Origin of the sequence: Mesorhizobium sp. B2-6-2, assembly GCF_006440615.1 — a bacterium.
Taxonomy (GTDB): Bacteria; Pseudomonadota; Alphaproteobacteria; order Rhizobiales; family Rhizobiaceae; genus Mesorhizobium.
Map to the genome: position 1 here is coordinate 396146 of NZ_VFUG01000003.1, position 54313 is coordinate 450458.

The 54313-nt window shown below is 63.3% G+C and carries 57 protein-coding genes and 2 tRNA genes (2 of these 59 cut by a window edge); 29 read left to right on the forward strand and 30 right to left on the reverse strand.

From position 1 onward, the window contains the following. Positions 1–354, reverse strand: partial view of an ATP-binding protein gene (locus tag FJ419_RS09960; protein ID WP_140690418.1) — the 5' end (the start) only. Its footprint begins 519 nt before the window's first position; the window shows 354 of its 873 coding nt (coding positions 1–354); the start codon lies at positions 352–354; the stop codon falls past the left edge of the window. A 267-nt stretch (positions 355–621) separates the two neighbouring features. On the opposite strand from FJ419_RS09960, the gene yajC reads away from it, so the two are divergent. From yajC to FJ419_RS09990, 6 genes are all read left to right on the forward strand, one after another. After that, positions 622–960 (forward strand): preprotein translocase subunit YajC, encoded by a 339-nt coding sequence (gene yajC, locus FJ419_RS09965; protein ID WP_095765024.1) that lies wholly within the window; start codon positions 622–624, stop codon positions 958–960. A gap of 54 nt (positions 961–1014) precedes the next feature. Further along, complete coding sequence (gene secDF, locus FJ419_RS09970; RefSeq protein ID WP_140690421.1) at positions 1015–3555, forward strand: protein translocase subunit SecDF; 2541 nt, start codon at positions 1015–1017, stop codon at positions 3553–3555. A 28-nt stretch (positions 3556–3583) separates the two neighbouring features. Beyond that, positions 3584–3973 carry an Mth938-like domain-containing protein gene (locus FJ419_RS09975; RefSeq protein ID WP_140690425.1) on the forward strand — a complete coding sequence of 130 codons (390 nt, stop codon included), beginning with the start codon at positions 3584–3586 and terminating at the stop codon, positions 3971–3973. Further along, a complete protein-coding gene (locus FJ419_RS09980; RefSeq protein WP_246679164.1) occupies positions 3974–4840 on the forward strand; it encodes a phytoene/squalene synthase family protein in 867 nt (288 codons plus the stop codon). 81 nt (positions 4841–4921) lie between these two features. After that, complete coding sequence (locus FJ419_RS09985) at positions 4922–5347, forward strand: hypothetical protein (protein WP_140690429.1); 426 nt, start codon at positions 4922–4924, stop codon at positions 5345–5347. Beyond that, positions 5347–6297: a sterol desaturase family protein gene (locus FJ419_RS09990; protein ID WP_181170663.1), complete on the forward strand. Its 951-nt coding sequence runs from the start codon at positions 5347–5349 to the stop codon at positions 6295–6297. The genes FJ419_RS09985 and FJ419_RS09990 overlap by 1 nt, the downstream gene beginning before the upstream one ends. On the opposite strand, the gene FJ419_RS09995 is transcribed toward FJ419_RS09990, so the two are convergent. From FJ419_RS09995 to FJ419_RS10015, 5 genes are all read right to left on the reverse strand, one after another. Then, positions 6225–6677, reverse strand: a complete 453-nt coding sequence (locus FJ419_RS09995; protein ID WP_348642811.1) for a type II toxin-antitoxin system RelE/ParE family toxin — start codon at positions 6675–6677, stop codon at positions 6225–6227. The two genes, FJ419_RS09990 and FJ419_RS09995, sit on opposite strands and share 73 nt — an antisense overlap. Next, a complete protein-coding gene (locus FJ419_RS10000; RefSeq protein WP_140690439.1) occupies positions 6610–6900 on the reverse strand; it encodes a type II toxin-antitoxin system ParD family antitoxin in 291 nt (96 codons plus the stop codon). The genes FJ419_RS09995 and FJ419_RS10000 overlap by 68 nt, the downstream gene beginning before the upstream one ends. Before the next feature lie 73 nt (positions 6901–6973). After that, the gene (gene trmFO, locus FJ419_RS10005; protein ID WP_140690442.1) at positions 6974–8383 is read right to left on the reverse strand and encodes a methylenetetrahydrofolate--tRNA-(uracil(54)-C(5))-methyltransferase (FADH(2)-oxidizing) TrmFO; all 1410 of its coding nucleotides are present in this window, start codon (positions 8381–8383) and stop codon (positions 6974–6976) included. Between the two features lie 431 nt (positions 8384–8814). After that, positions 8815–8955, reverse strand: a complete 141-nt coding sequence (locus FJ419_RS10010; RefSeq protein ID WP_140690446.1) for a DUF1127 domain-containing protein — start codon at positions 8953–8955, stop codon at positions 8815–8817. Positions 8956–9006: 51 nt separating this feature from the next. After that, a complete protein-coding gene (locus FJ419_RS10015; RefSeq protein WP_095765031.1) occupies positions 9007–9147 on the reverse strand; it encodes a DUF1127 domain-containing protein in 141 nt (46 codons plus the stop codon). Between the two features lie 234 nt (positions 9148–9381). On the opposite strand from FJ419_RS10015, the gene FJ419_RS10020 reads away from it, so the two are divergent. Both FJ419_RS10020 and FJ419_RS10025 read left to right on the forward strand, forming a co-directional pair. Then, positions 9382–10500 carry a DUF2157 domain-containing protein gene (locus FJ419_RS10020; protein ID WP_140690450.1) on the forward strand — a complete coding sequence of 373 codons (1119 nt, stop codon included), beginning with the start codon at positions 9382–9384 and terminating at the stop codon, positions 10498–10500. Then, complete coding sequence (locus FJ419_RS10025) at positions 10497–11078, forward strand: GDYXXLXY domain-containing protein (protein WP_140690453.1); 582 nt, start codon at positions 10497–10499, stop codon at positions 11076–11078. Before FJ419_RS10020 ends, FJ419_RS10025 begins: the two co-directional genes overlap by 4 nt. Before the next feature lie 151 nt (positions 11079–11229). Here FJ419_RS10025 and FJ419_RS10030 read toward each other — a convergent pair. Continuing rightward, a tRNA-Leu gene (locus FJ419_RS10030) sits at positions 11230–11314 on the reverse strand. Positions 11315–11762: 448 nt separating this feature from the next. Between FJ419_RS10030 and tig the strand changes: the two genes are divergently transcribed. From tig to FJ419_RS10045, 3 genes are all read left to right on the forward strand, one after another. After that, entirely contained in the window at positions 11763–13277 is a 1515-nt protein-coding gene (gene tig / locus FJ419_RS10035) for a trigger factor (protein ID WP_140690457.1), read from the forward strand. 193 nt (positions 13278–13470) lie between these two features. Next, entirely contained in the window at positions 13471–13983 is a 513-nt protein-coding gene (locus FJ419_RS10040; RefSeq protein WP_140691100.1) for a hypothetical protein, read from the forward strand. 213 nt (positions 13984–14196) lie between these two features. After that, complete coding sequence (locus FJ419_RS10045) at positions 14197–14577, forward strand: cytochrome c family protein (RefSeq protein WP_140690461.1); 381 nt, start codon at positions 14197–14199, stop codon at positions 14575–14577. A gap of 347 nt (positions 14578–14924) precedes the next feature. Here the strand turns inward: FJ419_RS10045 and FJ419_RS10050 are convergent, their stop codons facing one another. The 8 genes from FJ419_RS10050 to map all read right to left on the reverse strand — a co-directional run bounded on the left by FJ419_RS10050 (position 14925) and on the right by map (position 21826). Next, positions 14925–15398, reverse strand: coding sequence for an aminoacyl-tRNA deacylase (locus tag FJ419_RS10050; protein WP_095765573.1), 474 nt, complete (start codon positions 15396–15398; stop codon positions 14925–14927). A 128-nt stretch (positions 15399–15526) separates the two neighbouring features. After that, entirely contained in the window at positions 15527–15919 is a 393-nt protein-coding gene (locus FJ419_RS10055) for a cytochrome C oxidase subunit IV family protein (RefSeq protein ID WP_140690464.1), read from the reverse strand. Between the two features lie 27 nt (positions 15920–15946). Further along, positions 15947–16666: a heme-copper oxidase subunit III family protein gene (locus tag FJ419_RS10060; RefSeq protein ID WP_140690467.1), complete on the reverse strand. Its 720-nt coding sequence runs from the start codon at positions 16664–16666 to the stop codon at positions 15947–15949. A 10-nt stretch (positions 16667–16676) separates the two neighbouring features. Beyond that, positions 16677–17381, reverse strand: coding sequence for a cytochrome c oxidase subunit 3 (locus FJ419_RS10065; RefSeq protein ID WP_140690470.1), 705 nt, complete (start codon positions 17379–17381; stop codon positions 16677–16679). Beyond that, positions 17378–19147, reverse strand: coding sequence for a cytochrome c oxidase subunit I (ctaD, locus tag FJ419_RS10070; protein WP_140690474.1), 1770 nt, complete (start codon positions 19145–19147; stop codon positions 17378–17380). Before ctaD ends, FJ419_RS10065 begins: the two co-directional genes overlap by 4 nt. A gap of 21 nt (positions 19148–19168) precedes the next feature. After that, a complete protein-coding gene (locus FJ419_RS10075) occupies positions 19169–20053 on the reverse strand; it encodes a cytochrome c oxidase subunit II (protein WP_140690477.1) in 885 nt (294 codons plus the stop codon). Positions 20054–20201: 148 nt separating this feature from the next. Next, entirely contained in the window at positions 20202–20963 is a 762-nt protein-coding gene (gene radC / locus FJ419_RS10080) for a DNA repair protein RadC (protein WP_140690480.1), read from the reverse strand. A gap of 35 nt (positions 20964–20998) precedes the next feature. Beyond that, entirely contained in the window at positions 20999–21826 is an 828-nt protein-coding gene (gene map / locus FJ419_RS10085) for a type I methionyl aminopeptidase (RefSeq protein WP_140690483.1), read from the reverse strand. A 151-nt stretch (positions 21827–21977) separates the two neighbouring features. Between map and FJ419_RS31435 the strand changes: the two genes are divergently transcribed. Then, the gene (locus FJ419_RS31435) at positions 21978–22100 is read left to right on the forward strand and encodes a hypothetical protein (RefSeq protein WP_281405821.1); all 123 of its coding nucleotides are present in this window, start codon (positions 21978–21980) and stop codon (positions 22098–22100) included. A 138-nt stretch (positions 22101–22238) separates the two neighbouring features. Further along, on the forward strand, positions 22239–22544 hold the full coding sequence (locus FJ419_RS10090) for a DUF982 domain-containing protein (protein ID WP_140690487.1): 306 nt from the start codon (positions 22239–22241) through the stop codon (positions 22542–22544). Positions 22545–22555: 11 nt separating this feature from the next. Here FJ419_RS10090 and FJ419_RS10095 read toward each other — a convergent pair whose 3' ends face one another. Continuing rightward, complete coding sequence (locus FJ419_RS10095; protein ID WP_140690490.1) at positions 22556–23242, reverse strand: aspartyl/asparaginyl beta-hydroxylase domain-containing protein; 687 nt, start codon at positions 23240–23242, stop codon at positions 22556–22558. Positions 23243–23462: 220 nt separating this feature from the next. Here FJ419_RS10095 and FJ419_RS10100 point away from each other — a divergent pair, with 220 nt between their 5' ends. Next, complete coding sequence (locus tag FJ419_RS10100) at positions 23463–23756, forward strand: hypothetical protein (RefSeq protein ID WP_140690493.1); 294 nt, start codon at positions 23463–23465, stop codon at positions 23754–23756. Positions 23757–24226: 470 nt separating this feature from the next. Here the strand turns inward: FJ419_RS10100 and FJ419_RS10105 are convergent, their stop codons facing one another. Continuing rightward, on the reverse strand, positions 24227–25198 hold the full coding sequence (locus tag FJ419_RS10105; protein ID WP_140690496.1) for a LysR family transcriptional regulator: 972 nt from the start codon (positions 25196–25198) through the stop codon (positions 24227–24229). A gap of 99 nt (positions 25199–25297) precedes the next feature. On the opposite strand from FJ419_RS10105, the gene FJ419_RS10110 reads away from it, so the two are divergent. Next, entirely contained in the window at positions 25298–25744 is a 447-nt protein-coding gene (locus tag FJ419_RS10110; RefSeq protein WP_246679165.1) for a cupin domain-containing protein, read from the forward strand. A gap of 77 nt (positions 25745–25821) precedes the next feature. On the opposite strand, the gene FJ419_RS10115 is transcribed toward FJ419_RS10110, so the two are convergent. The 3 genes from FJ419_RS10115 to phaC all read right to left on the reverse strand — a co-directional run bounded on the left by FJ419_RS10115 (position 25822) and on the right by phaC (position 29667). Further along, positions 25822–25896: transfer RNA gene (locus FJ419_RS10115), tRNA-Glu, on the reverse strand. 445 nt (positions 25897–26341) lie between these two features. After that, entirely contained in the window at positions 26342–27505 is a 1164-nt protein-coding gene (locus FJ419_RS10120; RefSeq protein WP_246679166.1) for a YcbK family protein, read from the reverse strand. A gap of 326 nt (positions 27506–27831) precedes the next feature. Further along, the gene (phaC, locus tag FJ419_RS10125) at positions 27832–29667 is read right to left on the reverse strand and encodes a class I poly(R)-hydroxyalkanoic acid synthase (RefSeq protein WP_140690503.1); all 1836 of its coding nucleotides are present in this window, start codon (positions 29665–29667) and stop codon (positions 27832–27834) included. A gap of 97 nt (positions 29668–29764) precedes the next feature. Between phaC and FJ419_RS10130 the strand changes: the two genes are divergently transcribed. The 5 genes from FJ419_RS10130 (at position 29765) to recJ (ending at position 35850) form a co-directional block, all read left to right on the forward strand. Then, the gene (locus FJ419_RS10130; RefSeq protein ID WP_181170656.1) at positions 29765–30169 is read left to right on the forward strand and encodes a hypothetical protein; all 405 of its coding nucleotides are present in this window, start codon (positions 29765–29767) and stop codon (positions 30167–30169) included. A 41-nt stretch (positions 30170–30210) separates the two neighbouring features. Beyond that, positions 30211–31428 carry an LL-diaminopimelate aminotransferase gene (locus tag FJ419_RS10135; RefSeq protein WP_140690507.1) on the forward strand — a complete coding sequence of 406 codons (1218 nt, stop codon included), beginning with the start codon at positions 30211–30213 and terminating at the stop codon, positions 31426–31428. A gap of 58 nt (positions 31429–31486) precedes the next feature. Next, on the forward strand, positions 31487–32800 hold the full coding sequence (locus FJ419_RS10140; RefSeq protein ID WP_140690510.1) for a homoserine dehydrogenase: 1314 nt from the start codon (positions 31487–31489) through the stop codon (positions 32798–32800). Positions 32801–32942: 142 nt separating this feature from the next. After that, positions 32943–33926, forward strand: coding sequence for a class II fructose-bisphosphatase (gene glpX, locus FJ419_RS10145; protein ID WP_140690513.1), 984 nt, complete (start codon positions 32943–32945; stop codon positions 33924–33926). A gap of 139 nt (positions 33927–34065) precedes the next feature. Beyond that, positions 34066–35850, forward strand: coding sequence for a single-stranded-DNA-specific exonuclease RecJ (gene recJ, locus FJ419_RS10150; protein ID WP_140690517.1), 1785 nt, complete (start codon positions 34066–34068; stop codon positions 35848–35850). Positions 35851–36013: 163 nt separating this feature from the next. Here recJ and FJ419_RS10155 read toward each other — a convergent pair whose 3' ends face one another. The 3 genes from FJ419_RS10155 to folE form a co-directional block, all read right to left on the reverse strand. Next, positions 36014–36979 (reverse strand): patatin family protein, encoded by a 966-nt coding sequence (locus FJ419_RS10155; RefSeq protein ID WP_140690521.1) that lies wholly within the window; start codon positions 36977–36979, stop codon positions 36014–36016. An 84-nt stretch (positions 36980–37063) separates the two neighbouring features. Then, on the reverse strand, positions 37064–37522 hold the full coding sequence (gene hisI, locus FJ419_RS10160) for a phosphoribosyl-AMP cyclohydrolase (protein ID WP_140690524.1): 459 nt from the start codon (positions 37520–37522) through the stop codon (positions 37064–37066). Between the two features lie 43 nt (positions 37523–37565). Continuing rightward, positions 37566–38198: a GTP cyclohydrolase I FolE gene (gene folE / locus FJ419_RS10165; RefSeq protein WP_095765060.1), complete on the reverse strand. Its 633-nt coding sequence runs from the start codon at positions 38196–38198 to the stop codon at positions 37566–37568. A 237-nt stretch (positions 38199–38435) separates the two neighbouring features. Here folE and FJ419_RS10170 point away from each other — a divergent pair, with 237 nt between their 5' ends. Then, positions 38436–38882, forward strand: a complete 447-nt coding sequence (locus FJ419_RS10170; RefSeq protein ID WP_140690527.1) for an iron-sulfur cluster assembly scaffold protein — start codon at positions 38436–38438, stop codon at positions 38880–38882. Positions 38883–38891: 9 nt separating this feature from the next. Here the strand turns inward: FJ419_RS10170 and FJ419_RS10175 are convergent, their stop codons facing one another. Next, positions 38892–39797 carry a LysR substrate-binding domain-containing protein gene (locus FJ419_RS10175; protein WP_140690532.1) on the reverse strand — a complete coding sequence of 302 codons (906 nt, stop codon included), beginning with the start codon at positions 39795–39797 and terminating at the stop codon, positions 38892–38894. A gap of 94 nt (positions 39798–39891) precedes the next feature. On the opposite strand from FJ419_RS10175, the gene FJ419_RS30735 reads away from it, so the two are divergent. The 5 genes from FJ419_RS30735 (at position 39892) to FJ419_RS10195 (ending at position 44615) form a co-directional block, all read left to right on the forward strand. Beyond that, complete coding sequence (locus FJ419_RS30735; protein ID WP_181170657.1) at positions 39892–40047, forward strand: hypothetical protein; 156 nt, start codon at positions 39892–39894, stop codon at positions 40045–40047. A 92-nt stretch (positions 40048–40139) separates the two neighbouring features. Next, on the forward strand, positions 40140–40493 hold the full coding sequence (yidD, locus tag FJ419_RS10180) for a membrane protein insertion efficiency factor YidD (protein ID WP_140691106.1): 354 nt from the start codon (positions 40140–40142) through the stop codon (positions 40491–40493). Positions 40494–40638: 145 nt separating this feature from the next. Beyond that, complete coding sequence (blaOXA, locus tag FJ419_RS10185) at positions 40639–41451, forward strand: class D beta-lactamase (RefSeq protein ID WP_140690536.1); 813 nt, start codon at positions 40639–40641, stop codon at positions 41449–41451. Positions 41452–41616: 165 nt separating this feature from the next. Then, positions 41617–43590, forward strand: coding sequence for a threonine--tRNA ligase (gene thrS / locus FJ419_RS10190; protein ID WP_140690539.1), 1974 nt, complete (start codon positions 41617–41619; stop codon positions 43588–43590). A gap of 83 nt (positions 43591–43673) precedes the next feature. Next, the gene (locus tag FJ419_RS10195; protein WP_140690542.1) at positions 43674–44615 is read left to right on the forward strand and encodes a GNAT family N-acetyltransferase; all 942 of its coding nucleotides are present in this window, start codon (positions 43674–43676) and stop codon (positions 44613–44615) included. Between the two features lie 9 nt (positions 44616–44624). Here the strand turns inward: FJ419_RS10195 and FJ419_RS10200 are convergent, their stop codons facing one another. Further along, entirely contained in the window at positions 44625–45590 is a 966-nt protein-coding gene (locus FJ419_RS10200) for a hypothetical protein (protein ID WP_140690545.1), read from the reverse strand. Positions 45591–45752: 162 nt separating this feature from the next. Here FJ419_RS10200 and FJ419_RS10205 point away from each other — a divergent pair, with 162 nt between their 5' ends. Both FJ419_RS10205 and FJ419_RS10210 read left to right on the forward strand, forming a co-directional pair. After that, positions 45753–46337, forward strand: a complete 585-nt coding sequence (locus tag FJ419_RS10205; protein WP_140690548.1) for a nitroreductase — start codon at positions 45753–45755, stop codon at positions 46335–46337. A gap of 76 nt (positions 46338–46413) precedes the next feature. Then, a complete protein-coding gene (locus FJ419_RS10210) occupies positions 46414–47088 on the forward strand; it encodes an isoprenylcysteine carboxylmethyltransferase family protein (RefSeq protein WP_140690551.1) in 675 nt (224 codons plus the stop codon). 2 nt (positions 47089–47090) lie between these two features. Here FJ419_RS10210 and FJ419_RS10215 read toward each other — a convergent pair whose 3' ends face one another. Both FJ419_RS10215 and FJ419_RS10220 read right to left on the reverse strand, forming a co-directional pair. Further along, the gene (locus tag FJ419_RS10215) at positions 47091–47972 is read right to left on the reverse strand and encodes a CoA ester lyase (protein ID WP_140690554.1); all 882 of its coding nucleotides are present in this window, start codon (positions 47970–47972) and stop codon (positions 47091–47093) included. Then, positions 47972–48424, reverse strand: coding sequence for a MaoC family dehydratase (locus FJ419_RS10220; RefSeq protein WP_041011475.1), 453 nt, complete (start codon positions 48422–48424; stop codon positions 47972–47974). The genes FJ419_RS10215 and FJ419_RS10220 overlap by 1 nt, the downstream gene beginning before the upstream one ends. Before the next feature lie 153 nt (positions 48425–48577). Between FJ419_RS10220 and FJ419_RS10225 the strand changes: the two genes are divergently transcribed. Continuing rightward, positions 48578–49699 carry a DUF2336 domain-containing protein gene (locus FJ419_RS10225; protein WP_140690557.1) on the forward strand — a complete coding sequence of 374 codons (1122 nt, stop codon included), beginning with the start codon at positions 48578–48580 and terminating at the stop codon, positions 49697–49699. An 18-nt stretch (positions 49700–49717) separates the two neighbouring features. On the opposite strand, the gene FJ419_RS10230 is transcribed toward FJ419_RS10225, so the two are convergent. The 3 genes from FJ419_RS10230 to parE form a co-directional block, all read right to left on the reverse strand. Next, positions 49718–50155, reverse strand: coding sequence for a VOC family protein (locus tag FJ419_RS10230; protein ID WP_140690560.1), 438 nt, complete (start codon positions 50153–50155; stop codon positions 49718–49720). A gap of 81 nt (positions 50156–50236) precedes the next feature. After that, positions 50237–52333 carry an FUSC family protein gene (locus FJ419_RS10235; RefSeq protein ID WP_140690563.1) on the reverse strand — a complete coding sequence of 699 codons (2097 nt, stop codon included), beginning with the start codon at positions 52331–52333 and terminating at the stop codon, positions 50237–50239. A gap of 42 nt (positions 52334–52375) precedes the next feature. After that, positions 52376–54313 carry the 3' portion of a DNA topoisomerase IV subunit B gene (gene parE / locus FJ419_RS10240; protein ID WP_140690566.1) on the reverse strand. The gene runs 117 nt beyond the window's last position, so only the last 1938 of its 2055 coding nucleotides appear in the window; the start codon falls outside the window, past its right edge; it ends in the stop codon at positions 52376–52378.

Here is a 54313-nt window from a genome sequence, read left to right on the forward strand (position 1 = left end):
CAGCGGCCGGTCGAGCTTGTCGGAGGCGTTGACGGTGGCATGCACGGCCTTGACAAGGGACGATTTGCCCATGCCGCGCGCGCCCCACAAAAGCACGTTGTTGGCCGCATAGCCGGACGCGAAGCGCTCGGTGTTGTCGAGCAGGATGTCGCGCACGCGGTCGACGCCGCGGATCAGGCCGATGTCGACGCGGTTGACCTTGCGCACCGGATCCAGAAAACCAGGGTCCGCCTGCCATACGAAACAGTCGGCAACGCCGAGGTCGGTCTGCGGCACGGGCGGCGGGGCAAGGCGAGCGACTGCCTCGATCAGGCGGTCGAGTTTCTTGTTCAATGCGTCAATGCTGTCGGTCATCTCAGGTCTTTTTTGTCGAGGTATTTCAGCGTGTGGGAGCGGCTTCCATGACATCGCTGCAAGAACCAGGTCCAAGCTTTTGTTGGAGCATGATCTTTTCGGTGGCCTCGAAGCCGCTTCCGCTGCGACGCTCTAGCACGCCGCGAACGGCTGGAAAAGCAACGGATCGGGCTCGCAGCGCAGTTGCATTGGCAAGTTTACCGACTATATTCCGGCCAAATTTCGCGGGGCCGCCGCAGCGGTATTTCACCATCCAGGAGTTTCTTGATGTTCGTTACACCGGCATACGCCCAGGGCGTCGGCGCCTCGCCAGACATGTTGATCTCGATTTTGCCGTTTGTCCTGATTTTCGTGATCATGTATTTTCTGATCATCCGGCCGCAGCGCGCGCAGTTGAAGAAGCGCCAGGAAATGCTGTCGGCGGTGCGCCGCGGCGATACGGTGGTGACCGGCGGCGGCTTCGTCGGCAAGGTGACCAAGGTGATCGACGACAACGAGCTGGAGATCGACCTTGGCGGCGGAACCAAGGTGACGGCGCTGCGCTCGACGATTTCGGACGTGCGCGTCAAGGGCGAGCCGGTGGCGAACCAGAACGCCAAGAAGTAATCCTAACCTCGATGGCGGAACGCTGCCGCTTGTACGCCTGAACGGATAAAACGAATGCTCTATTTTTCGCGCCTGAAGATGATCCTGATCTGGCTCGCCGTGGCGGTCACAGTGATCCTCGCCGCGCCCAATCTCTTCCCGGCGAGCATGCTGGCGCAATTGCCGAACTGGGTGCCGAAGCGGCAGATGACGCTGGGCCTCGATCTTCAGGGCGGCTCGCACATCCTGCTGCAGATGGATCAGAACGACCTGATCAAGGATCAGCTGCAGACGACGCGCGACGAGATCAGGACGCTGCTGCGCGATGCCAAGATCCAATATACCGGCCTTGGCGGAACAGGCCGAACCGTGCAGGTGCGCATCAATGATGCGAGCCAGATCGAAGCCGCCAAGACAGCGCTGAAGCCGATAACCAACCCGGTCGCAGCCGGTCTGTTTGCCGGCGGTTCCGTGCAGTCGATGGCGCTGGACGATTCCGAGCCTGGGCTGTTGAAGTTCACCGTCACGGATGCGGGCATCAAATATCGCACCTCGACCGCGCTCTCGCAGGCGATCGAGGTGGTCGAGCGACGCGTCAACGCGCTTGGCACGACCGAGCCGATCGTGCAGCGGCAGGGCGACGACCGCATCCTGGTCCAGGTGCCCGGGCTCCAGAACCCGCAAAGACTCAAGGACATCATCGGTCAGACCGCCAAGCTGACGTTCCAGATGGTCGACACGTCGGTGCCGGTCCAGGACGCGATGAAGAATCGCCCGCCGGCTGGCGACTCGGTCCTTTATTCGCAGGACGATCCGCCGGTTTCTTACCTCGTCGAGAACCGCGTTATCGTCTCGGGCGAAGACCTGTCGAATGCGACGCCAACTTATAATTCGCAGACCAATGAGCCGGTGGTTTCGTTCACCTTCAATTCCCGCGGGGCGACCAGGTTCGGCCAGGCGACCCAACAGAATGTCGGCAAGCCGTTCGCCATCGTGCTCGACAACCAGGTGATTTCGGCACCGGTGATCCGCGAGCCGATCCTCGGCGGCAGCGGCCAGATCTCCGGCAATTTCACGACCGAGAGCGCCAACGACCTCGCCGTCTTGCTGCGCGCCGGCGCCCTGCCGGCCAAATTGACCATCATCGAAGAGCGTACGGTCGGCCCGGGCCTTGGTCAGGACTCCATCCACGCCGGCAAGGTGGCTGGCGTGATCGGCTCAATCCTCGTCGTAGCCTTCATGTTCGTCGCCTATGGGTTCCTCGGTTTCCTGGCCAACATCGCTCTGGCTGTGCACGTGGCGATGATCGTCGGCGCGCTGTCGCTGCTCGGCGCCACGCTGACCTTGCCCGGCATCGCCGGTATCGTGCTCACCATCGGCATGGCGGTGGACTCCAACGTCCTGATCTATGAGCGCATCCGCGAAGAGCGACGCAACGGCCGTTCGGTTATCCAGGCGATCGACACCGGCTTCTCGAAGGCGCTGGCGACGATCGTCGATTCCAACGTCACCTCGCTGATCGCCACCGTGGTGCTGTTCTGGCTGGGCACAGGCCCGGTCAAGGGCTTTGCGATCACCTACGCGATCGGCATTTTGACCACGGTCTTCACAGCCTTCACCTTCACCCGCATGCTCGTGTCGATCTGGCTGCGCCGCGCCCGGCCGAAGGAACTGCCGCGCGCGCCGGTCACCTTCATTCCGCCGGGCACGAAGGTCCCATTCATGGGCATCCGCCGCTGGACATTTGCTCTCTCCAGCACGTTGTCGATCCTGTCGGTCGTCGGGTTCCTGACCCTTGGCATCAACTACGGCATCGATTTCAAGGGCGGCTCGCTGATCGAGGTGCAGTCCAAGCAGGGCGATGCCAATCTCGGCGACATCCGCAGCAGGCTCTCCGAGCTCAACATCGGCGAAATCCAGGTGCAACAGTTCGGTGCGCCGAACGACGTGCTGATCCGTGTCGGCACGCAGGACGCCGGCGAGAATGCAGAGCAGACCGTGATCGACAAGGTGCGGGGCGAACTGCAGGACCAGTATGACTTCCGCCGGGTCGAGGTGGTCGGGCCGACGGTCTCAGGCGAGTTGGCCAAGCAGGGCACGATCGCCATGCTGATCGCGCTGGCGGGCATTCTGCTCTATGTCTGGTTCCGCTTCGAATGGCAGTTCGCCGTCGGCGCCATCGTGGCCACGGTGCACGATGTGGTGATGACGATCGGCTTCTTCGTCTTGACAGGGCTGGAGTTCAACCAGTCATCGTTGGCGGCCATCCTGACTATCATCGGCTATTCGCTGAACGACACCATCGTGGTCTATGACCGCGTTCGCGAGGATCTGCGAAAATACAAGAAGATGCCGCTGCCGCAGCTCTTGAACAACGCCATCAACGAGACGCTGTCCAGAACCACGCTGACCTCCGTCACCACGTCACTGGCGCTGTTGGCACTGGTGCTGTTCGGCGGCGAGGTGATCCGTTCCTTCACGCTGGCGATGCTGTTCGGCGTGGTGTTCGGCACCTATTCGTCGATCTTCATCGCCGCGCCGCTGCTGATCCTCTTCAAGCTGAGGCCGCAGGCCTCGGCTGAGGAGCCGGTGAACGGCAAGGCGGTGGCGACCTGACGCCGTTTCGGCATCATGTTCTAGAGCCATGGCCAAAGGCATCATCATCCGCGAGGCGCATTTCCCTGGCAAAGCGCCGATCGAGGCCTATGGCAATGGCGGCTTTCGCTTTGCCGACATGTCGCATCGCGGATCGCTGCTCGTCCTGCCGTCGGGCATCCACGGCTGGGAGCCGGCCGATCCGCTAGCGCTGAAGGCCGCGGATTTCGACAAGCTGTTCGCCGAAGCCGGCAAGGTCGAGATCCTGCTGGTCGGCATGGGCAAGGAACTGCGGCCACTGCCGGCGGCGCTGCGAGCCGCGCTAAAGGACGCCGGGATCTCGGCGGACCCGATGTCGACGGGAGCGGCGGTGCGGACCTACAATGTGCTGCTCGCCGAAGACCGCGCCGTGGCCGCGGCGCTGATCGCCGTCGATTGAATGGCCGGCACGTCCAACATCGTCAAGAATGGCGACATCGTCATGGATGCGGTGCGCGCCGGCGACCATGACCGGTACCTATCGGCGCTTTACGCGCCGGTCGACAAGCGCGACGCGCTGCTCGCGCTCTACGCCTTCAATGCAGAGATTGCCGGCGTGCGCGATCGCATCCATGAGCCGCTGCCGGGCGAGGTCAGGCTGCAATGGTGGCGAGACGTCATTTCGGCCGAAGGGGATGCCGAGACAGGCCACCCGACCGCCGACGCCCTGCGCGCAACGATCGCCGCCTGCCGGTTGCCGAAGGCTGCTTTCGAGAACATGCTCGAGGCGCGCATCTTCGATCTCTATGACGACCCGATGCCGTCGCGCACCGATCTCGAGGGCTATTGCGGCGAGACGGCGGCGGCGCTGATCCAACTTGCGGCGATGGTGGTCGATCCGGCCGCCGCGCCTGGCTTTGCCGAACTGGCGGGCAGGGCCGGCTGCGCGCAGGCGATCACCGGCCTGCTGTTGCTTCTGCCGCTCCATCGTCGGCGCGGACAGTGTTTTGTGCCCGCCGACATCCTTTCGGCGGCCGGCACGGCGCCGGAAGAGTTCGTCAAAGGCGAGGGCGGGGCTGCCGCGGAGCGCGCGGTGACTGCGATGATCGCATTGGCGCGCGAGCATCTCAACGCCTTCGAGACAGGTGCGCCGGCGCTTCCCGTTTCGTTGCGCCCGGCCTTCCTGCCACTGGCGCTGACTCGCATCTATCTCGACAAGATGGAGAAGACGGGCAGGTCGCCGCTCAATGGGACAGCGACGCTCTCCACCTTGCGCCGGCACTGGCTGCTCTTGCGTCATGCGATGCGGGGCTGGACGCCCCTTTGACGTAAACGTCAACCGTGCTAGGGATTCCGTTGCGTGGACTCGCGTCGAAGAAATGCGGGCCGCCGGAGGAGCCGTCTTTCCATGAGCCTGTCAGTCCTGGTCGTTCTTGTCGTGTTCGGCATCGCGTTGTCGGTCGCGGCCGTGCATTTCACCGGCGGTACGACGACCGCGACGCTTGCCGGCGCCGATCATGCGCTCGCACGCTTTGCCGAGGATTTTCCCGACGAAAGACCGCGTACCGTGCGGCTGACAGCCGACAACCATGCCGCGTTTCTCGATCTCGCTCCGCAGCGCTGCGGCATCGTCCGGAGCATAGGCGATTGTTTTCTGACGCGCATCGTCACGCCGCGCGATATTCTGGCGCTGACCAGGGAAGGCAATGTGGCCTCGCTGCGGCTCAATGATTTCACCTGGAAAGGCGGCAATTTCGTCTTTGCCGATGAAGCCGACGCGCTGGCCGTGGCGGCGGCATTGCAAGGCGATGAGCGGATCCGAAAGGCGGCATGATGGACGAGTATAATTTCCCGCAGGTCACCCAGCTTGCGATCCCGTTCTTCGTCGCGGCGATCCTGATCGAGCTTTGGCTGGTGCGCACCGGCCGCGCCAAGGGATCGTTCGAAACGCGCGATACGCTGACCAGCCTGATGATGGGGACCGGCAATGTCGTCGCAGGCTTGCTGCTCGGCGTCGTGTCCTATTGGGCGCTGCTGTGGCTGTGGCAGTTCCGCTTCTTCAATCTCGGCCTGTCGATCTGGGTGTTCGTCGCCGCCTTCCTGCTCGACGACCTGCGCTACTATGTCTACCACCGCATCGCGCACCGGGTGCGCTGGGTATGGGCCGAGCACGTCAACCATCATTCCAGCCAGCACTACAATCTTTCAACGGCGCTGAGACAAAGCTGGACTGGCCTGTTCACCTTCACCTTCATCCTGCAGGCGCCGCTGGTGTTGCTCGGCTTCCATCCTGCGGTGATCGCCTTCGTCTTCGGCTTCAACCTGGTCTGGCAGTTCTGGATCCACACCGAGACGATCGGCAAGATGTGGGGCTGGTTCGAATTCATCTTCAACACGCCCTCCCACCACCGTGTCCACCACGCCACCAATCCGCGCTATCTCGACGCCAACTATGCAGGCACGCTGATCATCTGGGATCGCATGTTCGGCACCTTCGTCGAGGAGCTGGAGGAGGACCGGCCGCGCTATGGTATCGTCAAGAACATCGGCACCTTCAATCCGCTGAAGGTGGCCTTCCACGAATGGATAGGCATGTTCAAGGATGCGCTGGCGCCGGGTCTGACGCCTGGTCAGCGTGTCAACTATCTCATCCAGCCGCCGGGCTGGAGCCATGACGGCTCGCGCGATACGTCGCAGACGCTGAAGGCGGCTTATGTGCGGAGGAATCCGGGAGAGGCGGGCAAGCCGGGGTTGCCGAGGGCAGGCGCGGAGCCGGCGGAGTAATCACTCTTCAGGATGGGCCGCCTGACCCACCGTCGCGCATCAACGCCTCGTAGTCTCGACCGCCGTAGAAGACGTTGATGATGCGAACGACATCGCTTTCGACAACATAGCTGATGTTCGAAGGGGACGGTTCGCAGTCCCGGCACGATGTCATCGCGCGAGCGGCCGCCGCGAGGTGCATTGCCGATGCTTTGGCAACGATCTTCCATGCGCAGAACGAACTTCAGGGCGACTTGAGGATTTCCGCTCGCCTCCGCTATGTGTCTGAAGATGTTAGCAAGATCATCTCTCGCGCTTTGACGATATTGGACTTCAAGCCGCTGAATCATCGTCGGGGCTCGAATACTCGGCAAAAAGCCCATGAAGATGGGCGCGAACATCTTCTCTTGAAACGTTAGGCCTCTTGTCCTCAAGCGAAGCCTTCACACGTGCGCGGATCGATGCCATGCGCCCGGCATGCTCCTCCTCCTCGCGCTGGAAGGCTCGAAGAGCGGCGCGGATAACTTCGCTTGCCGAGCCGTAGGAGCCGTCCTCGACCTTTTCGCGGATCAGGCGCGCCATGGCTGGCGTGACGGTGACGGACAGTTTCTCGGCGGATTCCATGGCTCATCTCACATAGGATTGCGAGTAGGATGATATCCTACTTTATATGGGCCTCCAACAGAAACCGAAAAGCCTACTCCGCCGCTTGCGCCCGCGCCGGCAGCCCCAGCCATACCCTGCAATCGGCCAAAGCGCGCGAGGTGATGGCGTGGCGCTTGGCGACGGTCTTGTCCTTGCCGCGCAGGCGCTTGCCTTCGGTCTTCGGCGCTTCCACCGGCGGGAACAGGCCGAAATTGACGTTCATCGGCTGGAAGGAGCGCTTGCCGGGCTCGTCGTCGGAGACGATGTGGCCGCCGGTAATATGGCTGAGCAGCGCGCCGAAGGCGGTGGTTGGCGGCGGCGGCGAGGGCGTCTGGCCGAGGTGCTCGGCGGCGGCGAAGCGGCCGGCGAGCAGGCCGATGGCGGCGCTTTCGACATAGCCTTCGCAACCGGTGATCTGGCCGGCAAAGCGCAGGCCGGGGCGCGATTTCAGCTGCAGCGAAGGATCAAGCAGCGTCGGCGAGTTAATGTAGGTGTTGCGGTGCAGGCCGCCCAGACGCGCAAAGTCGGCGTTTTCAAGCCCCGGAATGGTGCGGAAGATGCGCACCTGCTCGGCATGCTTCAGCTTGGTCTGGAAGCCGACCATGTTGTAGAGCGTGCCCAGCGCATTGTCTTGCCGGAGCTGCACCACCGCATAGGCCTTGACCGTCGGATTGTGGACGTTGGTCAGCCCCATCGGCTTCATCGGCCCGTAGCGCAGGGTCTCGACACCGCGCTCGGCCATCACCTCGATCGGCAGGCAGCCGTCGAAATAGGGCGTGCCTTCCCATTCCTTGAACTCGGTCTTTTGGCCGTCGAGCAGCGCCTGGACGAAGGCGAAATATTGCTCCTTGTCCATCGGGCAGTTGATGTAGTCCTTGCCGGTGCCGCCGGGACCGACCTTGTCGTAGCGCGACTGGAACCAGGCCGTGTTCATGTCGATCGTGTCGAAATGCACGATTGGCGCGATCGCGTCGAAGAAGGCGAGCGCATCGGCGCCGGTAGCTTCCGCAATCGACTGCGCCAGCGCGGGCGCCGTCAGCGGGCCGGTGGCGATGATCGCCTGGTCCCAATCCGTGGGCGGCAGCCCGGGCACTTCCTCACGCTGGATGGTGATCAGCGGATGCGCCTCGATTTTCGCGGTGACCGCGTCGGAAAAGCCGTCGCGGTCGACGGCGAGCGCGCCGCCGGCCGGCACCTGGTTGGCGTCGCCCGCGCTCATGATCAACGAGCCGGCAAGCCGCAATTCGGCGTGCAGCAGCCCGACGGCGTTGTTCTCGGCGTCGTCGGAGCGGAAGGAATTGGAGCAGACCAGCTCGGCCAGACCGTCGGTCTTGTGCGCGTCGGTGCCGCGCACCGGGCGCATCTCATGCAGCACGACCGGAACGCCGGCTTGCGCAATTTGCCATGCGGCTTCGGAGCCGGCGAGGCCGCCGCCGATGACGTGTACGGGATTTTTGCTCATCAGCGCCGGAATAATCGCTTGGGGACGCGATTGCAATTGCCAGCTGAGAACGCACGAGGCCGGTGCCTGTGCCAGAAACAACAACACCCGCCGGGGGAGGAGGTCCGGCGGGTGTCGTTTTGGGGGTCGATCCTCGGGAGGAGGTGAAGATCGACCTTATTCGTCATCGCCGGGGAGGAGGTCGGCTTTGACGAAATTCCTTATCGCCCCTGAGGACGAAAATTCTTTTCGCCTTTGAGGACGAAATTCCTTTCGCCTTTGAGAAGGGGCGAAGCCTTCGAAGACGAACTGCGTTCGCTTCTGGAAAACAACGCCCGCCGGGGGAGGAGGTCCGGCGGGCGCCGTTTTGGTGGTCAACCCTCGGGAGGAGGTGAGGGTTGGCCGTATCCGTCAGGGTCGGGGAGGAGGTCGACCCTGGCGAAATGCCTTGCTTAGATCACCTTGCGGGCGACCATCTTGATCTCGTCGCGAACGATGCCGAGATCATGGAGCTGGCGGTTTGAAAGCCGACCCAGCTCAGCAACAGTGTCGCGATAGACGCGCCAGTTACGATAGCTGCGGATCAGGTTCATTGTCTTAACTCTCTTCAAAACTGGTTCGGACCATTTGCGGTCCGAAGCGGATTAGACCGCCTTGCGAGCGACGTAGTGGATGTCGCTGCGGCTGATGCCGAGGTCGGTCAGTTCACGGTTCGACAGGCGGTTCAGCTCGGAGACGGTGTCCCGGTAGCGGCGCCAGTTGCGGTAGTTGCGGATCAGGTTCATGGTAGTTCTCGTTTCGTCTTTGGTTCGGATCATTCCGTTTGTGTACGAACAGAAAATAGGTGGGATCATATCGGTTTAAAAGTGCCGTTGGCGCATGGCAGCAATGCAAATTGTGCAATGCAACATTAACGGCCGTTCACGCCTGCGTCGCAAAGAAGGCCGAATCGGAAAGTGCCGCCGCGTCAACGGTTTGGCTGCCCCGGCTGAGGAAATGACCAGGCTTCGGGGGAAAGCATGGCGAGCTATACGACACGGCTAAGGGCGGATATCGCCCGCTGGCGGGAGAGAGGGTTGATCGATCCCGCCACGGCGGAGGCATTGACGCGCGACGCCGCTGCCAACGAGCGCGCGTCGCTGAGTTTCGGCTCAATCCTGGCGATGATGGCGGCGCTTTTGTTCGGCGCGGCGATCCTGATCTTCGTCACCGCCAACTGGGAGGCCATCCCGCGTGTCGTTCGCGTGGCGGCGCTTTTCGCCGTTATCCTGGCCGGCTATGTCGGCGGCGCGGTGCTGAAGACGCGCGACCATGCCGCGATCGGCGAGGCGCTGTGGATCGTTGCCACCGCCGCCTTCGGCGGATCGATCGCGCTGATCGGCCAGATGTATCATCTTTCGGGCGACGAGGCCTCGGCGCTGGTGATGTGGTGCGCCGGCACGGCGTTGGCGGCAGTAGCGCTGCGTTCGAACCCGCTGACGGTGGTTGCAGTCGGCATTGCCGATGCCTGGCTGGTCCTCGAGGGGTTCGGCTTCTACTGGCGCGCGGAAATTCCGCATCTCTTCATCGTCATGGCGATCGTCCTGTTCGCCATTTCGTTCTGGACGCGCAGCCGGGCAGCGCGCCACCTCATCATTTTGTCTGTCATTCTGTATCTAGTCTTGCTGGCGACGGATCACGACACGCTGCCGGTGGCGATGTCGCTGGTCATTGTATCGACGCTGCTCTTTGCCGCCTCGGTTTTTGCCGGCGATCCGATCGACAGGATCCTGCAGCTCGGCGGCCGGCTGTCCTTGCATGCCTTGCTCGGCTTCCTCACCGGCGTGGCGATGATCCAGTTCGAGCTGGCGGATGAAAGCACCTACAACAGCGGTTTCGCCCTCGCCTCGGTCGTAGCGCTTGCCGGCATCGTGGCGGCGGTCATGTTGGCCGGCCGCGAGAGCAGGGGCCTGCGCTGGCTGGCCTATGCCGGCTTCGCCTTCGAACTTGCCATCATCTATAGCGTTACCTTGCGGTCGATGCTGGATACGGCCGGCTTCTTCCTGGCGGCTGCCGTGCTGCTCGGCATACTGGCGCTGGTCATTATCCGCGTTGAGAAACGCATGAGGACGCCCGCCGAGATAGGAGCAGCGGCATGACCGGCAAGAAACTCATCATCTCGGCGCTGGTGCTGGCGCTTGTCCAGATCGGCTTTCTCAGCTGGATCATCGCTGGCCGCGCCGCGATTCTGCGCAACGGCAAGGAAGTGCTGCTGAAGGTCCAACCGGTCGATCCGCGCGATCTCCTGCGCGGCGACTATATCTCGCTCAACAACAACATTTCTCGCATCCCGGTGAAGCTGATCGCCAACCTTCCGCAAGGCAAGTTCTCCAGCGACGACACAGCGGTCGTGGTCCGATTGAAGAAGGGCTCCGACGGCTATTGGCAGCCGACCGCGGCGTGGTTCGGCAAAGCGCCGGCCCCAGCAGGCGTGGACGAAGCAGACATTGCCGGCCATGTCGGGGAAGGCTGGGGCCTCAGCGATCCGGAAGCGACAATCGCACCCGACTACGGGATCGACCGCTTCTATCTGCCGGAAGGCGAAGGAATGGCGATCCAGGACGACATGCGCGTGCGGCCGTTCGGCATCAAGCTCGCGCTCGCGTCCGACGGCACCGCGCAGATCAAGGCGCTGATGGACGGCGACAAGACGCTGTTCGAGGAGCCGCTTTATTAAGGCCGCTTTGGCCAGCGCATCGGAGGGTCTATCGAGCAGGGCGGCGCCCGAGCCAGCATGGCGCCGGTCCTCTTTCGCCAAGGCTTCGGAGGATACCTTCGGCTCTTCGAGCCTCAGGTGTTGGCCCGTCCGAAGCTCAAAGAGCGAAGGATGGTGCGGATGAAGGGACTCGAACCCCCACGCCTTTCGGCACTGGAACCTAAATCCAGGGCGTCTACCAATTCCGCCACATCCGCTTTCCCCGGCAATCCCATGTAGCCATCATTCTGTCAATGTCGACGCCCAAGTCATGATCATCCGGTTAAAGCGCGTCGCGTGGAACTGGATTCAGGCGACCCGCTTTATGTCCATGTCTTTTGATGCATGCCGTTCTCCCAAAACCGCTGCGCACTTTTGGGCGACATGCATTGGAGCGAAGATAGTTGAAAATTAGCCTAGCCTGTGACAAAAGGCGTGTCGAATGTGACGGAAAGTGAGTTTCCGCTTCTGCAAGATGTGAAAAGTTATAGGAAAAACAAAGACTTATTCGCATCCGGCAAGGCGCAGTTCAGGAGAATTTGAACCGCATTTGCGGTCAAATCGCCAGGTTCCGTCCCAAAAGCCATTTCCGGCAAGATCATACCGGCAGGCTGTAAACGGCTAAGACCGTTTGGCAGTCTCATTGTTGAAAACAAAGGTTCTAGAATGCAGGTCACCGAAACGCTCAACTCCGGTCTCAAGCGCGAGATCAAGATCACCGTGCCGGCCGGTGACATGGAAGCCAAGCTGATGGCGCGGCTGACCGACGCCCGCGGTAAGGTGCGCATCAACGGCTTCCGGCCGGGCAAAGTGCCGGTGCAGCACCTGCGCAAGGTATATGGCAAGTCGTTCATGGCCGAGGTCGTCAACGAGATCCTCAACGACTCGACTCGTTCGATCATCTCGGGACGCGGCGAAAAAGCCGCCATGCAGCCCGAAGTGATCATGACCGAGGACGAGAAGGAGGCCGAGAAGATCCTGGCCGGCGGTGCCGATTTCGAATTCAGCCTCAACTACGAAGTCATCCCGCCGATCGAGATCAAGGATTTCTCCGACATCAAGGTGACGCGTCAGGTCTATGACGTGCCGGATGCGGAAGTCGAGGACCAGGTCAAGCGCGTCGCCGAATCGGCGCGCAGCTACGAGCCGAAGACCGGCGAGGCCGCCGAGGGCGACCGCGTGAGCATCGACTATGTCGGCAAGATCGGCGGCGAGGCCTTCGCCGGCGGCGCCGGCACTGACCAGCCGCTGGTGCTCGGCTCCAAAGAGTTCATCCCGGGCTTCGAGGAGCAGCTGATCGGAACGAAGGCCGGCGACGAGAAGCAGGTCACCGTCACTTTCCCCGAAAACTACCAGGCGGCGCACCTGGCCGGCAAGGAAGCCACCTTCGACGTCACCGTCAAGGAAGTGTCGGCGCCCGGCGCACTCGAAATCAATGACGAGACGGCCAAGAATCTCGGCCTGGAATCGCTCGAGCGCCTGCGCGAGATCGTGCGCGGCCAGATCGAGAACCAGTTCGGCTCGATGACCCGCCAGAAGGTGAAGCGCCAGCTGCTCGACCAGCTCGACGCATCTTACTCATTCGAGGCGCCGTCGAAGCTCGTCGAGGCCGAGTTCAACAACATCTGGGCTCAGGTCAACCGCGACCTGGAAGCCGCCGGCCGTACTTTCGCCGACGAAGAGACGACGGAAGAAGAAGCGCGCGCCGAATATATGCGCCTTGCCGAACGCCGCGTGCGCCTCGGCCTGGTCCTGGCCGAGATCGGCGAGAAGGCCGGCGTCACCGTGTCGGACGAGGAACTGCAGCGCGGCCTGTTCGAGCAGGTGCGCCGCTTCCCAGCCAACCAGCAGCAGGAAGCCTTCGAGTATTATCGCAGCAACCCGGAAGCCATCAACGCGCTGCGCGCGCCGATGTTCGAGGAGAAGGTGGTCGACTATCTGCTCGGCCAGATCTCGGTCAACGACGTCAAGGTCGGCAAGGACGAGCTGATGGCCGACGACGAGGAGGCCGAAACCGCGACCAAGGCGAAGCCGGCCAAGAAGGCTTCCTCGAAGAAGACCGAAGCCAAGGCAAGCGAAGCAAAGACTGGCGAAGCAAAGGCTGGCGAAGCCACCGACGAAGCGGAAGAGCCGAAGAAGAAGGCCGCGCCGAAGAAGAAAGCCGCCAAGGAAGCCGAGTAACAGGTTTCAATGCCGAGACTTCGAAAGGCCGCCTCCGGGGCGGCCTTTTTCATGGTGATGTGTTCCATTGTGGCGGCGCGGCAACACAGACAACTTGTCTTGAAGGCCTGCCGCTGGCGATACCAACCGTTGAACATTATCTGCGCTTCATCGCATTCGCGGGTGTTTGGAGGCATTGGTGAGGCTGGGATTGATGATGAGAGACGTGGTCGTCGCCGCGGCGCTCTTGTTTGCCGCAGCCGCCGGTGTCGCCCGGGCCGAGCCGGCTCTCGGCAACTGGAGCGTTGGCGCCGGCAATGACGGTCAGATCACAGCGTCGCTCCACGCCAGCAACAAGCTGATCACCGGCGGCGGGGCGCTGGGCTACAGCCCGGTGCTGACATTGGCTTGCCGGCCCGATGGCGAACCACGCTGGAGCGAGTGGCTCCAGCTCAACGATGCCGTCTCCGCCAGCCGCAAGATCACCATTTCCGTCGCGGTCGACGACAGCGGCAAAACCGACGAAAGCTGGTCGGTCGGCCCGCGCGGCAGAACGCTGGTCAGGGATGGAGACGACGGCATCAAGCGTCTGGCTTCGGCGAACCGGCTGACGCTGTCGTGGCGGTTCGGCCTGTTGTCGGGACGCGGCGAGGCCGATTTCGAGCTTGCGGGTCTTTCGGACGCGATCGGGCAGATCGCGGCAAGCTGCAAGACCGACCCGCCCTGATCTTCGCCGTTCAGAAGCTTGGACCGTTTTTTGGGCAGCTAGTCCTCGGCGCATGACCTAAGCCTTCGCAGGCCGGCAATTTTTGCCCATTGGTTCGATTCTGTGGTATGTAGGTGCCGCAATTCCACTGAAGAGACGCGGCCGCCCGCCATGCAGGATACGCCAGCGTGGCGCGGGCCGTCCGACGTAAATGACGATCAGGGAGGAAGTGCCATGCGCGCAACCGCGCTTTTCATGGTCTTGTCAGCTACGACCTTCTTTGCAAGTCCGTCGCAGGCGCAAGACGCCGCCGCAGGCGAGAAGGTGTTCACCAAGTGCAAGGTCTGCCACATTGCCGACCAGGACCAGAATAAGGTCGGCCCGTCTCTGCACGGCGTCATCGGGCGCACCGCGGGCACGCATCCCGGTTTCACCTATTCCACGGCCATGATCGAGGCCGGAAAATCCGGCATCAAATGGGACGAGCCTACGCTGACAAAATATCTTCACGACCCCAAGGCGATGGTCAAAGGAACGAAGATGGCGTTTCCCGGCCTCAAGAACGATCAGGACATAGCCAACGTCATCGCCTACCTGAAGCAGTTTTCCAAATAAACACCGCCGTCCAGACTCTTTTGATGGTCGCCTGCTTATCCGGAAGGAAGACGCCGGCAGTTGCGCAGATGAATATCGCCCCCAGCACCGTCACGCCGGGAGCGCAAAAAAACCCAATAGCAGCAGAATGACTATGCCAACGCCGAGTATAAGAAGCGTCCGCGTGTCCATGACGTTCACCTTCGCATCTTGAGAATACCGAAAAAGCAACCCTGGACGACTGGCGGTCGTGCTGCCGATCCTCGGCCTTGGCATGTTTTTACCGCAAGGTCGTAGAGCCGCCGGCTGCCCCAGACCGTCGAAGCAATCAGGCCCTGCCATGACGCAGCGGCGGGAGCCTCGGTGCGTCAGAAGGCCGGATAGCTGAACCGCGCCTGGCGCGCGTCCGTCGTCAGGTTGCGGAAATCCTTGCCGCTGACATGCACAAGCGTCTTGTGGTCGCCGCCCTCGAAATAGATATCGGCGGCATCACGCAGGCTTTCGTCCAGAATGACCGGCACATCATAAGCCGCACCGATCGGCGGTATGGCGCCGACGTCGCAATCGTCAAAGAGCGATACCACTTCGTCTTCGGAAGCGAGGCCGAGGCGTTTGTCCATGACGTCCTGCAGCTTGCCGAGTTCGATTCTGTGGGTGCTTGGCACCACGGCCAGCGCATAACCGAGTTCGTGGTGAACGACCACGGACTTCGCCATGATGCTGCCGGGCACGTGCGCGGCAATGGCGGCCTGCCTGCTGGTGGCAGTTCGATGATGCCCCACGGTATCGTAGGAGATGCCCTTGCGGTCGATAAAGTTTCTCAGTCTGTTCGCTATCGTCATTGTCCGCGTCCTTTGCTTGAGTTCACGGCGCATACGCCAAACCAAAATGGGCCGGCGGCCTGTTGTTTCAAGCCATCGGAACCGGCTGTCCCCGGCCCGTCATGCTGCGGCTGGACCCGTATCGGGTGTCAGGGGCCAGGCCCGAAAAACGCGATACGAGTCAGCAGCGTATAGTCGGCCTCGAAGACCATCATCGCCACGAAAACCAGCACCAGTATCGGCGGCATGATGATTGCATACATCATCGCCAGCCGCTCCCAGGCCATGTGCATGAAGACGGCGACGATCAGTCCTGCCTTGAGCATCATGAAGATCAGGATCAGCGACCACCTGAGATAGCCGTGAAGGCCGAAATAGTCGACCAAATAGGAGCAGGTGCTGAGAATGAACAGCCACGCCCAGACCACCAGATAGAGCTTGATCGGGTGCTCCTGATGCGTCTCCGCCTTGGCAACGATCGCCGCATCATGGGCGGGATGCAGTGCGTGTTGTCCGAGACCGTTTGCGGTTGCTTCAGCCATGTCTGCCTCTCAACAAAGCCTGCCTTCTCACCAAAGATAAAAGAAGGCGAAGATGAACACCCAGACCAGGTCGACGAAGTGCCAGTAGAGCCCCATGATCTCGACGTTCTCGTAGCGGCCCCTGCGGCTGGTGAAAAAGCCGGGCCGGCCGGTGTCGAAGTCACCACGCCAGACTTTTCTCGCCACGATGATCAGGAAGATCACCCCGATGGTGACGTGAGTGCCGTGGAAGCCGGTGATCATGAAAAAGCACGAGCCGAATTGTGCGGCTCCCCAGGGATTGCCCCACGGCCGGACCCCTTCGGTGATCAGCTTGGTCCATTCGAAGGCCTGCATGCCGACGAAGGTCGCGCCGAGCGCGGCGGTCAAAAGCATCAGGATCGCGGTTTTGCGACGATCGCGGCGATACCCGAAATTGACCGCCATGGCCATGGTTCCGCTGCTCGAGATGAGAACGAATGTCATGATGGCGATCAGGATCAGCGGGATATCCGAGCCGCCGATGCGCAAGGCGAAGACCTCGCTTGGATTCGGCCACGGCACGCGCGTGGAGATCCGCGCCGTCATATAGGAAAGCAGGAAGCAACCGAAAATGAAGGTGTCGCTGAGCAGGAAGATCCACATCATGGCCTTGCCCCAGGACACGTTCTTGAACGCGCGCTGATCCGAGGCCCAGTCGGCGGCGATCCCGCGCAAGCCTTGGGGGCGATCCATCCGGCTGGTATGCGTTAGTGTGGTCTCGGCCATCGCCAGTCTCCTAGGTCAGCAGCCGTTGGCAAATGCTCACAAACGTCGCCGCCCAACCGGCCAGGACGGCGAAGATGCATAGCCAGACGAAAAGCAGGAAATGCCAATACATGGCGCAGAGCTCGACGCTGAGGCGCAGCCGCTCCCGCCGCATTCCGTTCCAGGCGCCGGCGCTCGTCCTGCCAAGGCCGATCAGCCCGCCCAGTATGTGCAGGCCGTGCATCGCCGTGATCAGATAAAAGAAGCTGTTGGCCGGGTTGGAGGCCAACAGGTAGCCGTCCTCGGTCAGCTGCCGCCATGCAATCAACTGGCCGGCGAGGAAGGCGAGGGCGGTCAATCCCGCCGTTGCAAGACCAAGCCTTACCATGTCCACCTGGCCTCTGCGCGCGGCGACCACCGCACATTGCAGCGCGACGCTGCTCAGCGCCAGCACGCCGGTGTTGAGCCAAAGCAGGCGCGGCAGCGGCAGCGGCCGCCAGTCCGACAGGCCCATGCGCATGAAATACGCGCTGGTGAACAGCGAGAACAGGCAGCCGACGACAGCGAGGAAGACGCCGAGGCCGATCTTGGCGGTGGGCAGGGACGACCGGTCGAAGCCGACGACGTCCCCGGCCACGCCTTGCTCCAGCCAGGGCTTCGCCGTCAACCGCTGGTGCGAAAGCCACCAACCGGCAAAGCCGGCGATCACCAACAGGAAGACCAGGATGACGCTCATGCCGGCTCCCTGGAGGGGCCGAAGGAGCCCGGCACGTTCTGCGGGATGAAGTCCTCCTTGGCACCCGGCACGCTGTAATCGTAGGCCCAACGATAGACGATCGGCAGTTCCTTGCCGAAATTGCCGTGCGCCGGCGGCGTCTCAGGCGTTTGCCATTCGAGCGTCGTTGCCCGCCAGGGGTTGCCGCCAGCCTCACGACCATGGCGGATGCTCCAGATCAGGTTGAGCAGGAACACCATCTGGGCGAAGCCGACGATGAAGGCCATGATGCTGATGAACGAGTTCAGATGGTGGGCCGATTCCGTCATGATATTCATGTCGGTCAGTTCGGCGTAACGCCGCGGAACGCCCATCAGACCAAGATAGTGCATGGGGAAGAAGATCAGGTAGGCGCCGAGGAAGGTGATCCAGAAATGGAAGCGGCCGAGTGTCTCGTCCAGCATCCGTCCGGTGACCTTTGGATACCAGTGATAGATCGCGCCGAAGATCACCAGGATCGGCGCGACACCCATGACCATGTGGAAATGTGCGACGACGAACATCGTATCCGACAGCGGCACGTCGACGACGACGTTGCCGAGGAACAAGCCCGTCAGGCCGCCATTGACGAAGGTGACGATGAAGGCGAGAGCGAACAGCATCGGTATGGTGAGGTGGATATCGCCGCGCCACAACGTCAGCACCCAGTTATAGACCTTGATCGCGGTCGGCACCGCAATGATCAACGTCGTGGTGGCAAAGAAGAAGCCGAAATAAGGATTCATGCCGCTGACATACATGTGGTGCGCCCAGACCACGAAGCTCAGCGCGCCGATGGCGATGATGGCCCAGACCATCATGCGATAGCCGAAGATGTTCTTGCGCGCATGTGTGCTGATCAGGTCGGACACGATGCCGAAGGCCGGCAGCGCCACGATGTAGACTTCCGGATGGCCGAAGAACCAGAACAGATGCTGGAACAGGATCGGGCTGCCGCCATTGTGTTGAAGTTGCTCGCCCATCTCGACGATTGCCGGCATGAAGAAGGAAGTGCCGAGCAGACGGTCGAGCAGCATCATCACACAAGCAACGAACAGTGCCGGGAAGGCCAGAAGCGCCATGACCGTGGCGGTGAAGATGCCCCAGACGGTGAGCGGCAGGCGCATCAAGGTCATGCCGCGGGTGCGGCCTTGCAGCACCGTCACCACGTAGTTCAGGCCACCCATGGTAAAGCCGATGATGAACAGGATGAGCGAAGAAAGCATCAGGATGATGCCCCAGTCCTGGCCGCCCGGCGTGCCGGTCATGATTGCCTGCGGAGGGTAAAGCGTCCAGCCGGCGCCTGTCGGCCCGCCCGGCGCGAAGAAGCTCGACACCAGGACCAGCACGGCGAGCAGATAGACCCAATAGCTTAGCATGTTGACATAGGGAAAGACCATGTCGCGGGCGCCAACCATCAGCGGAATGAGGTAATTGCCGAAGCCGCCAAGGAAGAGCGCGGTGAGCAAATAGATCACCATGATCATGCCGTGCATGGTGATGAACTGATAGTAGGCCTCCGGAGTGATGAAATCGAACGTGCCGGGGAAGCCGAGCTGCAGGCGCATCAGCCAGGACAGCATCAGCGCGACGAGGCCAATAGCCGTGGCCGTCGCCGAATACTGGACTGCTATGACCTTGGCGTCCTGTGAAAAGACGTATTTCGTCCACCAGCTGTGCGGATGGTAGAGCTCCATCTCCGCAACTTCGGCGGGTGGAACGGCATCTGCGGGCGTGACGTCGACCATGGGAGCACCTCCGCGCCCTGCTCAGCGGGCCTCGAGCGTTTCGAGTTTTGCCGCGACGTCCAAACTGGACGCCATCGTCTTTTCCGACGGTTGGTTCGCCGAGCCCGTTTGCTTGGGCGCGGACAATTGCGCAAAGGTCTGCTGCTGGCCGAGCCAGGCCAGATAGTCCTGCTCGGTATCGACCATGACCACGCCATGCATCAGCGGATGTCCCTGGCCGCACAGCTCGGCGCACAAGACCTGAAAGGTTCCGGTCCGCGTTGGCGTGAACCAGAAATACGTGACCGATCCCGGGATCATATCCATCTTGGCGCGGAATTCCGGGATGTAGAAATCGTGCAGCACGTCGATCGAGCGCAACAGCACCTTGACCGGCTTGCCGACCGGCAGGTGCAGGTCCGCCGCCTCGACCACGACGTCGTCCTGGCCGTTCGGGTCGCCGGTTACGATGCCGAGCGGGTTTTCAGCCGAGACGATGCGGGTGTCGGAGGTGCCGAGCTTGCCGTCCTTGCCGGGCAGGCGGTAGCTCCATTGCCATTGCTGGGCGACAACCTCGATATTGGCGGCCTCGCTGGGAACGTTGACGAAGCGGCTCCAGACGAAGAGGCCGGGAACCAGCAAGGCGGTGACACCGGCCGCCGTTGCTATCATCAGCCACGATTCGAGCCGCCTGTTCTCCGGTTGATATGCCGCGCGATTGCCTTCCCGATGCCGGAAGCGGAAGACGCAATAAGCCATAAAGAGCACGACAGCGGCAAAGACGATGCCGGTGATCCAAAAGCTGATGATGATGGTGTTGTCGATGTAGTCCCAGTTCGAGGCGATCGGCGTCCACCACCATGGGCTCAGGAGGTGGAACAGCACCGAGCCCACAACGATCAAAACGAGTACAAGCACAATGGCCATGTCCCGTCCTCCCGGTATTTCACGGGAGCGCTAAGCATCCCGGGCAAATACCAGGTCCCATCATGCTTGATTTCCTGCTGAAATTCCAGAGCCGACTATCTGATGACGAGACGATGTCCCGGCAATCTCGAAATGCCGGGCAAACGCCTCAGATCAGCAGCAGGCCTTTCATCGAGGCGTTGCCCTTGCGGCCGATGATGATGTGGTCGTGCACGGCGATGCCGAGCGGCTTGGCCGTATCGATAATCTGCTTGGTCATCTCGATGTCCGCGCGGGAAGGTGTGGGATCTCCCGAAGGATGGTTGTGCACCAGGATGACGGCGCTGGCTGAGAGCTCGAGCGCGCGCTTGACCACCTCGCGCGGATAGACCGGCGTGTGGTCGACGGTGCCGGTCTGCTGCACCTCGTCGGCGATCAGCCCGTTCTTCTTGTCGAGGAACAGGACGCGGAACTGTTCGCGAGCCTCGAAGGCCATGGCGGAGCGGCAATAGTCGAGCAGTTGCGTCCAGTTGGACAGGATTTCGCGGCCGCGCACCTCGCCGCGCGCCATGCGTTGGGCCGTCGCGGCGATGACCTTGAGATCGGTCGCGACGGTCGGTCCGATGCCTTTGACTTCTCCAAGCAGGGATGCCGGCGCGCCGAGCACTTCGGCCAGCGAGCCGAAGCGGGCGATGAGCGCCTTGGCGATGGGCTTGGTGTCGACGCGCGGGATCAGCCGGAAGAGCAGCAGCTCGAGCAGTTCATAGTCGGGCAAGGCGTCCGGTCCGCCGGCGGCAAAGCGTTCGCGCAGACGGTCGCGATGGCCATGATAGTGCGGTTTCTCGGTAGGTGCCGCCTTCTTTTGCACCGCCTCAGGCGGTTCGATCCAGCCTTCGGAAAAGAATGCCCGCTCGTCCTCGACTTTGCCCATGGTCCGCCCGCTCCCCTCAGGCTTAGGTCGAAGTGCTACGCCGGCAGGCCGGGGCGGTCGAGCTTTTTCGGCGACAGCGTGAAGATCTCGCAGCCGCTGTCGGTAACCCCGATCGTGTGCTCGTACTGCGCCGACAGCGAGCGGTCGCGCGTGACCGCCGTCCAGCCGTCCGACAGCACCTTCACATGCGGCCGGCCGAGATTGATCATCGGCTCGACGGTAAAGATCATGCCCGGCCGCATCTCGACGCCTTCATTGACGGTGCCGTAATGCAGGATGTTCGGCGCGTCGTGGAAAAGCTGGCCGACGCCGTGGCCGCAGAAGTCGCGGACCACCGAGCAGCGCTCGGCCTCGGCATAGGTCTGGATCGCGGCGCCGATGGCGCCGGTGCGGGCGCCGGGCTTGATCGCAGCTATGCCGCGCATCAGGCACTCGTAGGTCACTTCGAGCAGGCGCTCGGCGGCGCGCTTGATCGTGCCCACCGGATACATGCGCGAGGAATCGCCGTGCCAGCCGTCGAGGATATAGGTGACGTCGATGTTGACGATGTCGCCTTCCTTCAGCGGTTTGTTGTCGGGAATGCCGTGGCAGACGACATGGTTGATCGAGGTGCAGGATGATTTGGTGTAGCCGCGATAATTGAGTGTTGCCGGCAGCGCACCATGGTCCATGCCGAATTCGAAGACGAAGCGGTCGATCGTTTCCGTGGTCACGCCGGGCTTCACGATCGGCACAAGCTCGTCGAGGCAGCGCGCGGTGAGGTCGCAGGCCTTGCGCATGCCGGCGAAGCCTTCCTCGCCATAGAGGCGGATCTGGCCGGTATTTCGAAGGGGCGCGGTGGAGGCGTCGAGATAAGTAACCATTTTGTCCGTTTGCCGGCGTGGGCTTCAAAGGAGCCGAATGCGAAAATCTGCTCCAGATTTGGCACCGCAAGCCGCAAGGTTCAAGGACGAAGTGCGGTTGCCGCGTCCATTGCGGCTTTCCCTGGCCATTTCCATGGTTAGGTCGGTCCTGATGTTCGGAGGAAGGAACGCGGCGATCGTGCTCGGCGCCATCCTCGCGCTGCCGTCCCCCTATCTGCTGACGGTGGTTACCCGCATGGCCTATGACGCGAAGGAGGATCCAGCCAACCAGTAGCGGCAAGGGCCTGATCCAGGCACCCGCGAACCGGTTCTTCACCGCACTGAGGTCACATTTGCGAGTCAGAAGGCCGCAAAAGCAACTTTTCACATCGAACGGCGTTGCTCTCGGCTGCGCCAGTTCGGGAGACAGGGAATGGACAGACTGCAATTCGAAGTGCCGGTGCGCATCACGCCCGCGCCCGGCCTGCCGGTCGAAGAAATCTACAGCGTCGAGCAGGCGCTCGATTTCCTGCAGGATTGGCCGAAGCGCCGGCAAGGCAAGGTCTACGAAGCCGCGTTCAATGCCTGCTTCGGGGCGACGGTAGACGTGGCCAGCGCCGAGGAAGCCTGCCGCGCGTTCGCAGCCTTCTGCCGCGTCAGCGGATTGCTGGCGAGAGACGCGATGTTTCCCGGCAAGCGTGGCAGCGGGGCAGGGACGTATCGCGAGGCGCGAGCGTAGATTCGATCGGTTCAGCCGCCGAACGACACGCCCCGATAGCGCATTCCCACCTGCACGCCGCGCACGATCACGCGCGAAAGGATTTCCATATCCAGCGGCATTTGCGGACGCCACACGTCGAGCAGGAGAGCGACGCGCGGCTGATCCGAGTTGTTCATGACCTCGTGCTCGAACGTGTCGTCCCACAGCAAGCATTCGCCGTCGGCGATGCGTCTCTCCTCGCGATTGATCATCATGATCGTTGCCGGACGGCCGTCCGGCTGCTTTGGGATGATCAGGCCGAGATGGAACCGCATGATGCCGCGAAAGGGTCCGCGATGCGGCGGGATGTGCTTGCGCGGGGCGAGGAACGAGACGGCGGCCGATTTGACCTCGGGGCACTCGGTGAGCAGTCGGTTGAGCACCGGCATCCTTGCGAGGTTCGCCGGGATCGTCATGTCATAGGCCTTGAGCACGAACATGCGCCAATCGAGACCGTCATTGGCCGAGATATTGGCCTGTTCCGGCATGATGTCGTGGAAGCGCGGCGCCTTGTTCAGCTTCGCCGCCAGCGCCTCATCGCGGATATCGCGCCAGGCGGCGGTGAACTTCGCGGCATTGGGAAAATGCGTGCCGGCATCAAGAATGGCCGGTGCATCTATGCGTTTTTCATAGATACGGCGGACCAGATTGGTTCCGAGATCGTAGGCGCCTGACATCTCATTACCTCAACGACGCTGTTATATAGTGGGATATTGCTTGCGGCCACCGCTCACGGAGATTTGCTCCGGCCGTCAACACGGAGATGGACATCGCAGGCCGCCATGCCAAAACCGAAGCGATGTCGGCCTCGCTCGCTGCATCGTGACAGCGCGACCGTTGCGGAACTGCGTCACAACACGCGGATTTGGCGACACGATGTTTTGCCAGGACGCCACCATGCCGGGACGCAAGATTTTGCTTTGCGCGGCAGCCATGCTCGTTGCTGCTTCAAATTTCGCCGACGCTCGGCCCGACACGCTCAAGATGACGTGTGAACAGACGCAGGCACTGATCCAGAGCCAGCACGCCGCGGTGTTGGGCACGGGGCCGAATGCCTATGACCGCTATGTTCGCCAATTCGGCAATGAGTGCGATGCGCCTTACCTGCCGATGGTCGACTATGTTCCGACCGGCGACGGCCGGTGCATGGTTTACCGGTGCGAAGAACCGGCTCCAATGGTTCTGGATTGACCGGAGGCCTGTGACGCTCTCCCGGCTTTTCACGGGAGCCTCAGACACTGGCCTATGCGGCCTTACTTGACCTTTTGAATCTCCGGTTGAATCTCCGGGCTCGGCGTCTGATCAGTTGCCGGGGCCGGCGTGCAATCCGGGCCCTTGCAGTCCAGCACGGGATCGTCGGCCGGAGGAAGACAATTTTGCCCCTGGCAATGGACTGCTGGCGGCTGCGGCGTTGCTTGGCTATTCGGCTGGGCAGGCTTATCGTCTGCGTGAACGGGCGGCACGCCTGCCAGGCCGGTCATTGCCGCGCATAGGAGCGCTGTCCGAAGCATCTTCATTCCAGCCTCCACGGCTGAGAGCGGAGGGAATTTTACACTTTCGGGTCGAAGACGGCATCCTGTCGTCCGCGAACGGCGTTAACAGCGCGTTTCCGGTCGCGTCCTGCCTTGTTACCGACAAGGCACACGACACTGGCCCGCCATTCAGGCCGGGCGTGGTTCATGGACGCTGCTGCCGGCTTCGCCGGCGCTCAGTTGCGAGAGCAGCTCCAGAACCATTTCCCGCAGCCAGCGGTGTGTGGGATCGGTTGTGTTGCGTTTGTGCCAGACGATGCAGATGAGGGCAGGATCGATCGGAATGGGCGGACTGTAGATCGCCAGCCCCAAGCGAGATGCTACCTTGCGCGCGAGCTGTTCCGGAACGAGCGCGACCAGGTCGCTTCCCGCCACTGCGTTACAGACGCCGCCGAACACCGGCATCGTCATGGCCACCCGCCGTTCGCGCCCCATCCGGGCCAGCGCCGCGTCGCCCATGGCCTTGAGCTTGCCCTCGGGCGAGAAGACGACGTGGCCGAGGTCGCAGAAAAGGTCGATCGGAATGACGTCTCCGGAGCTCACCTTCGCCCGCTCGAGCCTTGGGTGCCCGGCGCGGGCGATCGTCACGAATGTCGACCGGAAGGCAGGAAGATGGTCGATCCAGCTGGGGAAATCGACCCTGGGAACGAGGGCAAGGTCGATGCCGTGCTTTTCGAGCGTGCCGACATAGTCGTCGGGCACAAGATCCACCAGTTGGACCAATATCTTGGGAGCGTGGCGTGAGATTGCATTGGCCAGGGCAGGCATCAGCATCTCGGCAAAGAAATCCGAACCTGCGATCTTGAAGCTTTGCTCGGCTTCGGCCGGATTGAAGCTGCCAGGCCCGCCAAGCAGCGCCGACAATTCGTCGAGCATGCGGCGAAGCGGAAGCTCGAGGTTGCGGGCGTATTGTGTCGGCACGATGTGCTGTCCCTGGCGCACGAACAGCGGATCGCCGAGAAAATTCCGAAGTCGTCCCAGGCTGGCCGATATCGCCGGTTGCGACAGGCCGATGCGTTCTCCGGCCTTTACGGTCGATTGCTCGCGCAGCAGCGCGTCGAGCACCCGCAGGAGATTGAGGTCGAAGCTCGATAAATTCATTCCCCGAATATATTTTATAATAGCTATCGATTTCAATTATGAGATCGGTTCTGGCAACTTCCCTACGTCGAAAATGGTGTCGGATCACGGGAGGTTTCGGTGGCCGTTGCGTCAGTACCCTACAGCATCCAGTGGCTTGGCACGTCCTACCGGATTTGCCTCACGGCGGAGCAAACGGCCTCGCGGCTCGGAATGTTCGAAAGCCTCGATCAGCCCGGTTATGGTCCTCCGCGCCACATCCACAATAACGAGGACGAGACCTTCCAGATTCAGTCCGGCGAAGTAGAGTTCTGGATGCACGGTCAAACGCGCATAGCCGGCCCGGGCGGTGTCGTGCACGTTGCGCGCGGAATCGAGCATGCATTCCGGGTGATTGGCGATCGACCCGCCAGAATGCTCACCGTCATGACGCCCGGCGGCTTCGAAGGCTTCTTCGCGGAGATGGCGAAACACAGGTGCCGAATTCCCGACGACATGGATCAGATCGCGGCCATTGGGGCGCGTTTCGGTCTGACCTTCACAGGCCCGCCCCTGGGCGCAGCCTGAAACGGCAAGAGGACGGACCGCCTTCGGGTCCTTCATCGAGACCGAAGCGTCGACCGGAAACAACTGACTGAAGAAACTGGTACGCCCAAGGGGAATCGAACCCCTGTTACCGCCGTGAAAGGGCGGTGTCCTAACCGCTAGACGATGGGCGCGCTCAGACGAAGCGGCTTATAATTGCGTTGTTGCCAACCGGCAACCCATCCGCTGCCACATGCGACAACTTTTTTCAAAAGCGGCGAAAGGCGCGTTGCAGCGAGGCAGGACGTGGTTTCGACCGGCACATGATCGTGCACCTCGGAGATTGGCTGGAAGGCCTCTCGCGGTCGTCATTCTATGGCGGAGCAAGGAGCGCAGCGACGCGCGCAGACCATGGAATCCATTCCGTGAGGCTGACGTGCCGCAACGGTGCAGAACCTGCGAGGCTGCACTCCGCGAGCAAGGTCACGGAATGGATCCTCGGGTCTGCGCGTCCGCTTCGCTCCCGCTCCGCCCGTGGATGACGAAGCGACGGATGCCTCGGCCAATCGCCATGGCATTGGCAGCGATCGGCTCGCAACCTGTCAAACCTGCTATGCCCACGAAACCAAGCCGAACGTGTCAGCCGTCCTCGCCGCCGCCGCCGCTGCGCCTGCGGCAGCGCCAGTTCCAGTCGCGCTCGGGGCCGACGTCGATATGGACGGATTCGGTGTGGCAGTAGGTGCCGACGCCGCCGCGGCCGGGCATCGAGCGGACGTAGCTCGCCAGTTCCCATTTCGACACGCCGGGCAACTGGATGTCGGCGGCGGCGCAATACATGTGCAGCGAGTTCTTGGCGCCGTTGGCGCGGCGGTTGCGCGAGGGATCGCGATAGCCGGAGGTGACGATCATCTTGCGGCCGAAATGGCCCTCGATCGTCTTCAGCACCCGTACCAGCGACGGCTTGAGGCAGGCGACGTCGACGCTTTCGTTCTGCTTCAAAAGACCATTGGGCGCGAGCCTGGCTAAACCGGCGGCCGACGCCACCTGGTAGGAACCGCCGCCGCCCTCGTCCTCGTTGAGGTCGACGTCGCTCTCGTCGTCGATACCGGATTTGCGCTTGATCTCGAACAGCGCCGTCTGGCGCACGCCGGGAAGAGCGTCGGCGCCCGTGATGTGATTGCTCGGGTTCTCGAGCGAGGCCAGCTGCACCGGCTTCTCGGCCGGGGTCGCCGAGGCCAGCGTCACGATCGGCTTGGCCGGCGGCGGCGTGGTCTTGGCCTGCGCGGCGGGCTGGTCGCCGGAGCGCGCATTGTTGATCAGGGGGGCGGGCGCGGCCGAAGCCGGCGTGGTGCTGAACAGCGACGCGAACAGGCTCTTCTTCGGCGCGGCGATCTGCGGCTGCGCCGGCTCGGCCGCGGTCACATAGACACCGTTGCTCATGGCCTGCGTGGTCGCCTGCGCCTTCGACGCGACGGTGGCGGCATCGCCGGCGGCGACCTGCTTGGCGACGGCTAGCGTCTGTTCCGCCGTTTGCGCCTGCTGAACCAGCGGTTGCGGCGTGCTCCCGGCAATGGCCTGGGCGCCGGCAGGGATGGCGATGGGGAAGGTGCCGTCCGGCCGCGTCTCCGGCACGTAGGCGACCTTCTCAGGCAAAGGCGCATCGCCCTCGCTCATCACGGTCGACGTCGCTTCGGCCGGCGCCGATGCCTGCAAGGACGAATCGGCCGAAGTCGCGGTCTTGGCGCTGGATGTCGCGCTCATTTCGCCGGCGGTTGAATTGTAGGCGGGGGAAACGACCGACATCGTCGGGTCGCCGGTCGATGTGCAGGAGGCCAGAAGCACGGAGAAAAGCGCTGCCGCAATGCTGCAGCTTCCCCTTCGTGCAAGACGCCAACCTGCTGATTTCAAAACAAATTCCCCCTCGATATCCGGTCGGTTCGTCATCGCCGCGCCACTCCAGTACCGCGCCGCGATAACCCTCCTGTTCCCAACCGGAAACGGGACGTGTGTCGAATCTGCAAGCCTCGGAATTATTCTGCGTCGGAAGGTGATTTGAGGCCGCCGAACGATTGACGCCACCATTTCGCCCTGTTTTGGCGGCCCGTCAACTCACCACACATTACAGCCCGTTACACACGCACCTTGACATAGGTGCCCGGCGCATCTCCCAAGGTTTTCATACGCTTGCCGGGTTTACGGGCGGGTACACGGATGTCGTCCTGGGCCTCGATCCAGTGTTGCCAGTGCGTCCACCATGAACCAGGATGCTCGTCCGCCGCGGCAAGCCACGCGTTGAAATCGCCCACCGGCTTGCCGCCGGTCCAGTACTGATATTTCCTGGCGGCAGGCGGGTTGACGACGCCGGCGATGTGACCGGATCCCGCCATGACATACTCGACGTCGCCGCCGAAAAACTGCGAACCGAGGAACACCGAAAGCGCCGGCGCGATGTGGTCTTCCTTCGTGGCCAGGTTGTAGACGGGGATGGTGATGTCGGCCAGAGAGACCGTGCGCCCGGCAAGCTCCATTGTGCCGCGCGAGAGATTGTTCTCGAGATAGCAATTGCGCAGGTAGAACGAGTGGTTGGCAGCAGCCATGCGCGTGGAATCGGAATTCCAGTAGAGCAGGTCGAAGGGCAGGGGTTCCTTGCCGCGCATGTAGTTGTTGACGACATAGGGCCAAATCAGGTCGCCCGAGCGCAGCATGTTGAAGGCGGTGGCCATCTTGGTGCCGTCGAGATAACCCTTCTCGCCCATCGAGCGCTCAACGGCGGCGACCTGGTCCTCGTCGACGAACACCTTGAGGTCGCCGGCATAGGTGAAGTCGACCTGGGTCGTGAAGAAGGTGGCCGATCTGATGCGGTGGTCGCCTTCCTGCGCCAACAGCGCCAGCGCGGCAGCCAGGAGCGTGCCGCCGACGCAGTAACCGATGGCGTTGACCTCCTTTTCGCCGGAGGCCTTCTCCACCATGTCGAGGCCGAATTGCAGGCCTTCGCGGATATAGGCCTCCCAGCCCTTGGCGCCGTGGCGCTCGTCCGGATTGATCCAGGAGATGACAAAGACGGTGTGGCCCTGCTCGATCGCCCAGCGGATGAAGGACTTTTGCGGGTTGAGGTCGAGGATATAGAATTTGTTGATCCATGGCGGGCAGATCAGCAGCGGCCGTTTCAGCACCGTCTCCGTCACCGGATCGTACTGGATGATCTCGGCGACATCGCTGCGGCCAATGACCTTGCCGGGCGTGGTGGCGATGTTCTTGCCGATCTCGAAGGGCGTATAGTCGGCCTGGCGCAGCTTCAGGTCGCCGCGGCCGGCGGCGATGTCCTCGGCCAGCATCTTCATGCCGCGCACCAGGTTCTCGCCGTTCGAGGCCATGGTCTCGCGGAACAGCTCGGGATTGGTCAGGATGAAGTTCGACGGCGCGATCGCGTTCGACACCTGCTTGACGTAGAAGCCCGCCTTGTGGCGGGTGTGCTCGTCCAAGCCCTCGGCATGCTCGACAAGCTCGTTCGCCCAGCGCGAGGTGACGAGATAGGCCTGCTTGAGGAAGTCGAAGAAGGCATTGCGGCCCCATTCGGGGTCCTGGAAGCGCTTGTCGCCGCGCTCGGGCTGGACCGCGTCCTGCGGCGCTTCGGCGTTCGGATTGACCTTCTGGATGGCGTTCGCCCAGACGGTCATATAGCCGGCAAACAGCCGCGTCTGCGCTTCGAGCGCGCGTTGCGGGTCGCCCAGCCAGTATTCCGAAAGCTTTGAGAAGGTCTTGACCATGTCGACGACGGGTTCGGCGACATGGTCGCGCACTTCGCCTTTCTCGCGCGGTTCGGCCCAGGCGGAAGCCGCCTTGCCGGCCTGCTCGACCATGCGCGCCATGTTCAGGGCGAAGCGCTCGGGATCCTTCACCAGATATTGCTCGATGGCCGAAGGTCCGCCATTTTCCGCTTTGTCCGAATCGTCAGGTTTGGACATGGTTCGCGGGGTTCCTCCCGGAGCGTTTTCTTGACATATTACCATGGGACATCTGACCGGGTCCAATTCGCTCTAACCCGGCTGCCAGGAAAACAATATGACGATTAATGTCGGCGGGACTTTTTTTCTCAAGCCGGGTTCGATTTGCCGCATGGCGCTGATGGCGGGGCTGGTCGGCATGCTGCTGCCCGCTGCCGGCTGCACCAGCACCAGCACGAACAATGCGCCGACGGCGTTGACCGAAGGTCCGAGGGACACCGGTTCCTATCCGAACCTCAACATCCCGCCGCAGGTGGCCGCCAAGCAGCTCACCAAGGAGGAGACCGCGGCGAACCTCGCTCAGCTCAAGGCCGAGGAACAGACGCAGATTGCCAAGGGCAGCGGCGTCAAAGCGCCGGCGAATTCGGCCGCGCTCAATACTTTGGCCAAGACGCATGGCGCCGACACACTGAAGCAGATCGAGGGCAAATGCGACCCCGCCCTCGACCCTAGCTGCAATTAGGTCTATATCGCGCGCCGAAACTCTGATGGTCTGGAACTGAAATGGAAGAATTTCACAAGGTCCGCCGGCTTCCGCCTTACGTGTTCGAGCAGGTCAACCGGCTGAAGGCCAGCGCCCGTTCGCGCGGCGCCGACATCATCGACCTTGGCATGGGCAATCCGGACCTGCCGACGCCGAAGGCCATCGTCGACAAATTGTGCGAAGTGGTGCGCGATCCGCGCACGCATCGCTACTCCGCCTCGCGCGGCATTCCGGGCCTGCGCCGCGCCCAGGCGAATTATTATCTGCGCCGCTTCGGCGTGAAGCTCAATCCCGACACGCAGGTGGTGGCGACGCTGGGCTCGAAGGAGGGCTTCGCCAACATGGCGCAGGCGATCACCGCGCCCGGCGACGTTATCCTGTGCCCCAACCCGACCTATCCGATCCACGCCTTCGGCTTCATCATGTCGGGCGGGGTGATCCGTTCGCTGCAGGTCGAGCCCGATGACGGTTTCATCCCTGCGGTCGAGCGCGGCATCCGCCATTCGATCCCGAAGCCGCTGGCGCTGATCCTCAATTATCCGTCGAACCCGACGGCGCTGGTCGCCTCGCTCGATTTCTACAAGGACGTGGTGGCCTTCGCGAAGAAGAACGACATCATCATCCTGTCGGATCTTGCCTATTCGGAAATCTATTTCGACGGCAATCCGCCGCCGTCGGTGCTGCAGGTGCCGGGCGCGATGGATGTCTGCGTCGAGTTCACCTCGATGTCGAAGACCTTTTCCATGCCCGGGTGGCGCATGGGCTTCGCGGTCGGCAACGAGCGGCTGATTTCGGCGCTGACGCGGGTTAAATCCTACCTCGACTATGGCGCGTTCACACCGATCCAGGTTGCGGCGGCGCATGCGCTGAACGGCGACGGCGCCGACATCGAGGAGGTGCGCGAGGTCTACCATAAGCGGCGCGACGTGATGGTCGATTCTTTCGGCCGCGCCGGCTGGACCATTCCCGCGCCGGCGGCCTCGATGTTCGCCTGGGCGCCGATTCCGGAACCGTTCCGCCATCTCGGCTCACTCGAATTCTCCAAGCTGCTCATCGAGCATGCGGATGTCGCGGTGGCGCCGGGCGTCGGCTTCGGCGAGCATGGCGACGATTATGTGCGCCTGGCGCTGGTCGAGAACGAGCACCGGATCCGCCAGGCCGCGCGCAACATCAAGAAGTTCCTCGCGACCGCCGCCAAGCAGCCCAACAATGTGGTGCCTTTAGCCGCTCATCGTTGAGTTGCCTGACATTTTTTTGCACCTGACATTTTTTGCAAGTTGAGGGGCCTCTCCGGACATGGCTGAAGCATTGCGTGTTGGAATTGCCGGCCTTGGTACGGTGGGCGCCTCGGTGGCGCGCGTGCTGCGCGACAAGGCGGCCGAGCTTACCCGGCAGTGCGGTCGCGACATCGTTGTGACCGCCGTTTCGGCTCGCGATCCGAAACGCGACCGCGGTATCGATCTCAGCGTCGCGAAATGGTTCGACGATCCTGTCAAGCTGGCCGAGAAGGCCGATATCGACGTCTTCGTCGAGCTGATCGGCGGCGACGAGGGGCCGTCGCGGCTGTCGGTGAAGGCGGCGCTCGAGGCGGGAAGGCATGTCGTAACCGCCAACAAGGCGCTGCTTGCCAAGCATGGCGTGGCGCTTGCCGAGATCGCCGAGAAGAAGGGCGTGCTGCTCAACTACGAGGCGGCAGTGGCCGGCGGCATCCCGGTCATCAAGACGATGCGAGAGGCGATGGCGGGCAATGCGGTGACGCGTGTCTTCGGCATCCTCAACGGCACCTGCAACTACATCCTGACGCGCATGGAAGCCGAAGGCATCTCCTTCGACGCCTGCCTGAAGGATGCGCAGCGGCTGGGCTATGCCGAAGCCGATCCGACCTTCGACATCGAAGGCCATGACACGGCGCACAAATTGTCGATCCTGACCAGCCTTGCCTTCGGCACCAGGATCGCCGCCGGCGACATCTATATGGAAGGCATCTCCAACATCACCCAGGCCGACATCCGCGCGGCGGGCGATCTCGGCTACCGCATCAAGCTGCTCGGCGTCGCGCAGCGCACCGACAGCGGCATAGAGCAGCGTGTCCATCCGACCATGGTGCCGACGGCGTCGGTCATCGCGCAGGTGCATGGCGTCACCAACGCGGTGGCGATCGAGACCGATATCCTTGGCGAGCTCTTGCTTTCCGGTCCGGGCGCCGGCGGCAATGCGACCGCTTCGGCGGTCGTCGGCGACATCGCCGACATTGCCAAGAGCCGGCCGGGCTTCCAGCATGGCCCGGTCTTCGGCTGGCCGGCGAAGGAACTGAAGCCTTACAAGAAAGCGCAGATGCGCAGCCATGCCGGCGGCTATTTCATCCGGCTGACCGTGCATGACCGCACGGGCGTGTTTGCAGCCATTGCCAAGCGCATGGCAGACAACGACATCTCGCTGGAATCGATCGTTCAACAGGCGGCCGGCGCGGAAACGCAGGCGCAGAAGACGGTCATCCTCGTAACGCACGAGACGACGGAAGCGGCGGTGCGCAAGGCCGTCGAAGGCATCACCAAGGACGGCCATCTGACCGACAAGCCGCAAGTGATCCGCATCGAGCGGGCGGAATAAGCCACGTCCGGTTCCGCCTTCAATCGATTGATTTTGCTGTCATTTCAAAAATTGACGGGGCAAGTCTTGCCGTTGTCATGGAGCTTTGCCAGAAGAAGCGCACCTCTGGCGGGAGGTTGAGTTTCACGAGGAATTTCTGTCTATGAACATAGCCCAGGACATCACCGCCGGTCTCGACCGGATCCTTACGATGGAAGTCGTGCGTGTGACCGAGCGGGCCGCCGTCGCGGCGGCAAGGCTGCGCGGGCGCGGCGATGAGAAGGCTGCCGATCAGGTGGCGGTCGACGCCATGCGCCAGGAGCTCAACCGGCTGGCCATCCAAGGCACGGTGGTGATCGGCGAAGGCGAGCGCGACGAGGCGCCGATGCTCTATATCGGCGAGGAGGTCGGCACCGGCAAAGGCCCGGGCGTCGACATCGCGCTCGATCCGCTCGAGGGCACGACGATCTGCGCCAAGAACCTGCCCAACGCACTTGCCGTCATCGCGATTGCGGAAAAGGGCAGCCTGCTGTTCGCGCCCGACGTCTACATGGACAAGATCGCCATCGGCCCCGGCTATCCCGAAGGTCTGATCGACATCGACGCCTCGCCGGCCGAAAACCTCGCCAATCTGGCCAAAGCCAAGGGCGTGGCCGTCTCCGACATCACCGCCTGCATCCTCGACCGGCCGCGTCACGCCAAGCTGATCGACGCCGTGCGTGCCACGGGTGCCGCGATCCGGCTGATCGGCGACGGCGATGTCGCGGGCGTCATCCACACCACCGATCCGGACGAGACCGGCATCGACATCTATCTCGGCACAGGCGGCGCGCCGGAGGGCGTGCTGGCGGCGGCCGCGCTTCGCTGCACCGGCGGACAGATGCAGGGCCGGCTGATCCTCGACACGCCGGAGAAGGTGGCGCGCGCGCACAAGATGGGCATTTCCGATCCGAAGCGGATCTATCGCGCCCACGACATGGCGCGCGGCGACGTGCTGTTCGCGGCGACCGGCGTCACCGACGGCAATTTGCTCGACGGCGTGAAGTTCGGCCGCACCTTCATCACCACGCACACCATCGTGCTGCGGTCGTCCTCGCGCACGGTGCGCGAGATCAAGGCGCGTCACCAGGATCTGGACAAGTTCTGATTTCGCTTCGTCCGGGCGCTTTGCCGCAATTCGAGGAAAAACGTTCCACACCTTTCCCCGCATTGCACGCTTCCCCGCAATTGCTCCGGCCGTCGCATATTGATATCTGCGCAATGATGATGTGCAGACGGCGCGTCGCATGACGGGCGAGAAACGGTTCTTCCTCGATGTCAGGCAGTCGGCGACCGGTGTTTCGTGGGAACACCGGCTGACCGAGCGCCAGGACATGGCCGCCTTGGCCATGGCGCAGGGCCACGGCGTGCCCGACATCGTGGCGCGGGTGCTTGCCGGCCGCGGCGTCAGCGTGGAGCAGACCGAGCGCTTCCTTGATCCAACCATTCGCGAGCTTCTGCCGAACCCAGCGTCGCTGACCGATATGGAAAAGGCGGCGGCAAGGCTGGCCGATGCGGTCGTCGCTCACGAAAAAGTGGCGATCTTCGGCGATTACGACGTCGACGGAGCAGCCTCGTCGGCGCTGTTAAAACGCTTTCTCACGCATTTTTCGGTGCCGTCGGAAATCTACATCCCGGACCGTATCTTCGAAGGCTACGGACCCAATCCGGAAGCGATGCGGGACTTGATCTCGCGCGGCGCGAAGCTGATCGTCACCGTCGACTGCGGCACCAACAGCGCGACCTCGATCGACGCGGCCAGGCAAGCCGGCGCCGATGTCGTGGTGCTCGATCATCACCAGGTCGGCGGTCCGTTGCCGGCGGCGGACGCTGTGGTCAATCCCAATCGCGAGGACGACCTGTCGGGGCAGGGACATCTGTGCGCCGCCGGCGTCGTCTTCCTGTGCCTGGTGCAGACGGCCAAAGTGCTGCGCGCGAGGCTGCCGGACGCCGCGCCGGTCGACCTGCTTTCAATGCTCGATCTGGTGGCGCTGGCGACGGTCTGCGACGTGGTCCCGCTCACCGGCGTCAACCGCGCCTTCGTGGTCAAGGGGCTGCAGGTGTTGCGCCAGCAGAAGAATGAGGGGCTGGCGGCGCTGGCGCGGGTCTCACGCATCGGCGAGCCGATCAACACTTTCCATCTGGCCTTCCTGATCGGCCCGCGTATCAATGCCGGCGGCCGCATCGGCGATGCCGCGCTCGGCAGCCGGCTTCTGGCCACCGACGATCCCGTCGAAGCGGCAGGCATTGCCGAGACGCTGGACCGGCTGAACCAGGAACGCCAGCAGATGGAGCAGAAGATGCTGGTGCAGGCGCGGGCTGAGGCCGATGCCGAGCTTGCCGGCGGCAACGGCCCGGCAGTCATCGTCACCGCCAGCAACAGCTGGCATCCCGGCATCGTCGGACTGATCGCCTCGCGGCTCAAGGATCATGCGCACCGGCCGGCTTTTGCCGTCGCCTTCAACTCGACCGGCATCGGCACGGGCTCCGGCCGTTCGGTGACCGGCTTCGACCTCGGCCGGCTGGTGCGCGAGGCGGCCGAGGCCAGGCTGATCGTCAAGGGCGGCGGCCACGCGATGGCCGCCGGCATCACCGTCGAGCGCGCCAAGCTTGGCGAACTGCGCGCCTTTTTCGAGGAACGCGCCGCGGCCGACGTGTTTCGCCTGCAGAACGAGGAAAGCCTGGCGATCGACGGCGCCTTGGCCGCCGAGGGCGCCACGATCGCGCTGCTCGACGCGCTGGAGAAAGCCGGGCCGTTCGGGGCCGGGCACATCGCGCCGGTGTTCGTGCTGCCGCGCCATCGGCTGGCCGACGCGCGCGCGATCGGCACCAACCACATCCGCGTGGACCTCCAGTCGCAAAGCGGCGGCAATATTCAGGCCATTGCATTTCGCGCCGTCGACACAGCGCTCGGCGAATTCCTGTTTAAGAACAGGGGCAGGACCGTGCATATCGCCGGTTCGTTATCGGGCAATTACTGGAACGGCAACCGCATGGTGCAGTTTCGCATCAGTGATGCGGCCCTGGCTTAAGGTATGTTGATATTCAGGTGAGGCCGGTCTGCAAATGGCGGCTTCCTGCGCTTCCGGTGCTCACGTACGAAAAGTACGCTCCGCTCCGGTTCTCAGAACCCGCCATTTTCGACTCGGCCTGACCTGAATCTCAACACACCTTGGGGCGGTGCCGTACCGGAGTTCAGACCAGGACGGACTGCAGCCGGGTCAGTTCGTTGATCTGGGACTTCGTCGCCTGATAGCCGAGGCTGATCGCCTCGTCGGCGCGATGGAATTCCGTCAGGCCGATATGGCTGAGTTTGGGCTGCAGCGACATATCCGGCGGATCGCCAGCGAGCCTGGCCCGCGAAATCCGGTCCTGAATGATGTTGAAAGCCTCGACCATGACGCCGGTGATGCCAAGGCGCGTCTGGTGTGACTGAGGATTGACCTGGCCGGGACGCGGCGCGTCGTTCTCGACAAGCAGCTCGCCGGCGCTGTGCTTGATGACGGCGGCGCGGCCGAACAGGTCGTAATGCAGATTGACCGCAACGACGAGCGGCTGCTCATAGGCGCGGCAGACCGAGACTGGCACCGGGTTGACCAGCGCGCCGTCGACCAGCATGCGGCCGTTGCAGGCCACCGGCTCGAAGACGCCCGGCAGCGCATAGGAGGCGCGCATGGCGGTGACAAGCGAGCCGCTCGACAGCCAGATTTCATGGCCTGTGCGGATTTCGGACGCGACGGCGACGAAGGGTTTCGCCAGGTCTTCGAAGCGAGCGCCGTCGAGATGCTCGCGCAGGCGCTGATCGAGCCTCATGCCGCCGAACAGGCCGCTGCCGCGAAGATTGAGATCGAGAAGGCCAAAAATGCGCCGCTTGGTCAGGCTTCTGGCGAATTCTTCCAGTTCGTCGAGCTTGCCGGCAAGGTAGCAGCCGCCGACCAGCGCACCGATCGAGGTGCCGGCGATCATCGATACTTCGATGCCGGCCTCGTCAAGCGCGCGCAGCACGCCGATATGGGCCCAGCCCCTGGCGCAGCCGCCGCCAAGCGCCAGCGAGATACCGGCTTTGCTTTCTGGCTTCGGGTCGGACGCGCCGCCTGACGATGCGGGGCCGTTGGCCTCCCGAACGTCAGGTCTGCTGCGCAATGACGCCCATTCGAGCATCATGATCTCCCTTGTCCCGTATCCCTTCTATCGCAAGGATATTTGAGAATAGTGAATCTGAGTGGTTTGTGAATATTGAATGGTTCACACCGACTTCCGATACGTTTGGTCCGTATCGAACAGCGGCCTGCTGCCGTCGCCGGCAAGCGTCGCCTTGCCGTCATTCAGCCCCACCGTCCGATAAAAGCAGGAACGCCGTCCGGTGTGACAAGTTGCGTCGTGGCCCAACACTTTGACGCGCAACCATATCGCGTCTTGGTCACAATCCGTGCGCATCTCGACAACCTGCTGGAAATTGCCCGAGGTTTCGCCCTTCTTCCACAGCGCGTTGCGCGAGCGCGACCAGTAATGGGCAATGCCGGTCTCCAGCGTCAGCGCCAGCGCCTCGGCGTTCATATGCGCGACCATCAACAGCATGCCGTCGTCGGCATCGGTGACGACGGCGGTGACGAGGCCGGCCGCATCGAAGCGCGGAGAAAGGACGGAGCCTTCCTCCAGCGATTTCTTATCGGATGGGGCTTTGGGGAACTGCAGTGCCGACATCGCCGGTCGATCTTTCTTTCCAGTGGCCGGCGGTGGCCGGCGATCAGCCGCCGGCGCGCACCATGGTGACGAAGCGGACCTGCTCCTCCGGCGTGTCCTTGAAGACGCCGGTGAAGGTGGAGGTCAGCGTGGTCGAATCCTGCTTGCGGATGCCGCGCATGGCCATGCACATATGCTCGGCCTCGAGCATGACGGCGACGCCGCGCGGGTTGAGCACGTCCTGGATGACGCCTGCGATCTGCGCGGTCATCGCTTCCTGCGTCTGCAGCCGGTGCGCGAAGATGTCGACGACGCGCGCGATCTTCGACAGACCGACCACCTTGCCGTCCGGCAGATAGCCGACATGCGCCTTGCCGATGATCGGCACCATGTGATGTTCGCAATGCGAATGGAATTTTATGTTCCTGACGATGACGAGATCGTCATAGCCGGCGACTTCCTCGAAGGTGCGGCCGAGCTCGTCGGCCGGGCACATGTCATAGCCGTTGAACATTTCGCGGAAGGCTTTGGTGACGCGCTTGGGCGTGTCGATCAGGCCTTCGCGGTCCGGATTGTCGCCGGTCCAGCGCAAAAGCGTGCGCACGGCGGCTTCGACCTCGGCTTCGCTCGGCCGGTCAGTGACGGGCTTTTCCAAATATTCGGACGGGGGCATGATTTTCTTGATGACGGCATCCATAAAGGCGTCTCCCGTAGTCCCACTCAAAGGTGGAACGAGTTGAACGGACCACGACCTTTTGGGTGAAAATCGCCCATTTCCATCCCGCAAGCGGCGTGAACAGATGAGCAGCGACAACGGCTTTTTCGTCGCCTTGTCGATGCCCGACTGCGACCATTATATATGTTTCGAGCGGCGCGAAAGGAAGACGCGAGAGCGGCAAAGCCTGTTCGCTTGGCGGCGACGGATTGGAAAAATATGATAGACGACGTCTACAATGCGAAAATTCTCGGTTTCGCCGGGAATATAGGGCGGATCGGCCGGCTCGACGATGCCGACGCGACGGCCAGGGCGCATTCCAAATTGTGCGGCTCGACCGTCATCGTCGACCTCAAGATGGACGGTGACGTGGTGACCGATTTCGCCCATGACGTGAAGGCCTGCGCGCTTGGCCAGGCCTCGTCCTCGATCATGGCCCAGCATGTGGTCGGCGCCAGCGCCGACGAATTGCGCGCCGTGCGCGAAACCATGCTGAAGATGCTGAAGGAGAACGGCGCGCCGCCGGAAGGCCGTTTCGCCGACCTCAAATATCTGGAACCGGTGCGCGACTACAAGGCACGCCATGCCTCGACCATGCTGACCTTCGACGCCGTGGTCGACGCGATCGGCCAGATCGAGAAGAAGCGCGCCGAACAGGCGGCTTGAGCGCAGCGGTCAGGCCGCTCCCCTGGTCACGGCGAACTCGCTTCGGATCCAGTCGGCGAACGCTCTGGCAGGTTCCGGCAGATTCCGCAGGCTCCTGGCCACCAGCCAGTAGGCGCCGGAAGCCACATCGATATCGAATGGCTTGATCAAAGTGCCTGACGCAAGGTCCTCGCCGATCTGCAAAAGATCGCCGAGCGCCACGCCATGGCCAAGCAGGGCAGCCTGTTTCGAAAGCGAAACATCGGCCAGCATCGGGCCACGCGCGGGCACTGCGTCGGCGGGCACGCCGGCGGCCTGGAACCAGCGCGCCCAACCTTGGCGGTTTTCCTCATGCAGCAGTGTGTAATGGCGAAGGTCGATCGGCTTTTCCAGCGGAGGGCCGGAGGCGAGCAGCGCCGGCGACAGGACCGGTGAATCGACAGTCGAGGCCAGGCGCTCGGCCTCGCTACGCGGCCATGACGTGGCGTGAGCGCTAAAACGCAAGGCGAGCTCGGGCTGGTCGCTGCGGAACTCGATCGGCCGTGGATCGACTTCGAGCGACACGTCGATATCAGGCCGCAACTGGCGAAAGCGATTGAGCCGCGGCAGCAGCCATATGGCGGCAAGGGACGGTTCGACGCTGACGCGGACAATCGTCTGCGCCGGCGAGGCCGTGAGCTCCGAAAGCACGCGGTCGATGTCGTCGAAGCTTCTGACCAATTGGTCGAGCAGCCTTTGCCCCGCATCCGTCAGCTCGACGCGGCGATGGAGGCGCAGAAATAGCGGTCTGCCCAAAAAGCTCTCGAGCTCGCGGATCTGGCGGCTGATCGCGGCCTGCGAGACATGAAGCTCGTCGGCCGCCAGGCTGAAACTAAGGTGCCGGCCGGCAGATTCGAAACTCCTGAGCGCCGTCAGCGGCAGCCGGCCACGCTTCATGTCGCATAACCTCAGGTTATCCGACGCGGAAATTATACTCGTTTGAGGCGGAAGGCCAGCGGCAGTCTAATCGGTGCTCAAAAGGAGCACTGCCATGAACCAGTTCCTGGCCATTTTCAGCGACGTCATGCTGATCGCGACGTTTCAGTGGCGCGACAAGAGCCGGCACCCCGGCTGGTGCGAGGAAAGGCCCGGCAGTTCCACGCGCCATGCGCCAGTGGCCGACCGGCATCCCGTCCGTCGCGCATGAGGGGAAAGGGCGTTGCGTTCGAGATCGGAAGGACACATCTATCGCGTAGCAAAACAACCGCGGAGACGTGGGTGGGCGACCATCCCGGACATATGCATGGCGGCCGGCCAATCCAGCGCGGGCGCAATTGGCCGGGGCCTTGGCGCAAGACGCCCGGGCGCATCCTGGGCACCTCGCTCGTGCGCCTCTATCAACTGACGCTCTCAGGTTTCGTCGGCAACAGCTGCCGGCACCTGCCGACCTGTTCCGAATATACGCATGAGGCGATTGCCCGCCACGGCCTGTGGGCGGGCGGCTGGATGGGACTGTTCCGGGTGCTGCGATGCGGGCCGTTTGGTACGCATGGTATCGACCGCGTGCCGGAGGTGCTTTCCCCGCGCTATGTCTGGTTCATGCCCTGGCGCTACTGGCGGATCGGCAAAAGGCGCAGCGAGCCCGAAATCTGATTGCTTCGCCGTCCCGCGCGACGCGGATTTTAACGGTTCGGTAGGGTTAACGCGAAGCTGCACGAACACTGCGAGTTTGAGACAAAATCGAGACAAGCCGCCTCGCTAAGCCGCTCCCGCAATCTCATTCCGGAGTGACTTCGCCATGCGCCAGATGGACCGCTATCCTTTCATTTTCGCCATCGTCCTTTTCCTTTTGGCCTGGATGCTGGGCTTGCCGGTGCGGGCGCAATCGGCGCCGCTCGGCGACGTCCACTGCACGCTGATCCAGGACCAGCAAAGCGGCGCAACACTTTACCAGGACGGCGTCTGCGACCAGCGCGTCAGTCCGGCTTCTACCTTCAAGGTGCCCCTGGCGCTGATCGGCTACGATGCCGGCATCCTGAGCGACCAGCACACGCCGAGCTGGGACTACAAGCCCGAGTTCAAGGCGGCGAAGCGCGACCAGAAGACCGTCGATCCGACGATCTGGGAGCGCGATTCGATCGTCTGGTACTCGCGCGAGATCACGCGGCGTCTCGGTGCCGAGAAGTTCGCCGGCTACGTGTCGAAATTCGGCTACGGCAACAAGGACGTCTCGGGCGATGCCGGCAAGGACAACGGGCTGACGCAATCCTGGATCAATTCCTCGCTCGAGATATCGCCGTCCGAGCAGACGGCGTTCCTGCGCCAGCTGCTCGCCGGCAAGATGCCGGTGTCGGCGAAGGCGCATGAGATGACCAGGGCGATCCTGCCGACCTTCGCGGCAGGGGACTGGACGGTGCAAGGCAAGACCGGCAGCACCAGGCTCGGCCAGGACGGCAAGCGCTCGCTCGGCTGGTTCGTCGGCTGGGCCGAGAAGGACGGCAGTCGCATCGTCTTTGCAAGGCTGGTCGTCGATGCCAAGCGTACCGGAGAGCCGAAGGGTCTCGCGACGCGGGCGGCGTTCCTGAAGGATTTGCCCGACCTCATCAAATAGAACGGCCCATCAAATAGATGGCTGGCGGCTTTACGGCGGCGGAAACTCCTCATAAAAGACTGCCGCGCCGGACGCTTCCGGCTAACCCCCTGCAAGCCGCAACGCATCCTGCGACATGCATTTCACCACCCGCGCTCGTTTGCGGGACTGGATAGGAGAATCCTGATGCCGAATTCCGTTTCCCTGACATTTCCCGATGGTTCGGTCCGCGACTACGACGCGGCGCTGACCGGCGCCGGCTTTGCCGAATCGATCTCCAAGTCGCTGGCCAAGAAGGCTGTCGCCTATAGCCTCGACGGCACCGTCCGCGATCTTTCGGATCCGCTCGGCACGTCCGGCAAGGTCGAGATCATCACCCGCGAGGATCCGCGCGCGCTGGAGCTCATCCGCCATGATGCCGCGCATGTGCTGGCAGAGGCCGTGCAGGAGCTGTGGCCGGGAACGCAGGTGACGATCGGGCCGGTCATCGAGAACGGGTTCTATTACGACTTTGCCAGGAACGAGCCGTTCACGCCGGACGATTTTCCGGTGATCGAAAGGAAGATGCGCGAGATCATCGCGCGCAACAAGCCGTTCACCAAGGAAGTGTGGTCGCGCGAGAAGGCGAAGAAGGTCTTCGCCGAGAAGGGCGAGCGCTACAAGCTTGAACTGATCGACGCGATTCCGGAGGACCAGGACCTCAAAATCTACGCACAGGGCGAATGGTTCGACCTGTGCCGCGGTCCGCACATGGCCTCGACCGGGCAAATCGGCAATGCCTTCAAGCTCATGAAAGTGGCCGGCGCCTACTGGCGCGGTGACTCGAACAATCCGATGCTGACGCGCATCTACGGCACAGCCTTTGCCGACCAGGCGCAACTCGATGCCTACCAGACCCTGCTGGAAGAGGCCGAGAAGCGCGACCACCGCAAGCTCGGCCGCGAGATGGACCTGTTCCATTTCCAGGAAGAGGGACCGGGCGTGGTCTTCTGGCATGCCAAGGGCTGGAAGATGGTGCAGAACCTGATCAACTACATGCGCCGCCGCCTCGACGAGCACGGCTATCAGGAAGTCAACGCGCCGCAGGTGCTGGACAAGAGCCTGTGGGAGACGTCGGGACACTGGGGCTGGTATCGCGATGCGATGTTCAAGGTCACGGTCGCCGGCGACGACACCGACGACGACCGCGTCTTCGCGCTGAAGCCGATGAACTGTCCGGGCCATGTGCAGATCTTCAAGCATGGGTTGAAGTCATACCGCGAACTGCCCGTAAAGCTTGCGGAGTTCGGCAATGTGCATCGCTACGAGCCGTCGGGCGCGCTGCACGGGCTGATGCGCGTGCGCGGCTTCACGCAGGACGATGCGCATATCTTCTGCACCGAGGAGCAACTGGCGGCCGAATGCCTGCGCATCAACGACCTGATCCTGTCGACCTATGCCGATTTCGGCTTCGACGAGGTCAGCGTCAAGCTGTCGACGCGGCCGGACAAGCGCGTCGGCACCGACGAGGCCTGGGACCATGCCGAGGCGATCATGAGCAATGTGCTGGAGACGATCCGCACGCGCTCCGGCAACCGCATCAAGACCTCGATCAATCCGGGCGAGGGCGCGTTCTACGGGCCGAAGTTCGAATATGTGCTGAAGGACGCCATCGGCCGCGAATGGCAATGCGGCACCACGCAGGTCGACTTCAACCTGCCGGAGCGCTTCGGCGCCTTCTATATCGGCTCGGATTCGGAGAAGAAGCAGCCGGTGATGGTGCATCGCGCCGTCTGCGGCTCGATGGAGCGCTTCCTCGGCATCCTGATCGAGAACTATTCCGGCCATTTCCCGCTGTGGTTCGCGCCGCTGCAGGTGGTGGTGGCGACGATCACCTCGGATGCGGACGAGTACGCCTTGAATGTGGTCGAGCGGCTGAAGGCCGCGGGGCTGCTCGCCGAAGCCGACCTGCGCAACGAGAAGATCAACTACAAGGTGCGCGAGCATTCGCTCGCCAAGGTGCCGGTCATCCTTGTCTGCGGCAGGCGCGAGGCGGAAGAGGAAACCGTCAATGTCCGCCGGCTTGGCTCTCGCGACCAGGAATCGCTGAAGCTCGACGATGCGGTGAAGCAGCTTTCCGACGAGGCGGTCTCGCCCGACCGCAAGCGTCGCGCAGCCTGACTTACCAGCACTTCCTTGAACGGCGGTGGCGTGTCCACCGCCATTTTCATATGCCTGTCACGCCAGCCTTGTAACGAGCCGCCATGCTCAAGTTGAAACTGCGGGAAAGACGGTTTCCCGAGCTTTCCTACGCCAACCCGCATCAACCGGTGCTGACGCGCTGGTTCATCCATTCGGTCGAGGGCCTCTCGGGCCGCGACCGCTTCGCCGTGCTCTACGATTTCTGGCGCCGCCAGGTTGTGCCGACAGGCGACCGCGTATTCAGCCGCATGCTGGAATTGATCGACGTCGAGGTCCGCAACGCCGTGCAATGGCCGCCGCCAGCGCTGCCGGACACGCCGCTGGTCATTGTCGCAAACCATCCCTTCGGTATCGGCGACGGCATTGCGGTGCTGTCGCTGGTCGAGCAGCTCGGCCGCCCGTTCCGGGTCATGATCCACAAGGATCTGCTCAGGATCCGCGAGATGGAGCCCTATTCGCTGCCGATCGATTTTTCCGAGACCAAGGAAGCGTTGAAGAACAACATGGCGGTGCGCCATGAAGCGGTGCGGCTGTTGAAGGAAGGCGTCACCATCGTCGTGTTCCCGGCCGGCGGCGTCGCCACGGCGCCCAAAGGTTTCGGCAGCGCCATCGACCTGCCGTGGAAGATGTTCCCGGCCAAGCTCGTCCAGGACGCCAAGGCCTCGGTCATTCCGATGCATTTCTCCGGCCAGAATGGCCGCCTGTTCCATCTCGTCAGCGGCCCGATGAACATGGCCGAGCGCGACAATCGCGTGGCGAAGTTCATCGGCAAGGCGTCGCTGACGCTGCGCACCTCCTTGCTTATCCGCGAATTCGCCCGATTGTCGGGCAAGGCGATCGAGGTGCGCATCGGCGACGTGCTGAGATGGAGCGACCTCGAGCCGCTGCGCGACCGCAAGGTGCTGCTCGATCGCCTCTATCGCGCGGTCTTCGACCTGGCCACGCCTTCCGCGCAGCGCGGGCGCGTGCCGTTCCTGCCGAAGCGGATGCGCAAGGCGGCCTGATCAGGCCGATCAGTCCGCGCCTTCCTCGGGGTCGATGGCTGAGGATTCGTTGGCCACGACCTCGATTTCCTGGTTCTGGCCGGCAACGACCGTGAAATCCTTCTGGTAGATACGGTCGCGGTTCTTGGCGATGATGGTGTACTGGCCTTCGGCCAGCACCATCGAGGCGAAGGCGCCGACCGCTTCCTTGATCGGATCGCCGCTCTCGTTGAGCAGCGACCAGGAGGTATCGGCGATGGCCTCGCCGCCGGGCTCGCGCACCAGCTTCATCGTCATTTCGGCGGCGCGGTGCTCGACGGTTGCCTCCGTCAGCTTGCCGGCCTCGACGCGGATGTCGGAGCGGATCACGGCGTTGACCGCGCCATAGGTGGAGACGACATGGTAGGTGCCGGCGTTCAGCCGCACCACGGTGTTCGGCGCGACGTCGGGAGCGATCAGCGCCCGGTCGCCATTGGCCGCGGCCTGGCCTTCATAGATCGAGAAGCGCAATTTCTTCGGGGGGATGGGCGCGCCGCCCGATGTCACCGCGTCAAGCTTCAGGCCGCCGGCATCGAGCACAAGGCTTTCGCGCCTTGCCTCCTTGCCGACCGTGATGCGCTTGGTGGCGCCGGCGCGTCCGTAGGAGGCGTGCACCAGATAGCTGCCGGGGTCGAGCTGGAACACGGCTGTGCCGCCATGCGCGGACGCCACCATCGGCAGCTTGCCGTCACTGGCGGGCTGCGGCCTGAAGACCCGCCAGACGATGCCGCGAGTGATGTCGGCGCCCTTGTCAGTCAACTGCGCCGACAGCGTGACGGCGCCGCCGTTGCCGAGCGCCAGCGGCGTCCCGGCCTTCGGCGTTGCGTAGCTCGAAATGCCTGGAAGCTTGATGTCGCCGACATCGTTGGCGTTCTGGGCCAGCGCGAAGGAAATCGGCACCGCGAACAACGCAGCGACGAGTGCGATCACGAAAACGCGCAGGGTCCCCTCAAACATGCTTGCGTTGAAGCCCAAGGCGGTGGCAATTTCAAGGCCTAGAGGCACGCTGCCTTGCGCGGCGGCTTCTTATCCGGCGCAAAAACGCCACCGCCCGAGCCGCCCGACCTCCCGATGGCGTGCTTCAGCCCAAAATAGAATGTCTTCAGGAGACCTGCGCCCATGGCGTCGCCGATCATCGACTACCTGCTCACCCGCAATTCCGCGCCGATCCCCGACCTCAAGGAACCGGCGCCGAGCGACGCCGAGATCGCGACGATGATCGCAGCCGCCTCGCGCGTTCCCGACCACGGCCGGCTCGAGCCATGGCGGTTCATCCTTTATCGCGGCGAGGCGCGCATCGAGATCGGCAAGAAGCTGGCGGCGCTTGCCGAACAGCGCGAGGGACCGCTGCCGGAAGGCCGGCGCAACCAGGAACTGGCGCGCTTCTCGCGCGCGCCGCTGGTGATCGGCGTCGTGTCGGTGCCGAAGGAGAACCCGAAGATCCCGCAATGGGAGATGTTCCTGTCGGGCGGCATGGCGGCGATGAACCTAATGATCGCGGCGAACGCGCTGGGCTATGGCACCAACATGATCAGCAACTGGTATTCCGACGTTCCGGAGGGCAGGGCGATCCTCGGGCTGTCGCCGCAGGAGCGTGTCATCGGCTTCGTCCATATCGGCTCCTATCGGGGGCCGGCGCCGGAGCGGCCGCGGCCCGATCCGGCAAAGCTCTATGGCGATTACGCCGGTCCCTGGGCTGGTTAGGACCTTTTGCGGGTTTTCGGAGGAACGGCGGCAGCGGGCGGCCAATAGTGGTGGGGGACGTCACGGAAGGTTGGTCATGATCTCGAGATTGGTTTTCCAGACATTCGTATGGTTCGGCATCATGGGCGTGCTGCTGTTTCTGTCGGCCGGCACGCTGCACTGGACCGGAGCTTGGGTGTATGTGATCGTCATGGTTGGGCTGAGCCTTACCATGGGCGTCGCGCTCGCCCGGCGCGATCCAGGCCTGATGAATGAGCGCCTCCGTCCTCCGATCCAGAAGACGCAGACCGCGGCCGACAAGATATTGCTGAGCATATTGCTGCTCGGCATCTTCGCCTGGCTGGCTCTGATGGGGGTCGATATCCGTTTCGGCTGGTCTGCAGCTCCCGTGTGGGTGCAGGTGGTCGGCGTGCTGGTCCTGCTCGTCGGTATCTGGGTCTGCTATCTCACGATGCTGGAAAACAGCTTCGCGGCGCCTGTCGTAAAGATCCAGGACGAGCGTGGACAGAAGGTGATCACGACAGGCCCCTACAGTTATGTCCGCCATCCGATGTATGCCGGCGCCATACTTTATTTCGCCGGCACGGCGCTGCTGCTTGGTTCCTGGTGGGGACTGGCGTCGGTGCTTGTCTTCATCGTCCTGCTCGGCATCCGCACCTTCATCGAGGAAAAGACGTTGCGAACCGGCCTGCAGGGCTATGACGATTATGCCGCACGCGTGCGCTACAAGCTGATCCCGATGGTCTGGTAACCTCAGGCAAGGCTGCCCGCCGCTCGGGCGCGAGCCAGTAAACGTTCGGCCAGCCGCAGATGCGGCCGGTCGTACATCTTGCCGTCGATGCCGACGACGCCCGGATTTCCCGCGGCAGCGAAAGCGTCGACGATCGCCTGCGATCGCCCGACCGCTTCGGCGGACGGCGTGAAGGCGGCGTTGATGACCGGCACTTGCGCCGGGTGGATTGCCATCTTGCCGGTGAAGCCGTCCCGCTCGGCCTCGCGGCATTCCTTCCCAAGGGCGGCCATATCGCGGAAATCGGGAAAGACGGTGTCGATGGCGGCGACTTCGGCCGCGCCGGCCGCCAGAATGGTCATGGTGCGCGCCAGGCGAAACACGTCGGTATAGCGGCCGCTCTCGTCGCGGGTCGCGCGCGCGCCGATCGCCGCGGACAAGTCCTCCGCGCCCCAGGTCAGGCCGGCAAGCCGTGCGCTTGCGCCGGCATAGCTCGCCGCCGCCAGCACGCCCGCCGCGGTCTCGGTGATGATCGGCAGGATTCTTACGGCGCCGTCCGGCAGCCCGTTCTCGGCCTCGTGCACTCGCAGCTTTGCCGCCAGTTGCTGGACGTCCTGCCCGCTGTTCGACTTCGGCAGCATGATGCCGTCGGGCTTCGCCACGGCGAGCGCCGCGAGATCGGCGTCTGTCAGGCCGGTGGAAAGATCGTTGACCCGCACATAGATGGCCGAACCCGTCCGGTCTCTTTGACACGAGATGAACTCGGCCGCGGTCGCGCGCGCCGCCGCCTTGCTGCCGGCGGCAACGGAATCCTCGAGATCGACGATGACCACGTCGGCGCCGGCCTCGAATCCCTTTTCCAGCTTGCGCTCGGAATCGCCGGGCACGAACAGCAGCGAGCGCATCAGGCCGCCTTCCTCAGCATCATCGCCTGCCTGGTGCATTTGGCGACAAGAACGTCGTTCTGATTGTAGGCGCGGTGCTCGAACTCGACGATGCCGCGATCGGGTTTCGACTTGGAGTCGCGCACGGAGACAACCGTCGTCTCGACCCGGATGGTGTCGCCGTGAAAGACGGGGTGCGGGAACACCGTTTCCTTCATGCCGAGATTGGCGACCGTGGTGCCGACGGTGATGTCGTTCACCGAGATGCCGATCATCAGGCCGAGCGTGAACAGCGAATTCACTAGCGGCTTGCCCCATTCGGTTTTCGCGGCAAAGTCGAAATCGATGTGCAAGGGCTGGGGGTTCAGCGTCATCACCGAAAACAGCATGTTGTCGCTCTCGGTCACGGTCTTGCGCAGTGTGTGGCGGAAGACATGGCCGACGACAAACTCTTCCAGATAAAGCCCGGCCATGGTTCGATTTCCTCCGATGTCCTTGCTTGATAGGCGTTGCCTGCGCCCCCATCAAGCCGGTTAAGAAACATGGTGAACCGTTCGTAAACCATTTGCAGCCTACCGTTCACAACGGGGCCGGGACCTTTTCCGGCAAGGGCGCAGCTGGTCGGCATGGTTGTTTCGCATTTTCTAAAATGGATTGATACGGCAAGGGTTTCCGAGCGCGCCGCAGCCGCGAGCGCGCTGGCGCGCGCCTATATCAATTCCGATCTGCCGTTCGAGGATCGCTGTGCCGCCGAGGCGGCGCTGACGCTGCTTCTGGACGACGCTTCGTCCAAGGTGCGCCTGGCGCTTGCCGAGGCGCTGTCGATGAGCCATCACGCGCCGCTGCAGGTGATCAGCGCCTTGGCCGCCGACCAGCCGGAAGTGGCGGCACTGGTGCTCGCGCGTTCGCCGCTGCTTAGCGATGCCGATCTGGTCGAGCGCGTCGCCTGCGGCCAGAAGGCGACGCAGAAACTGATCGCCAACCGCCCGGTCGTCTCAATGTCGCTGGCGGCGGCGATCGCCGAGATCGCCGAGCCGGAAGCCTGCGCCGCGCTGATCGGCAACAGCGGCGCCGAGATCGCTTCGCTGAGCTTCCGCCGCATGGCCGAGCGGCACGGCCACCTGCCGCTGGTGCGCGAGGCGCTGATTGCCGATCGGCGCCTGCCGGCCGACTGCCGGCACATGCTGCTGGTCAAGCTCGGCGAGACCTTGAAAGGTTCGCCGCTGGTGCTGGCGATGATGGGTGCGGCGCGCGCCGATCGCATCATGCGCGACGCCTGCGTGAAAGCCTCGGTGACGCTGATCGAGGGAACGCGCATGGAGGAGCATGCCGCACTGATCGAGCATCTGCGGCTGCGCGGCGACCTCACCGCCGGTTTCATCATCCGCACCATCGCGCATGGCAAAGTCGACTTCTTCGGCTCGACGCTGGTGGCTTTAGCCCAACAGTCCGAGCAACGGGTGACCGCGCTTCTCGCCGGCGGACATGACGTTGCGCTGCAGGCGCTGTTCCGCAGCGCCGGGCTTGCACCGGCCACGCATGGCATCATCCTGAGGGCGCTGAAAGTCTGGCGCGAGGTGGCCAACGGCCGGCGTGTCGCCGGCGTGCAGGAAGTGAGCTGGCTGATGCTGAAGGAGCTCGGCGGCCAATCGGCCGAGGGCGATCTTGCCGGATTGGTGAAGTCGATCCATCTCGACGCGCTGCGCGAAAACGCTCGCGGACATGCGCTGGCCATCGCCGCGGCCTGAGCGGATCACAATCAGGTCTCAGCTGAGTTCCTGGGCGAGCCCGATGAGAAGCCCTTCAGGCCCACGGATGCAGCAAAGCCGATACGCGTCCTTATACCGGACGACTTCGCCGACGAGCTCAGCGCCGCGCTTGCGGAGCCTCTCCAGCGTGTCGTCGATGTCGTCCACGGCGAACATGACCCGGAGATAGCCCAATGCGTTCACCGGGGCATTGCGGTGATCCGCGATGACAGGCGGCCTAAGAAAGCGGGACAGCTCGAGCCGGCTGTGGCCGTCGGGCGTGCGCATCATGGCGATCTCGACATGCTGGTCGCCGAGCCCGGTGACACGCCCGGCCCACTCTCCTTCGATCGCGGCACGCCCTTCGAGTTCAAGGCCGAGCTCGCGAAAGAAATCAACCGTGCTGTCGAGGTCATCGACGACGATTCCGACATTGTCCATCCGCTTGAGCGCCATGTGTCCAACCTAAAAGGTGTCGACCAGTCCAGCAAGGACCTATTCTCGGAAAGGGCCCAAACCAGGCACGCCCCGAGCTGTTCAAGCGCGACCCTTCGCGAACAAATCCGGATAATCCTCCATCGCCGCGGCGATGATGCGCAGAGAGGCGGCGATCTGCAGCATTTCGAGCCGATCGCTGCGTTGGGCGATGCTGGCCGCATATTGTCTCGCCACCGCGACGATCGCGGTCTGCGGCTCGCCCGGTTGCCGAAACAGCAATTCGCGCGCCAGGCCGCGCAGGAAATTGCCGATGGACTCGACTGTTTCGAGCGGGACGGCGGAGTTTAGTTGCGCGTGGCGCAGCCGCAGCACTTCCAGTCCGACGGTGACGGCCGCGATGCTTCCGCCGAGAATGGGATCGCCCTTGCGGCCCGTCTGCTGCACCTGCGGCATCAACTGGTTGATCCGGTCATAGGCGAGGCTTTCGAAGGCCGAGCGCCGGGGGATGCGCTCATGCAGGCAAAGCCGCGCCAGGTCCTCGCGCATCGCCTGCGAGATGCGCTCTACGGTGGCCCAGGGATCGGCCGGCAGCACGACGATGAAGACGCCGATGGCAATCAGGATGCCGACCAGGATCGAGGCCGAGCCGGCGAAGAACGGCCCGGGATCGTAGATCATCTGCTGATGCGGGCTGAGGAAGGCGAGGAAGTTGATGGCGAAGGCGGTGGCGACGCCGACATGGCGCGGATTGGCCATGCCGAGCGCCGCGGGCACCAGGATCGGCACGACGAAGAGCGTGAACCAGCCGAAGCCGGGCAACGCCGGCAGCGCGACCTGGCCGACAAGGAAGGCAAAAGGCAGCGCGATCAGCGTGCCGGTGAAAAAACCCCAGGCGGACTGCACGGGATCCGGGCGCGATGCGAACAGGCTGGAGACGACGGCGACGAGGATGACGGTGCCGGCCGCTTCCGACCATCTGGTCGTCAGCCAAAAGATCGCCACGAGCAAGGTCGCCAGCGCGGCGCGCAGGGCGTTGCGCCATGCGGCCTCGTAATCGCGGTGGACGACCAGCGCCGGCTGGCCCCGCTCGCCCGATTTGCGGGAGGCGGGCGAGCGCAGCGCCTCCAGCCCGCGCATCACCTGCTTCAGCGCCTCGGCGAAATCGCCGGCGATGGTCAGGCGGGTGATGGTGCCGACCTTATCTTCGCCGGTATCGTTGGGGCCGGTATCGTTGGGCTGGGTCTCTGTGGGCAGGTCCGGCATCTCCCTGGCCTTGCTCGCGATCGCGTCAAGACGTGCCACCCATGGCCCTGTGTCATCGAGCGCGCCGGGCGTCGCCGCCAGTTCACCGACGAAGGCCTTCAATTCGCTGCGCATGGGAATGAGCGCCGCGTTCTTCGGCCTGCGGTGGCTGTGCAATGCGCGCGCCGCCGAAAGCGCCCACAGAAGCTGGCCGATCGTGCGCCGCACCGGGTGGGCGCGAGTGGCGAAGCTCGGCGCTTCCAGCCGCGCATAGGTGCGCATCTCGGCGAGCGTCTGGGCATCGGCGATCAGCTTGCGCTGGAGCGCGGCGAGGCTTGCCGGGTCGCCGCCGGAAAAAGCGCCGCCGGCATATTCGGCGAGGTCGAGAATACTGCGCTTCAACCTGGAAATGATAGCGTCGGCCGCGAGCTTTGGCAGGATCAACCGGCTGGTGACGCCGGCGCAGACGATGCCGAGCACGATCTCCGCGCAACGCGCGCCGGCGAGGTCGACGACAATATGCGGTTGTCCGAGGGCCGGCAGGCTGATGATCATCGCCGTATAGCCGGCAAGCGCGGCGCCATAGGCTTCCGGGTTGCGCAACAGCGACGAGACCAGCGTGCAGACGCCGATCCAGAGCGCCAGCACGCTCACCAACAGCCACGGATTGGCGCCGAACAGCGATGTGATGCCGACGGCCGCCAGACCGCCGGCCAGGGTGCCGAGCAGCCGATAGAAGCCCTTTGCCAGCACCATGCCGGCGACCGGCTGCGCGACGATGAACACCGTCATCATCGCCCATTGCGGATGATCGAGCTTCAGCGCATAGGCGGCAAGCAGCGCGACCAGTCCGGCCGAAACCGTGCGCAGGGCAAAAATCCAGTCCGAACGGGTCGGCTGCGTCAGACCGCTTAAGGGCGTCTCGACAAGCTCTTTCAACCGCGTCCAGGTCACACCGGTTCTCCGTGCCGGAGACTGTTATGGACCGGCAGGCGATCAGATATCCAGCACGTCCGCCTCGGCGAATTCGGCGCGCTCCTGGATGAAGCGGAAACGCGCCTCGGGCTTGGTGCCCATCAGCGCGTCGACGGCATCCTTGGTGGCCTGCTCGGCGTCGATCACGTCGACCCTCAAGAGCGTGCGTTTCCTGGGATCCATCGTGGTCTCCTTGAGCTGCGCCGCCATCATCTCGCCCAGGCCCTTGAAGCGGCCGATCTCGACCTTGCCGCGCCCGGTGAATTCGGTGCGCAGCAGTTCGTCCTTGTGCGCGTCGTCGCGGGCGTAGCCGACCTTGCCGCCTTGCCGGATCGAATAGAGCGGCGGCACGGCCATGTAGAGGTGGCCGCCGCGGATCAGGCTCGGCATCTCCTGATAGAAGAATGTGATCAGCAACGAAGCGATGTGCGCGCCGTCGACGTCGGCGTCGGTCATGATGATCACGCGGTCGTAGCGCAGATCCTCGTCGCGATATTTCGAACGCGTGCCGCAGCCGAGCGCCTGGATGAGATCGGAAATCTGCTGGTTGGCGGCAAGCTTGTCGTTGCCCGCGGAAGCGACGTTGAGGATCTTGCCGCGCAGCGGCAGCACTGCCTGGCTGGCGCGGTCGCGCGCCTGCTTGGCCGAGCCGCCGGCCGAGTCGCCCTCGACGATGAAGATCTCGGCGCCGGCGGCGGCGTTCTGCGTGCAGTCGGCAAGCTTGCCCGGAAGGCGCAGCTTGCGCACCGCGCTCTTGCGCGAGACTTCCTTTTCCTGGCGGCGCCGCACGCGTTCGTCGGCGCGCGCGATGACCCAGTCGAGGAGCTTCGAGGCTTCCTGCGGATTGTCGGCCAGCCAGTGGTCAAACGGGTCGCGAAGGGCATTCTCGACTATGCGCATCGCCTCGATCGTCGCCAGCCTGTCCTTGGTCTGGCCGACGAATTCCGGCTCGCGGATGAACACCGACAGCATGCCGGCGGCCGAGATCATCACGTCGTCGGTGGTGATGATCGAGGCGCGCTTGTTGCCGATGAGGTCGGCATAGGCGCGCAGTCCGCGCGTCAGCACGTTGCGGAAGCCCGCCTCATGCGTGCCGCCCTCGGGGGTCGGAATGGTGTTGCAATAGGAGTTGAGGAAACCGTCGCCGCCGAACCAGGTGACAGCCCATTCGAGCGAACCGTGGCCGCCCTGCTTGTCGCTTTTGCCGGCGAAGACCTCACGCGTGACCTGGAATTCGTCGCCGAGCGTCGCCTTGAGATAGTCCTTGAGGCCGCCGGGGAAATGGAACTCGGCCTTGGCCGGCGTCTGATTCTTGTCCTTGATCAGCGACGGATCGCAGGTCCAGCGGATCTCGACGCCCCCGAACAGATAGGCCTTCGAGCGCGTCATGCGGTAAAGGCGCGCCGGTTCGAAGGCGGCGCCCTTGCCGAAAATCTGCTCGTCGGGATGGAAACGGGTCTTCGTGCCGCGGCGGTTGTGGACCTCGCCGAGATGCTCCAATCCACTGACCGGGACGCCGCGCGAAAAACGCTGCCGGTAGAGCTGACGACCTCGCGCGACCTCGACCTCAAGATGGTCGGACAGCGCATTGACGACCGAGACGCCGACGCCGTGCAAGCCGCCGGAGGTCTCGTAGACCTTGGAGTCGAACTTGCCGCCCGAATGCAGCGTCGTCATGATGACTTCGAGCGCCGGCTTCTTGAATTTCGGATGCGGATCGACCGGGATGCCGCGGCCGTTGTCGGTGACGGTCAGGAAGCCGTCGGCGGAAAGCTCGACGTCGATGAAGGTGGCGTGGCCGGCCACCGCTTCGTCCATCGAATTGTCGATGACCTCGGCGAACAGGTGATGCATGGCCTTGTCGTCGGTGCCGCCGATATACATGCCCGGACGGCGCCGCACCGGCTCGAGCCCTTCCAGCACCTCGATATCGGCGGCGCTGTAGCCCTCGCTGCCGTC

Excerpts from the sequence above, each read along its gene's own strand:
- yajC (WP_095765024.1), top strand. The coding sequence starts at position 622 with ATGTTCGTTACACCGGCATACGCCCAGGGCGTCGGCGCCTCGCCAGAC.
- secDF (WP_140690421.1), top strand. The coding sequence starts at position 1,015 with ATGCTCTATTTTTCGCGCCTGAAGATGATCCTGATCTGGCTCGCCGTG.
- FJ419_RS09975 (WP_140690425.1), top strand. The coding sequence starts at position 3,584 with ATGGCCAAAGGCATCATCATCCGCGAGGCGCATTTCCCTGGCAAAGCG.
- FJ419_RS09980 (WP_246679164.1), top strand. The coding sequence starts at position 3,974 with ATGGCCGGCACGTCCAACATCGTCAAGAATGGCGACATCGTCATGGAT.
- FJ419_RS09985 (WP_140690429.1), top strand. The coding sequence starts at position 4,922 with ATGAGCCTGTCAGTCCTGGTCGTTCTTGTCGTGTTCGGCATCGCGTTG.
- FJ419_RS09990 (WP_181170663.1), top strand. The coding sequence starts at position 5,347 with ATGGACGAGTATAATTTCCCGCAGGTCACCCAGCTTGCGATCCCGTTC.
- FJ419_RS09995 (WP_348642811.1), bottom strand. The coding sequence starts at position 6,677 with ATGTTCGCGCCCATCTTCATGGGCTTTTTGCCGAGTATTCGAGCCCCG.
- FJ419_RS10000 (WP_140690439.1), bottom strand. The coding sequence starts at position 6,900 with ATGGAATCCGCCGAGAAACTGTCCGTCACCGTCACGCCAGCCATGGCG.
- trmFO (WP_140690442.1), bottom strand. The coding sequence starts at position 8,383 with ATGAGCAAAAATCCCGTACACGTCATCGGCGGCGGCCTCGCCGGCTCC.
- FJ419_RS10010 (WP_140690446.1), bottom strand. The coding sequence starts at position 8,955 with ATGAACCTGATCCGCAGCTATCGTAACTGGCGCGTCTATCGCGACACT.
- FJ419_RS10015 (WP_095765031.1), bottom strand. The coding sequence starts at position 9,147 with ATGAACCTGATCCGCAACTACCGCAACTGGCGCCGCTACCGGGACACC.
- FJ419_RS10020 (WP_140690450.1), top strand. The coding sequence starts at position 9,382 with ATGGCGAGCTATACGACACGGCTAAGGGCGGATATCGCCCGCTGGCGG.
- FJ419_RS10025 (WP_140690453.1), top strand. The coding sequence starts at position 10,497 with ATGACCGGCAAGAAACTCATCATCTCGGCGCTGGTGCTGGCGCTTGTC.
- tig (WP_140690457.1), top strand. The coding sequence starts at position 11,763 with ATGCAGGTCACCGAAACGCTCAACTCCGGTCTCAAGCGCGAGATCAAG.
- FJ419_RS10040 (WP_140691100.1), top strand. The coding sequence starts at position 13,471 with ATGATGAGAGACGTGGTCGTCGCCGCGGCGCTCTTGTTTGCCGCAGCC.
- FJ419_RS10045 (WP_140690461.1), top strand. The coding sequence starts at position 14,197 with ATGCGCGCAACCGCGCTTTTCATGGTCTTGTCAGCTACGACCTTCTTT.
- FJ419_RS10050 (WP_095765573.1), bottom strand. The coding sequence starts at position 15,398 with ATGACGATAGCGAACAGACTGAGAAACTTTATCGACCGCAAGGGCATC.
- FJ419_RS10055 (WP_140690464.1), bottom strand. The coding sequence starts at position 15,919 with ATGGCTGAAGCAACCGCAAACGGTCTCGGACAACACGCACTGCATCCC.
- FJ419_RS10060 (WP_140690467.1), bottom strand. The coding sequence starts at position 16,666 with ATGGCCGAGACCACACTAACGCATACCAGCCGGATGGATCGCCCCCAA.
- FJ419_RS10065 (WP_140690470.1), bottom strand. The coding sequence starts at position 17,381 with ATGAGCGTCATCCTGGTCTTCCTGTTGGTGATCGCCGGCTTTGCCGGT.
- ctaD (WP_140690474.1), bottom strand. The coding sequence starts at position 19,147 with ATGGTCGACGTCACGCCCGCAGATGCCGTTCCACCCGCCGAAGTTGCG.
- FJ419_RS10075 (WP_140690477.1), bottom strand. The coding sequence starts at position 20,053 with ATGGCCATTGTGCTTGTACTCGTTTTGATCGTTGTGGGCTCGGTGCTG.
- radC (WP_140690480.1), bottom strand. The coding sequence starts at position 20,963 with ATGGGCAAAGTCGAGGACGAGCGGGCATTCTTTTCCGAAGGCTGGATC.
- map (WP_140690483.1), bottom strand. The coding sequence starts at position 21,826 with ATGGTTACTTATCTCGACGCCTCCACCGCGCCCCTTCGAAATACCGGC.
- FJ419_RS31435 (WP_281405821.1), top strand. The coding sequence starts at position 21,978 with ATGTTCGGAGGAAGGAACGCGGCGATCGTGCTCGGCGCCATCCTCGCG.
- FJ419_RS10090 (WP_140690487.1), top strand. The coding sequence starts at position 22,239 with ATGGACAGACTGCAATTCGAAGTGCCGGTGCGCATCACGCCCGCGCCC.
- FJ419_RS10095 (WP_140690490.1), bottom strand. The coding sequence starts at position 23,242 with ATGTCAGGCGCCTACGATCTCGGAACCAATCTGGTCCGCCGTATCTAT.
- FJ419_RS10100 (WP_140690493.1), top strand. The coding sequence starts at position 23,463 with ATGCCGGGACGCAAGATTTTGCTTTGCGCGGCAGCCATGCTCGTTGCT.
- FJ419_RS10105 (WP_140690496.1), bottom strand. The coding sequence starts at position 25,198 with ATGAATTTATCGAGCTTCGACCTCAATCTCCTGCGGGTGCTCGACGCG.
- FJ419_RS10120 (WP_246679166.1), bottom strand. The coding sequence starts at position 27,505 with ATGTCGGTCGTTTCCCCCGCCTACAATTCAACCGCCGGCGAAATGAGC.
- phaC (WP_140690503.1), bottom strand. The coding sequence starts at position 29,667 with ATGTCCAAACCTGACGATTCGGACAAAGCGGAAAATGGCGGACCTTCG.
- FJ419_RS10130 (WP_181170656.1), top strand. The coding sequence starts at position 29,765 with ATGACGATTAATGTCGGCGGGACTTTTTTTCTCAAGCCGGGTTCGATT.
- FJ419_RS10135 (WP_140690507.1), top strand. The coding sequence starts at position 30,211 with ATGGAAGAATTTCACAAGGTCCGCCGGCTTCCGCCTTACGTGTTCGAG.
- FJ419_RS10140 (WP_140690510.1), top strand. The coding sequence starts at position 31,487 with ATGGCTGAAGCATTGCGTGTTGGAATTGCCGGCCTTGGTACGGTGGGC.
- glpX (WP_140690513.1), top strand. The coding sequence starts at position 32,943 with ATGAACATAGCCCAGGACATCACCGCCGGTCTCGACCGGATCCTTACG.
- recJ (WP_140690517.1), top strand. The coding sequence starts at position 34,066 with ATGACGGGCGAGAAACGGTTCTTCCTCGATGTCAGGCAGTCGGCGACC.
- FJ419_RS10155 (WP_140690521.1), bottom strand. The coding sequence starts at position 36,979 with ATGCTCGAATGGGCGTCATTGCGCAGCAGACCTGACGTTCGGGAGGCC.
- hisI (WP_140690524.1), bottom strand. The coding sequence starts at position 37,522 with ATGTCGGCACTGCAGTTCCCCAAAGCCCCATCCGATAAGAAATCGCTG.
- folE (WP_095765060.1), bottom strand. The coding sequence starts at position 38,198 with ATGGATGCCGTCATCAAGAAAATCATGCCCCCGTCCGAATATTTGGAA.
- FJ419_RS10170 (WP_140690527.1), top strand. The coding sequence starts at position 38,436 with ATGATAGACGACGTCTACAATGCGAAAATTCTCGGTTTCGCCGGGAAT.
- FJ419_RS10175 (WP_140690532.1), bottom strand. The coding sequence starts at position 39,797 with ATGAAGCGTGGCCGGCTGCCGCTGACGGCGCTCAGGAGTTTCGAATCT.
- FJ419_RS30735 (WP_181170657.1), top strand. The coding sequence starts at position 39,892 with ATGAACCAGTTCCTGGCCATTTTCAGCGACGTCATGCTGATCGCGACG.
- yidD (WP_140691106.1), top strand. The coding sequence starts at position 40,140 with ATGCATGGCGGCCGGCCAATCCAGCGCGGGCGCAATTGGCCGGGGCCT.
- blaOXA (WP_140690536.1), top strand. The coding sequence starts at position 40,639 with ATGCGCCAGATGGACCGCTATCCTTTCATTTTCGCCATCGTCCTTTTC.
- thrS (WP_140690539.1), top strand. The coding sequence starts at position 41,617 with ATGCCGAATTCCGTTTCCCTGACATTTCCCGATGGTTCGGTCCGCGAC.
- FJ419_RS10195 (WP_140690542.1), top strand. The coding sequence starts at position 43,674 with ATGCTCAAGTTGAAACTGCGGGAAAGACGGTTTCCCGAGCTTTCCTAC.
- FJ419_RS10200 (WP_140690545.1), bottom strand. The coding sequence starts at position 45,590 with ATGTTTGAGGGGACCCTGCGCGTTTTCGTGATCGCACTCGTCGCTGCG.
- FJ419_RS10205 (WP_140690548.1), top strand. The coding sequence starts at position 45,753 with ATGGCGTCGCCGATCATCGACTACCTGCTCACCCGCAATTCCGCGCCG.
- FJ419_RS10210 (WP_140690551.1), top strand. The coding sequence starts at position 46,414 with ATGATCTCGAGATTGGTTTTCCAGACATTCGTATGGTTCGGCATCATG.
- FJ419_RS10215 (WP_140690554.1), bottom strand. The coding sequence starts at position 47,972 with ATGCGCTCGCTGCTGTTCGTGCCCGGCGATTCCGAGCGCAAGCTGGAA.
- FJ419_RS10220 (WP_041011475.1), bottom strand. The coding sequence starts at position 48,424 with ATGGCCGGGCTTTATCTGGAAGAGTTTGTCGTCGGCCATGTCTTCCGC.
- FJ419_RS10225 (WP_140690557.1), top strand. The coding sequence starts at position 48,578 with ATGGTTGTTTCGCATTTTCTAAAATGGATTGATACGGCAAGGGTTTCC.
- FJ419_RS10230 (WP_140690560.1), bottom strand. The coding sequence starts at position 50,155 with ATGGCGCTCAAGCGGATGGACAATGTCGGAATCGTCGTCGATGACCTC.